The sequence below is a fragment of the Streptomyces sp. NPDC048172 genome, from assembly GCF_043202595.1.
Lineage (GTDB): Bacteria > Actinomycetota > Actinomycetes > Streptomycetales > Streptomycetaceae > Streptomyces.
This window is the reverse complement of the sequence record NZ_JBIDAT010000017.1, coordinates 1-56,359: the sequence shown is the minus strand read 5'-3', so window position 1 is coordinate 56,359 and position 56,359 is coordinate 1. Positions and strand designations below refer to the sequence as shown.

Annotated in this window: 49 protein-coding genes, 1 tRNA gene and 1 pseudogene (1 of these 51 cut by a window edge); 21 read left to right on the top strand and 30 right to left on the bottom strand. The window is 72.2% G+C overall.

The features are described 5' to 3' along the window. From ACGF3A_RS42730 to ACGF3A_RS42680, 11 genes and pseudogenes are all read right to left on the bottom strand, one after another. On the bottom strand, window positions 1-909 hold the 5' portion of the coding sequence (locus tag ACGF3A_RS42730; protein WP_393736675.1) for an exopolyphosphatase. It extends 69 nt beyond the left edge of the window; the window shows 909 of its 978 coding nt (coding positions 1-909); its start codon is at window positions 907-909; its stop codon lies beyond the left edge, outside the window. Between the two features lie 2 nt (window positions 910-911). Continuing rightward, window positions 912-1,445, bottom strand: a complete 534-nt coding sequence (locus ACGF3A_RS42725; RefSeq protein WP_393736535.1) for a DUF501 domain-containing protein — start codon at window positions 1,443-1,445, stop codon at window positions 912-914. A gap of 23 nt (window positions 1,446-1,468) precedes the next feature. Then, window positions 1,469-1,945 carry a septum formation initiator family protein gene (locus tag ACGF3A_RS42720; protein WP_393736532.1) on the bottom strand — a complete coding sequence of 159 codons (477 nt, stop codon included), beginning with the start codon at window positions 1,943-1,945 and terminating at the stop codon, window positions 1,469-1,471. 132 nt (window positions 1,946-2,077) lie between these two features. Further along, complete coding sequence (gene eno / locus ACGF3A_RS42715; protein WP_393736530.1) at window positions 2,078-3,358, bottom strand: phosphopyruvate hydratase; 1,281 nt, start codon at window positions 3,356-3,358, stop codon at window positions 2,078-2,080. Window positions 3,359-3,536: 178 nt separating this feature from the next. Beyond that, a pseudogene (locus ACGF3A_RS42710) lies at window positions 3,537-3,893 on the bottom strand (transglycosylase family protein); the annotation flags it as partial. A 290-nt stretch (window positions 3,894-4,183) separates the two neighbouring features. Continuing rightward, window positions 4,184-5,281 carry a transglycosylase family protein gene (locus ACGF3A_RS42705; protein WP_393736528.1) on the bottom strand — a complete coding sequence of 366 codons (1,098 nt, stop codon included), beginning with the start codon at window positions 5,279-5,281 and terminating at the stop codon, window positions 4,184-4,186. 114 nt (window positions 5,282-5,395) lie between these two features. Next, window positions 5,396-6,643, bottom strand: a complete 1,248-nt coding sequence (locus tag ACGF3A_RS42700) for a cytochrome P450 (RefSeq protein WP_393736526.1) — start codon at window positions 6,641-6,643, stop codon at window positions 5,396-5,398. 9 nt (window positions 6,644-6,652) lie between these two features. After that, the gene (locus ACGF3A_RS42695; RefSeq protein ID WP_393736524.1) at window positions 6,653-7,309 is read right to left on the bottom strand and encodes a lysoplasmalogenase family protein; all 657 of its coding nucleotides are present in this window, start codon (window positions 7,307-7,309) and stop codon (window positions 6,653-6,655) included. 455 nt (window positions 7,310-7,764) lie between these two features. Next, window positions 7,765-8,760 carry a nucleoside triphosphate pyrophosphohydrolase gene (locus ACGF3A_RS42690; RefSeq protein WP_393736672.1) on the bottom strand — a complete coding sequence of 332 codons (996 nt, stop codon included), beginning with the start codon at window positions 8,758-8,760 and terminating at the stop codon, window positions 7,765-7,767. A 52-nt stretch (window positions 8,761-8,812) separates the two neighbouring features. Then, entirely contained in the window at window positions 8,813-9,478 is a 666-nt protein-coding gene (locus tag ACGF3A_RS42685; RefSeq protein ID WP_393736522.1) for a SurA N-terminal domain-containing protein, read from the bottom strand. A gap of 140 nt (window positions 9,479-9,618) precedes the next feature. Beyond that, the gene (locus tag ACGF3A_RS42680; RefSeq protein WP_393736670.1) at window positions 9,619-10,407 is read right to left on the bottom strand and encodes an HNH endonuclease family protein; all 789 of its coding nucleotides are present in this window, start codon (window positions 10,405-10,407) and stop codon (window positions 9,619-9,621) included. Window positions 10,408-10,618: 211 nt separating this feature from the next. Here ACGF3A_RS42680 and ACGF3A_RS42675 point away from each other — a divergent pair, with 211 nt between their 5' ends. Genes ACGF3A_RS42675 through ACGF3A_RS42665 form a run of 3 tightly spaced genes read left to right on the top strand, consistent with a single transcriptional unit; the run spans window position 10,619 to window position 12,883 of the window. Next, complete coding sequence (locus ACGF3A_RS42675) at window positions 10,619-11,722, top strand: acyltransferase family protein (protein WP_393736520.1); 1,104 nt, start codon at window positions 10,619-10,621, stop codon at window positions 11,720-11,722. Window positions 11,723-11,757: 35 nt separating this feature from the next. Then, window positions 11,758-12,519: an SDR family NAD(P)-dependent oxidoreductase gene (locus ACGF3A_RS42670; protein ID WP_393736518.1), complete on the top strand. Its 762-nt coding sequence runs from the start codon at window positions 11,758-11,760 to the stop codon at window positions 12,517-12,519. A gap of 10 nt (window positions 12,520-12,529) precedes the next feature. Further along, entirely contained in the window at window positions 12,530-12,883 is a 354-nt protein-coding gene (locus ACGF3A_RS42665; RefSeq protein WP_393736515.1) for a MerR family transcriptional regulator, read from the top strand. 449 nt (window positions 12,884-13,332) lie between these two features. On the opposite strand, the gene ACGF3A_RS42660 is transcribed toward ACGF3A_RS42665, so the two are convergent. The 4 genes from ACGF3A_RS42660 to mfd all read right to left on the bottom strand — a co-directional run bounded on the left by ACGF3A_RS42660 (window position 13,333) and on the right by mfd (window position 19,220). After that, entirely contained in the window at window positions 13,333-14,526 is a 1,194-nt protein-coding gene (locus ACGF3A_RS42660) for an RNA polymerase sigma factor (RefSeq protein ID WP_393736668.1), read from the bottom strand. Further along, a complete protein-coding gene (locus ACGF3A_RS42655) occupies window positions 14,523-14,888 on the bottom strand; it encodes a YciI family protein (protein WP_393736513.1) in 366 nt (121 codons plus the stop codon). Before ACGF3A_RS42655 ends, ACGF3A_RS42660 begins: the two co-directional genes overlap by 4 nt. Window positions 14,889-14,973: 85 nt before the next feature. Then, complete coding sequence (locus ACGF3A_RS42650; protein WP_393736511.1) at window positions 14,974-15,519, bottom strand: Uma2 family endonuclease; 546 nt, start codon at window positions 15,517-15,519, stop codon at window positions 14,974-14,976. Between the two features lie 131 nt (window positions 15,520-15,650). Beyond that, window positions 15,651-19,220, bottom strand: a complete 3,570-nt coding sequence (gene mfd / locus ACGF3A_RS42645; RefSeq protein WP_393736509.1) for a transcription-repair coupling factor — start codon at window positions 19,218-19,220, stop codon at window positions 15,651-15,653. 624 nt (window positions 19,221-19,844) lie between these two features. On the opposite strand from mfd, the gene ACGF3A_RS42640 reads away from it, so the two are divergent. Next, window positions 19,845-20,417 carry a hypothetical protein gene (locus ACGF3A_RS42640; RefSeq protein WP_393736507.1) on the top strand — a complete coding sequence of 191 codons (573 nt, stop codon included), beginning with the start codon at window positions 19,845-19,847 and terminating at the stop codon, window positions 20,415-20,417. A 72-nt stretch (window positions 20,418-20,489) separates the two neighbouring features. Here ACGF3A_RS42640 and ACGF3A_RS42635 read toward each other — a convergent pair whose 3' ends face one another. Together ACGF3A_RS42635 and ACGF3A_RS42630 are read right to left on the bottom strand one after the other, a co-directional pair. Further along, window positions 20,490-23,066: an ABC transporter permease gene (locus ACGF3A_RS42635; protein ID WP_393736505.1), complete on the bottom strand. Its 2,577-nt coding sequence runs from the start codon at window positions 23,064-23,066 to the stop codon at window positions 20,490-20,492. Further along, window positions 23,063-23,851, bottom strand: a complete 789-nt coding sequence (locus tag ACGF3A_RS42630; RefSeq protein ID WP_393736503.1) for an ABC transporter ATP-binding protein — start codon at window positions 23,849-23,851, stop codon at window positions 23,063-23,065. The genes ACGF3A_RS42635 and ACGF3A_RS42630 overlap by 4 nt, the downstream gene beginning before the upstream one ends. A 333-nt stretch (window positions 23,852-24,184) precedes the next feature. On the opposite strand from ACGF3A_RS42630, the gene ACGF3A_RS42625 reads away from it, so the two are divergent. Both ACGF3A_RS42625 and ACGF3A_RS42620 read left to right on the top strand, forming a co-directional pair. After that, the gene (locus tag ACGF3A_RS42625) at window positions 24,185-25,258 is read left to right on the top strand and encodes an LCP family protein (protein WP_393736501.1); all 1,074 of its coding nucleotides are present in this window, start codon (window positions 24,185-24,187) and stop codon (window positions 25,256-25,258) included. Between the two features lie 93 nt (window positions 25,259-25,351). After that, window positions 25,352-26,263 carry a cellulose-binding protein gene (locus tag ACGF3A_RS42620; protein ID WP_393736499.1) on the top strand — a complete coding sequence of 304 codons (912 nt, stop codon included), beginning with the start codon at window positions 25,352-25,354 and terminating at the stop codon, window positions 26,261-26,263. Between the two features lie 11 nt (window positions 26,264-26,274). On the opposite strand, the gene ACGF3A_RS42615 is transcribed toward ACGF3A_RS42620, so the two are convergent. From ACGF3A_RS42615 to ACGF3A_RS42595, 5 genes are all read right to left on the bottom strand, one after another. Beyond that, complete coding sequence (locus ACGF3A_RS42615; RefSeq protein WP_393736497.1) at window positions 26,275-27,336, bottom strand: P1 family peptidase; 1,062 nt, start codon at window positions 27,334-27,336, stop codon at window positions 26,275-26,277. A 20-nt stretch (window positions 27,337-27,356) separates the two neighbouring features. Next, the gene (locus ACGF3A_RS42610) at window positions 27,357-28,832 is read right to left on the bottom strand and encodes an MFS transporter (RefSeq protein ID WP_393736495.1); all 1,476 of its coding nucleotides are present in this window, start codon (window positions 28,830-28,832) and stop codon (window positions 27,357-27,359) included. A gap of 21 nt (window positions 28,833-28,853) precedes the next feature. Next, window positions 28,854-31,508 carry an SUKH-4 family immunity protein gene (locus ACGF3A_RS42605; protein WP_393736493.1) on the bottom strand — a complete coding sequence of 885 codons (2,655 nt, stop codon included), beginning with the start codon at window positions 31,506-31,508 and terminating at the stop codon, window positions 28,854-28,856. Window positions 31,509-31,515: 7 nt separating this feature from the next. Continuing rightward, window positions 31,516-32,499 (bottom strand): SMI1/KNR4 family protein, encoded by a 984-nt coding sequence (locus tag ACGF3A_RS42600; RefSeq protein ID WP_393736491.1) that lies wholly within the window; start codon window positions 32,497-32,499, stop codon window positions 31,516-31,518. Between the two features lie 220 nt (window positions 32,500-32,719). After that, window positions 32,720-33,484, bottom strand: coding sequence for a hypothetical protein (locus ACGF3A_RS42595; protein ID WP_393736489.1), 765 nt, complete (start codon window positions 33,482-33,484; stop codon window positions 32,720-32,722). 233 nt (window positions 33,485-33,717) lie between these two features. Here ACGF3A_RS42595 and ACGF3A_RS42590 point away from each other — a divergent pair, with 233 nt between their 5' ends. Continuing rightward, the gene (locus tag ACGF3A_RS42590; protein ID WP_393736486.1) at window positions 33,718-34,302 is read left to right on the top strand and encodes a YwqJ-related putative deaminase; all 585 of its coding nucleotides are present in this window, start codon (window positions 33,718-33,720) and stop codon (window positions 34,300-34,302) included. Further along, a complete protein-coding gene (locus tag ACGF3A_RS42585) occupies window positions 34,299-34,850 on the top strand; it encodes an SUKH-3 domain-containing protein (protein ID WP_393736484.1) in 552 nt (183 codons plus the stop codon). Before ACGF3A_RS42590 ends, ACGF3A_RS42585 begins: the two co-directional genes overlap by 4 nt. Here the strand turns inward: ACGF3A_RS42585 and ACGF3A_RS42580 are convergent. Beyond that, a complete protein-coding gene (locus ACGF3A_RS42580) occupies window positions 34,828-36,258 on the bottom strand; it encodes a sensor histidine kinase (protein ID WP_393736482.1) in 1,431 nt (476 codons plus the stop codon). The two genes, ACGF3A_RS42585 and ACGF3A_RS42580, sit on opposite strands and share 23 nt — an antisense overlap. Window positions 36,259-36,434: 176 nt before the next feature. Here ACGF3A_RS42580 and ACGF3A_RS42575 point away from each other — a divergent pair, with 176 nt between their 5' ends. From ACGF3A_RS42575 to pth, 6 genes are all read left to right on the top strand, one after another. Beyond that, complete coding sequence (locus ACGF3A_RS42575) at window positions 36,435-37,286, top strand: hypothetical protein (RefSeq protein WP_393736479.1); 852 nt, start codon at window positions 36,435-36,437, stop codon at window positions 37,284-37,286. A gap of 12 nt (window positions 37,287-37,298) precedes the next feature. Further along, window positions 37,299-37,370 (top strand) — tRNA-Gln (locus ACGF3A_RS42570). A gap of 104 nt (window positions 37,371-37,474) precedes the next feature. Then, the gene (glmU, locus tag ACGF3A_RS42565; protein WP_393736477.1) at window positions 37,475-38,941 is read left to right on the top strand and encodes a bifunctional UDP-N-acetylglucosamine diphosphorylase/glucosamine-1-phosphate N-acetyltransferase GlmU; all 1,467 of its coding nucleotides are present in this window, start codon (window positions 37,475-37,477) and stop codon (window positions 38,939-38,941) included. Between the two features lie 148 nt (window positions 38,942-39,089). Continuing rightward, entirely contained in the window at window positions 39,090-40,067 is a 978-nt protein-coding gene (locus ACGF3A_RS42560) for a ribose-phosphate diphosphokinase (RefSeq protein ID WP_393736475.1), read from the top strand. Window positions 40,068-40,299: 232 nt separating this feature from the next. After that, window positions 40,300-40,899, top strand: coding sequence for a 50S ribosomal protein L25/general stress protein Ctc (locus tag ACGF3A_RS42555; RefSeq protein WP_393736473.1), 600 nt, complete (start codon window positions 40,300-40,302; stop codon window positions 40,897-40,899). Window positions 40,900-40,999: 100 nt separating this feature from the next. Further along, complete coding sequence (pth, locus tag ACGF3A_RS42550) at window positions 41,000-41,593, top strand: aminoacyl-tRNA hydrolase (RefSeq protein ID WP_393736471.1); 594 nt, start codon at window positions 41,000-41,002, stop codon at window positions 41,591-41,593. An 86-nt stretch (window positions 41,594-41,679) separates the two neighbouring features. Here pth and ACGF3A_RS42545 read toward each other — a convergent pair whose 3' ends face one another. Further along, the gene (locus ACGF3A_RS42545) at window positions 41,680-42,204 is read right to left on the bottom strand and encodes a hypothetical protein (protein WP_393736469.1); all 525 of its coding nucleotides are present in this window, start codon (window positions 42,202-42,204) and stop codon (window positions 41,680-41,682) included. Between the two features lie 311 nt (window positions 42,205-42,515). Further along, a complete protein-coding gene (locus ACGF3A_RS42540) occupies window positions 42,516-43,163 on the bottom strand; it encodes a hypothetical protein (protein ID WP_393736467.1) in 648 nt (215 codons plus the stop codon). 452 nt (window positions 43,164-43,615) lie between these two features. On the opposite strand from ACGF3A_RS42540, the gene ACGF3A_RS42535 reads away from it, so the two are divergent. After that, on the top strand, window positions 43,616-44,125 hold the full coding sequence (locus ACGF3A_RS42535) for a hypothetical protein (RefSeq protein WP_393736465.1): 510 nt from the start codon (window positions 43,616-43,618) through the stop codon (window positions 44,123-44,125). Window positions 44,126-44,184: 59 nt separating this feature from the next. Here the strand turns inward: ACGF3A_RS42535 and ppc are convergent, their stop codons facing one another. Continuing rightward, the gene (gene ppc / locus ACGF3A_RS42530; protein WP_393736463.1) at window positions 44,185-46,941 is read right to left on the bottom strand and encodes a phosphoenolpyruvate carboxylase; all 2,757 of its coding nucleotides are present in this window, start codon (window positions 46,939-46,941) and stop codon (window positions 44,185-44,187) included. 255 nt (window positions 46,942-47,196) lie between these two features. On the opposite strand from ppc, the gene ACGF3A_RS42525 reads away from it, so the two are divergent. The 3 genes from ACGF3A_RS42525 to ACGF3A_RS42515 all read left to right on the top strand — a co-directional run bounded on the left by ACGF3A_RS42525 (window position 47,197) and on the right by ACGF3A_RS42515 (window position 49,849). Continuing rightward, complete coding sequence (locus ACGF3A_RS42525; RefSeq protein ID WP_393736461.1) at window positions 47,197-48,258, top strand: acyl-CoA desaturase; 1,062 nt, start codon at window positions 47,197-47,199, stop codon at window positions 48,256-48,258. Window positions 48,259-48,266: 8 nt separating this feature from the next. Beyond that, on the top strand, window positions 48,267-48,944 hold the full coding sequence (locus tag ACGF3A_RS42520; RefSeq protein WP_393736459.1) for a TetR family transcriptional regulator: 678 nt from the start codon (window positions 48,267-48,269) through the stop codon (window positions 48,942-48,944). A 260-nt stretch (window positions 48,945-49,204) separates the two neighbouring features. After that, entirely contained in the window at window positions 49,205-49,849 is a 645-nt protein-coding gene (locus ACGF3A_RS42515; protein ID WP_393736457.1) for a hypothetical protein, read from the top strand. Between the two features lie 34 nt (window positions 49,850-49,883). Here ACGF3A_RS42515 and ACGF3A_RS42510 read toward each other — a convergent pair whose 3' ends face one another. Continuing rightward, window positions 49,884-51,197: a PQQ-binding-like beta-propeller repeat protein gene (locus ACGF3A_RS42510; protein WP_393736455.1), complete on the bottom strand. Its 1,314-nt coding sequence runs from the start codon at window positions 51,195-51,197 to the stop codon at window positions 49,884-49,886. 142 nt (window positions 51,198-51,339) lie between these two features. Between ACGF3A_RS42510 and ACGF3A_RS42505 the strand changes: the two genes are divergently transcribed. Both ACGF3A_RS42505 and ACGF3A_RS42500 read left to right on the top strand, forming a co-directional pair. Continuing rightward, window positions 51,340-52,236: a diiron oxygenase gene (locus tag ACGF3A_RS42505; protein ID WP_393736453.1), complete on the top strand. Its 897-nt coding sequence runs from the start codon at window positions 51,340-51,342 to the stop codon at window positions 52,234-52,236. A gap of 11 nt (window positions 52,237-52,247) precedes the next feature. Further along, window positions 52,248-53,915: an FAD-dependent oxidoreductase gene (locus ACGF3A_RS42500; protein WP_393736451.1), complete on the top strand. Its 1,668-nt coding sequence runs from the start codon at window positions 52,248-52,250 to the stop codon at window positions 53,913-53,915. Here the strand turns inward: ACGF3A_RS42500 and ACGF3A_RS42495 are convergent. Genes ACGF3A_RS42495 through ACGF3A_RS42485 form a run of 3 tightly spaced genes read right to left on the bottom strand, consistent with a single transcriptional unit; the run spans window position 53,898 to window position 55,681 of the window. Further along, window positions 53,898-54,434, bottom strand: coding sequence for a DinB family protein (locus tag ACGF3A_RS42495; protein ID WP_393736449.1), 537 nt, complete (start codon window positions 54,432-54,434; stop codon window positions 53,898-53,900). The genes ACGF3A_RS42500 and ACGF3A_RS42495 overlap by 18 nt on opposite strands. 39 nt (window positions 54,435-54,473) lie before the next feature. Beyond that, complete coding sequence (locus ACGF3A_RS42490) at window positions 54,474-54,857, bottom strand: VOC family protein (protein ID WP_393736447.1); 384 nt, start codon at window positions 54,855-54,857, stop codon at window positions 54,474-54,476. Beyond that, a complete protein-coding gene (locus ACGF3A_RS42485) occupies window positions 54,854-55,681 on the bottom strand; it encodes a trans-aconitate 2-methyltransferase (protein WP_393736445.1) in 828 nt (275 codons plus the stop codon). The genes ACGF3A_RS42490 and ACGF3A_RS42485 overlap by 4 nt, the downstream gene beginning before the upstream one ends. Before the next feature lie 73 nt (window positions 55,682-55,754). On the opposite strand from ACGF3A_RS42485, the gene ACGF3A_RS42480 reads away from it, so the two are divergent. Continuing rightward, window positions 55,755-56,252, top strand: coding sequence for a MarR family winged helix-turn-helix transcriptional regulator (locus ACGF3A_RS42480; RefSeq protein ID WP_393736443.1), 498 nt, complete (start codon window positions 55,755-55,757; stop codon window positions 56,250-56,252). The last annotated feature ends 107 nt before the right edge of the window (window positions 56,253-56,359 follow it).

Sequence of the window (56,359 nt, the reverse complement as noted above, 5' to 3'; positions counted from 1 at the left end):
TTCGCTGACCACGAGCTCTTCCGTACCCGTGCGCTCCATGATGGTCAGGAGGACCAGGGCGCCCGCGTTGATGACGTCGACGCGGCCCGGGTGCATGGCCGGGAGGGCGGCTCGTTCGTCGTGGGTGGCGGCCAGGAGGCGGGTCGCCTGGGTGCGGGTCTCTTCGCGGGTGAGGCGGGCGTGGTGGATGCGCGACGGGTCGTAGGTGTCCAGGTCCAGGGCGAGGGCGGCCAGGGTCGTGACCGTGCCCGCTAGGCCTACCAGGGTGTGGGCGGAGCGTACGGGGACCGTCTTCTCGGCCTCGGCCAGCGCCGACTCGACGTCCGCGCGGATCGCGGCGATCTGGTCCGGGGAGGGGGTCTCGGTGATCGTGCCGTCGGGACGCGTGAGGTGGCGTTCCGTGAGGCGGACGCAGCCTACGTCCACGCTGCGTGCGGCCTCCACCTCGCCGTCGCCGACGACGAACTCGGTGGAGCCGCCGCCGATGTCCACCACGAGGTAGGGGGCGGGGTGCGTGGCACGGTCCAGTTCGCGGGTGGCGCCCGTGTAGGAGAACTCGGCCTCCTGGTCGCCGGTGATGACCTCCGGCTCGACGCCGAGGATGTCCACGACGCCGCGTACGAACTCTTCGCGGTTCTCCGCGTCCCGGGAGGCCGATGTCGCTACGAAGCGGAGGCGGTCGGGGGCGACTCCGAACTCCGCCAGCACCGAGGCGTACGTGCGGCATGCCGCGAACGTACGTTCAAGGGCCTCCGGCGCCAGCCGTCCCGTACGGTCCACGCCCTGGCCCAGGCGGACGATCTCCATCCTCCGGTCCAGGTCGTGGAGTTCGCCCGTGTCCGGGTCGAGGTCCGCCACCAGGAGGCGGATGGAGTTGGTGCCGCAGTCGATCGCGGCCACCCTCGTCATGCTCATGGAGTCACCTCCGGCGCCGGTACGTCCACGCACGGGCCCTTCTTCCACCACTCCGGGAGCATCGCGAGCGCCTCGTCGCCGAGCGGGTTCACGCCGGGGCCCGCGACCAGGGAGTGGGCCACGAGCACGTGCAGGCACTTCACGCGGTCCGGCATGCCGCCCGCGCTGGGGAAGCCGGTCAGCTCCTCGATGGCGTCGCGCCGCGCGAGGTAGTCCTCGTGCGCGGCGCGGTACGCGTCGGCCAGCTCCGCGTCCTCCGCCAGGCGGGCCGTCATCTCCTTCATCACGCCGTTCGCCTCCAGCGTGCCGATGGCGGAGGCGGCGCGGGGGCACGTCAGGTAGTACGTGGTGGGGAACGGCGTGCCGTCCTCCAGGCGGGGCGCCGTCTCGACGACGTCCGGCAGCCCGCAGGGGCAGCGGTGCGCGATGGCGCGCAGCCCGCGCGGCGGGCGGCCGAGCTGCTCCTTGAAGGCCGCGATGTCCGCGTCCGTCGGCGTCGTCGGCTCGGTCTGAGGGGGTGGGGTGTCCATGCGTTCTTTCATGAAGGGTGGCGTCAGTGGGCGCTCGCCTGGTCGGCGGTGTCCACGCCGTCCCAGAGGTTCTCGTACCAGGCCCGGTCGGCCGGGCGGCGGTCGACGGGGCGGTGCGGGTCGGCGGTGCCGTCCCGCATGATGAAGCCGGTCTCTCCCGGCCGTACGAAGTGCAGGTGTTCGCGCGCCTGCTGCTCCACGTACGCCGGGTCCTGCCAGCGGGCGCGCAGCTCGCGCAGCTCGTGGACCTGCTCGCGGGCGCGGTCGGCCTGACGGCGCTGGTCGGCGATGTCCGAGCGCTGCGAGACGTACTGCCGCGTGGGGTACGCGAGCGCGACGACGAGGGAGCAGAGAACGAGCGCGAGCAGGGCGGCCCTGCCGGTGAGCCGGCCCTTGCGCGGGGCTCTGACGCGTTTGCTCTGCGCCCGGTAGACGCGCTCGGCGGCGCCTGCTCCCAGCGCGCGCAGCCGCGTGGCCGTCGAGAAGCGGTCCCGTGCCAATGTTCTTCCTCCGCAGAGGGGCGATGGGTGCGTGGGATGCGTGGTGCGTGATGCGTGGGTCCGGCAGGGGGGAGGGGGAGAGGGGGGCCGTGCCCTCGTGGCGGCGGCCCTCCTCTCCCCGTCAGCGCGTGGTCACCGCTTGTAGCGGGGGAACGCGGACCGGCCCGCGTAGACCGCCGCGTCGTCGAGGATCTCCTCGATGCGCAGCAGCTGGTTGTACTTCGCGACGCGCTCCGAGCGCGCGGGGGCGCCGGACTTGATCTGGCCGCAGTTCACGGCGACGGCGAGGTCGGCGATGGTGACGTCCTCGGTCTCGCCGGAGCGGTGCGACATCATGCACTTGAAGCCGTTGCGCTGCGCCAGCTCGACCGCGTCGAGGGTCTCGGTCAGCGAACCGATCTGGTTGACCTTGACGAGCAGCGCGTTGGCCGCGCCCTCCTCGATGCCGCGGGCGAGGCGCTCGGGGTTGGTGACGAAGAGGTCGTCGCCGACGATCTGGACCTTGTCGCCGAGCTTCTCGGTGAGCACGGTCCAGCCCGCCCAGTCGTCCTCGAACAGCGGGTCCTCGATGGAGACCAGCGGGTAGTCCGCGACGAGCTGCTCGTAGTACTCGGTCATCTCGGCGGCGGAGCGCTTCTGGCCCTCGAACGCGTACGTCCCCTCCTCGTAGAACTCCGAGGCGGCGACGTCCAGGGCGAGGGCGATGTCCTGACCGGCGGTGTAACCGGCCTTCTGGATGGCCTCGATGATCAGGTCGAGGGCCTCACGGTTGGAGCCCAGGTTCGGGGCGAAGCCGCCCTCGTCGCCGAGGCCCGTGGCCAGGCCGCGCTCCTTGAGGACGCCCTTGAGCGCGTGGTAGACCTCCGCGCCCCAGCGCACGGCCTCCGAGAAGGACTCGGCGCCGATCGGGGCGATCATGAACTCCTGGATGTCCACGTTCGAGTCGGCGTGCGAGCCGCCGTTCAGGATGTTCATCATCGGCACCGGGAGCTGGTGCGCGTTCGGGCCGCCGAGGTAGCGGAAGAGGGGCAGGTCGGACGCCTCGGAGGCCGCGTGCGCGACGGCGAGCGAGACGCCGAGGATGGCGTTGGCGCCGAGCGAGGACTTGTCCGCGGTGGCGTCCAGGTCGAACATCGCCTGGTCGATCAGGCGCTGCTCGGTGGCGTCGTAGCCCACCAGCTCCGGACCGATCTGCTCGATGACGGCGAGGACGGCCTTCTCGACGCCCTTGCCGCCGTACCGGGCGGTGTCGCCGTCGCGGAGTTCAAGGGCCTCGAAAGCGCCGGTCGAGGCGCCGGACGGCACGGCAGCACGGCCCGTGCTGCCGTCGTCGAGGCCGACCTCGACCTCGACCGTGGGGTTGCCTCGCGAGTCGAGGATCTCGCGGGCTACGACGACGTCGATGGACGGCACGAGGATCTCCTTCGTATGTGTCTGGCTTTCTCGGACCCGAGCCTAACCGCCGGACAGAGCCGACACCCTCTTCCACCCCTCGCAAACGAAAGGGTGCCCCTTCTCCGCTCGGGAGAAGGGGCACCCTCTGTGTCAGTGCCACCGGCGCGCGGCCGTCAGGCGTAAGCCGTCAGGCTCAGGCGCAGGCCCAGGCGCTCATGCCCTGGATCGAGGCCAGGTTCTCGGCGACGTTGATCTGCTCGGCCTTGGTCGCGAGGTCCGCGCGCGGCGCGAACTTCGTGCCACCGGCCGCCGCCCAGCTGGACTGCGAGAACTGCAGGCCGCCGTAGTAGCCGTTGCCGGTGTTGGTGGACCAGTTGCCGCCCGACTCGCACTGCGCGATGGACTCCCACTTGGCGGAGCCGCCGGACTGTGCCGGGCTGGCCGCCTGCGCGCTGCCCGCCGCCATGAGCGGCGCGGCCACGGCGATGGCCGCGGCACCGGTGAGGGTCGCGATGCGGGTGGTGGTCTTGCGGGTGGTGAGCTGGCGAAGCATGGATCTTCTTTCTTACGGGGACGTGGCAGGTACCCGCTTCAATCAGCGAGTGGTCACGACCGTAAGAGCATCGCCGCAAAACGCTCAAGGGACGGAATACCGTCCCCAAAATGGACATCTTGACAGCTTCAGGGCGCCGACATCGCTGGTCATGGCGCCGCATACGGACAGGCCGAAAGTCCTTTCAGGGGGTGGGCCGGATGAGGCATGTCACAGCCACACCCCCCTGAACAGGGCTTTTTCGTGCCCCAGGTCACAGATCATCGGGCCCGACAGGCATCGGCGCGGGCTCAGTAGCTGAGCCGCTGGCCCGGGAGGATCAGGTCCGGGTCGTCGCCCACGACCTCGCGGTTGCGCTCGTACAGCTCGCTCCAGCCCCCGCGAATGTCCTGGTCAGCGGCGATCTGGGAGAGCGAGTCGCCGGTCTGGACGCGGTGCTTGCCGCCGCCGTGCCGGGGGCCGTCGCCGCGCGAGGGGTGCTCGTCCGGCTCGCCCCGGTGCTTGCCGGTGCCCTCGCCCTGGCCCTGGCCCTCCCCGTCGCCCTTGCCGTCGCCCTTGCCCGGCTCGGAGGGGTCGGAGGGGTACGAGGAGTCCGGCGGGGTCGTCGGGGTGCCGGAGGGGTCCTCGGACGGGCTGTCGGAGGGGTCGTCGGAGGGTGAGTCCGAGTGCTCGTCGGACGGGCTGCCCGAAGGCGTGTCCGAGGGGCTGTCCGACGGTGAATCCGACGGCGAGTCCGAGGGGCTGTCGGACGGCGAGTCAGAAGGCTCGTCCGACGGGCTGTCCGAAGGCGTGTCGGACGGGCTGTCCGAGGGAGTGTCGGACGGCGAGTCAGAGGGGCCCTCGGAAGGTCCCTCGGAAGGGCCCTCGGAGGGGCCGGAGTCCGTCGGGTCGGAGGGGCTCGGGGCCGGTTCGTCGCCCAGGTCGCCGCCGCCCGGCGCCGGGTAGCCGCCCGGGTCGCTGCCGCTGGGGTCCCCGGGGTCCGTGCCCGGGTCGACCTCGGGCGGCTGCGAACCGCCGTCGCCCAGGCCCGCGATGTCCGCGCACTGCGGGAACGCCTCGGGGCCCTTGGCCGAGAGGATCTTCTCGCCGACGGATATCTGCTGGCTGCGGCTGGCGAGGTCGGGGCGCTCCGCGTACGACGTACCGCCGTACTGCTCCCACATCTCCATCGTCAGCTGGAGCCCGCCGTAGTACCCGTTGTCCTCGTTCGCGCTCCAGAGGCCGCCGCTCTCGCACTCGGCGACCCTGTCCCAGGTCGAGGCGTCGGCGGCGTGCGCGCCGGTGGCGCCCAGCAGCGGAATGGCGATGCCCGCGCCCGTCACCCCGGCGGCGACGAAGAGTGCGGGGGCCTGGCGGGGGCGGCGGTGCCGACCGTTCCCGGAGCGCATGGTGGACCTCTCGTAGGGACAGTTCACTTGACGCCGGGAAGGTAGCGGCGAACAGGGGTGCGTCACAAGCCAGTGTCGCGAATATCACGTACTGGTCACGCGGGTGATTTCCCGTCACTCCCGTACCGGCGCGAACTCCACGGGCAGGGTGCGCAGTCCGCGCATGATGAGCCCGCCGCGCCAGCGCAGCTCCTCCGGGTCGGCGGCCAGCCGCAGATCCGGCAGGCGGCGTAGCAGGGTCGCCAGCGCCGTCTGCCCCTCCAACCGGGCGAGCGGGGCGCCGAGGCAGTAGTGGATGCCGTGCCCGTAGCCCAGGTGCTGGTTGTCGCGGCGGGTGAGGTCCAGCCTGTCCGGATCCGCGAACTTCGCCGGGTCGCGGTCGGCCGCCGCGAGGACGACCAGCACCGGGTCCCCGGCCGCTATCGGCTGCCCGCCGATCGTCAGCGGCTCGGTCGCGAACCGCCAGGTCGCGAGCTCGACCGGGCCGTCGTAGCGCAGCAGTTCCTCTACGGCGGCGGCCAGCAGCCGCTCGTCGCCCGCCGCCACCGCGTCCTGCAGCAGGTGCCGCTGTTCGGGGTGGCGCAGCAGCGCGTACGTGCCGTTGCCGATGAGGTTGACGGTCGTCTCGAAGCCCGCGAAGAGGAGGATGAACGCCATCGCGGCGGCCTCGTCCTCGGTGAGGTGCTCGCCGTGGTCGGAGGCGCGGATGAGCCCCGAGATCAGGTCGTCCCCCGGGTCGGCCCGCTTACGGTGGATCAGCTCGGCGAGATAGCCGCGCATCTTCTTCACCGCGCGCCCGACGCCGCCCCTCGGCGAGCCGGGCTGATGGATCATCATGCCCGCCCAGGAGCGGAAGTCGTCCTGGTCCTCGGCCGGGACGCCGAGGAGGTCGCAGATCGCGTAGATCGGCAGCGGGAACGCGTACTCGTGGATGAGGTCGGCCTCCCCGCGCCCCGCGAAGGAGTCGATCAGCGCGTCCGACAGCTCCTGGACGCGCGGCGCGAACGCGGCCACGCGGCGCGGCGTGAACGCCTTCGAGACCAGCCGCCGCAGCCGGGTGTGGTCGGGCGGGTCGATGTTGAGCAGGTGCGTCATCAGGTTCGCGCTGCGCTCGCCCGGAATGCCGACCTTGCCCTTGCCGTGCGAGCCGCGCTCGCTGTGGTGGTGCGGGCTCTTGCTGAGCCGCGCGTCCGCGAGGGCCTCGCGCGCGTCCGCGTACCGCGTCACGAGCCACGCCTCGACACCGCTGGGCAGCTCGGTACGCCGTACGGGCGCGTGCTCCCGCAGCCAGGCGTACGCGGGGTACGGGTCGGAGGCGAAGCTCCAGTCGAAGAGCGGCGGCGGGGTGTTCTCGTCGTGCACCCTCCGACGTTACGCGGGCGCCGTGTGCTCCAGCCAACCGGCCGCGATCAGGTACTGGCCCGCGAGATAGCCCGCCATGATCAGCACCTCGTGCGAGGTCTTGGACGGCAGCTCGTGGCCCGCCGCCTGGAGCCCGATCAGCAGATCCGAGACGAGGAACGCGGCGGCCCCCGCCCCGACCTTCCCGCCGACGCCGAACGCGGCGGCGCCCATCGCCGTCAGCGCGAGGCTGTACCCGGCCACGGGCAGCCGCATCCGGCGGTCGAGGGTGGGCGCGAGCGCGGCGTTCGCGACGGCCCAGGCCGCCAGGCAGGCCGCTGCGCGGCGCGGGCGGCGGCGGATCCCGCGCACGGCGCCGAGGCGGGCCGTCATGCCCGCCGTGTAACTGACCTGGGTGCCGAGGAAGGCGGCCATGCCCGTGAGGAAGGCGGTCTCGCGGTCGTCGAAGAGCAGCGCGGTGTCTCCGACGGTGGCGCAGCCGAGTCCCGCGAGCAGCGGTATGTTCTTGCCGCCGCCCCTTTTTGCCGCGTACGCCCCCAGTGCGGGCATCAGCAACGGCTTCGCGGCGCGGGCGAGGCCGCGTGGGCGCTTGGCGGTCGCGAACAAGTCCACGGCCGCGAGCGCCCCGTATGCGGCGAGGGCGCCGCGCCCCTTCGTATTAGCCATCCGCGCAGTCTCCGCGCGCCCTTTCCCCCAGGTCAATCCCCCGCCCCCAACAAACTACCGCCGAGTACGAGATCGCCCCCCCCGGGGCCAAGGCAACAGGGCTTGCCCCTTTGCCCTCAGGGGCGCGGGGCTGTGTTCGTTTAGCGGCTCCGCCGCGGGGGCGCGACGGTTCAAGACTTCGGGGCTTGCCCCTGTTCCCTCAGGGGCGCGGGGAACTGCGCGACAAGCCACGACGCACTCGCAGCCCGCGAAGCACAGCCCGGGGCACCCCGAACCCGGCCCCGTTGCGCGGGGCACCCGGCATGGGGGGCTGCGCTTGCCAACCCTGCGCCTTGCGCAGACTTCCCAAGCACAGCGGAGGGAGAAGCGCAGACTTCCCAAGCTTCGCAGGGGCGGAGGGAGAAGCGCAGACCTGCCAAGCACAGCAGGGCGGAGGGCGAGCCAGGGGTGCGGGGTCAGCTGGGGGTCTCTGCTGTGCGGATCGTGTCTCGGTAGGTGCGGGCCGCGGCGCGGAGGGCCGACTCCGGGTCGACACCGTCGCGGACCGCCCGCACGGCCAGAGCGAGGAGCTCGTAGCCGACACCCTCGCCCGGAGGGAGCGGAACGTCCAAGCCCGCGCCCCTGGCGCGGGCGTCAAGCTTGGCGGCGAGCGCGAGCGCGGGCTGGCCGAGAGGCACACCCTCCGTCGCCGAGGTGCGCTCGTGCTTCTCCACGGCCTTGCGGTTGCTCCAGTGGGCCTTGACGTCCTCCGCCGTCTCCGCCGTCTCGTCGCCGAAGACGTGCGGGTGCCGGTGGATCAGCTTGGTCACCAGGCCGCCCGCGACGTCGTCGATGGCGAACGGCGACTCCGGGTCGTCCTGCGCGATACGGGCGTGGAAGACGACCTGGAGCAGCACGTCGCCCAGTTCCTCGCACAGCGCCTCCGGGTCGCCCTCCTCGATGGCCTCGACCATCTCGAAGGTCTCCTCGACGCCGTACTTCAGCAGGTCCTCGTGGGTGCGCACAGCGGCCCACGGGCACTCGGCCCGGATCCGGTCCATGACCTGGACGACGTCGAGCAGCCGCGCGCCCGGCAGGTCGTACGAGCCGGGCAGCAGCTCCAGGTCGGGCATCGCGGGCTCGCGGCCCGAGCCCGCGAGACGGGCGAGGCCGTCGGTGAGCGCGGGCTCGCCCTCCGCGGTGGCGAGGACCACGACCGTACGCCCGCCGCCCCGGCACAGGTCCACCAGCTTGCGCGCGTCCGGCGCCGTGCCCGTCTCGACCTCGACGCCCGCCTCCCGCACGTACGGGAGCTGGGGGTGCGCGGGGTCGGCGCACAGCACGCGGTCGGCGTCGCGCAGCGCCTGCCAGGCGGGCCAGGACAGCAGGCCGGGGGCGACGCGGTGGGTGGTCGTGAGCAGGACGATACGGCCGGGCGCGGGGGAGTCAGTCACCCCTCGAACGTAACCCAGGGTGCCGGAATCCCCCTCGCGCTTTTTGCGGGGCCCAGGGCCCCGGACCGGGTCACATGCGCTGCTGCTGGCGGTCCTTCGCGTCGCCGGAGAGGTCCCGGAGCCAGGGGGTCTTCGCGGTGCCGAGCGCGGACTTGCCCGCGTTCCACTTCCCGTAGCGCGGGTTCACGTCGATCTTCATGGCCTTGGAGACCTGGGTGAGCTTCGCGTTGAGCCGGGTGTTGCCCTGCGGGGAGCGCGGGTCGATGCCCTCGGCCTTGGCGATCTTCTCGAAGCGGACCTGCATCCGGATCCGGCCGTCGACCTCGTCGGGCGCGACGGCCTGCTGCTGGAGCAGCGCCTTCTCCAGCGCCTTGCGGCCGCCCGCCTGCTTCTCGATCTGGGCCCGGGCCTGCTGGATCTCGCGGCGCGAGACCTTCACCCCGGCGTCGTCGGCGGCGCGCGCGACGATCTTCTCGCGGATCATGCCGTCCAGCGTCGCGCGCGTGAGCTGGCCGCTCTGCTTGATCATCTGCGCGCCCTGCGGCGCGGACCGCTGCGCGTCCCGGACCGCGCCGACCTTGGACTGGAGCTGAGCCATGCTGATCCGGTCACCCTCGACCACGGCCGCCGCGCCCGGGTGCGCGTCCTTCCCGCACCCGGTCAGCAACGGCGCCGCGACCACGAGCGCGGCGACGGCGGAGAGGGTGAGCACGGACCTACGGCGATGGCTTTCCATGGGGCCTCCTGGGCGGCAACGCATGCACGACCTAGCGATGATCGATGGTATGGAGTCGCGGGCGGCCTTGACCACCGCTTCGACGCCAAATCGACCAACGATTCGGGAGCAGTTGAGTGCCGCTCCCACTCACCGGCCCCTCAGCCGCACTGCGCGAGCATCGTCTTCTTGTCCGGCGCCGTCACCGGAAGGCCGTACTTCTTCGCGACCTGCGCGAAGCGGACCACGTACGCGCAGCGGATCCTCTTGTTCGGCGGCAGCCAGGAGGCGGGGCCCGAGTCGCCCTTGGAGGCGTTGGCGGGGCCGTCGGACGGGAGCAGGTTCAGCGGGTCGTTCGCTATCTGCTTGCGCTTCTCCTCGGGCCAGCGGGCCGCGCCCATCTGCCAGTTGTACGAGAGCGGCACGACGTGGTCGATCTGTACGGCGATGGCGCGCCGCTTCGTCCAGGAGATGCGCTTGCCGGTGTACGGGTCGTCGAGGGTCATCGACTCCACGACGCAGTCCGAGCCGGAGCGGTGGCGCAGCTTCTCGCCGTCGCGGGCCAGCAGGTCGTTGCGGGTGTCGCAGCCGTTACGGGCCAACGGCACGCCGTCGGCCGTGTCCATCCACGCGTAGCCGAACTTGTTCCGCTCGTACCCCGTCCTCGGCCCGCGGCCCTTGGTGGGCAGCTTGCCGATGAGGGTGCGCGCCTCGGCCCGGTCGCCGTCCGAAGTGAGCGCCGCGAGGCCCGGCTTGGTGCCGTCCGGGTTGTCGAGCGGACTGACGGCCCGTCCGGAGCCGGACCCGGATCCGGACCCGGACCCAGACTCGGACCCGGATCCCTGCGACGGCTTCGCCTCGCCGTCCGTGCCGCCCGTCAGTCCCTCGCAGCCGCTCAGGGCGAACGTCACGACGGAGACGGCGGTGAGTGCGGCAGCGCGTGTACGTATGTGCGACAAGTGAGGATCCGTTCCGGCTCGTTCGAGGTGTACCGGAAAAGGATCTCATCGGCCCGGGAGCACCGAGTGTTCACTCCCGACTCATCCCCTGTGTACCGGTGGGCGGTAGTCGTCTCGTTGGGCGAAACGGGGACGACGGAGAACCACGGAGAAAGGGGGCGCCTTGGCGCCGGGGAGCGTACGCGAACCACGCTGGGACAATGTGCGGTTCTTCTCCGGAACCCTCGTGGTCATCGGCCACACCATCGAACCGCTGGGCCACATCGACGGGCTGCGCTGGCTCTATCTGACGAGCTGGGCGCTGCGCGTACCCGTGTTCGTGCTGCTCGCCGGGTACTTCAGCAGCGCGGGCCCGCTCACCGCGCGGGAGCTGCGCAGACTCAGCGAGTCGGTGCTGCTCCCCTACTTCGCGATCGGCCTGCTGCACACCGCGCAGCTGCGGCTGATGTACGAGAAGTGGTCGATCTTCGTCACCGAACCGGCCTGGGGCCTGTGGTTCCTCTTCGCGCTCTTCGTCTGGCGCATGCTGCTGCCGTACGTGGTGGTGCTCCGCTTCCCGCTGCTGACCGCGGGGCTGGCGGCGGTGGCCGTGGGCATGATGAGCAGCTTCGGCAACGCGTACTCGGCCTCCCGCATCGTCTGCTTCCTCCCCTTCTTCCTGCTGGGCTGGAAGCTGCGGAACGGCCTGGAGGAACCGCTGCTGGAGGCCCGCTGGAGCCGGTACGCGGCGCTCGGCGTACTGGCCGCGACCGCCGTGGCCGCCTGGGTGTTCCGGCACGACGTCAACCTCTCCTGGCTCGCGATGCGCACCCCGTACGCGGAGATGGACACCCCGGGACCGCCCTGGGCGCCCCTCGTGGTGCGCGCGGTGGTGCTGGCGGGCGGCGGCGTCGTCGCGCTGGCCTTCGTCCGCCTCATGCCCCGCCGCCGGATCCCCGTCATCAGCTACCTGGGCGCGGGCGGCCTGTACATCTACCTGCTGCACCCGCTGATGCTGCGCCCGCTCACCGCGTACGGCGACTTCCTCGGCAAGGTCGGCCCCTGGCACGAGCAGCTCGCCCTGCTCGCCGTCGTCACGGTCCTGTCGGCGGCGCTCGCCTCGCCGCCCGTACGGAAGGTGGCCTGGCCCCTCGTACAGCCCCGGCTGCCGTGGCTGTACGCGGACGCGCGCCGGCACGGACGGCACGGCGCGCCCCCGCCGGGGCTGCCCCGGGTCCCCGCGCCCACGCCGTCGGTACCCGCCCCTCCGAACGAGGAGACGCTGGAGCTGGCGCTGATCTCCCCCGGCCCGCCCAAGGACACTTGACCTTGACGCTGGCGGCAGGGTCCGAGGGTGGGGCCATGAACACCGCACAGCACACCCAGGGTCCCGTCGTCCTCGTCACCGGTGCCGGGAGCGGCATCGGCAGGGCCACCGCACGGGCGTTCGCCGCCGACGGGGCGCGCGTCCTCGCCGTCGGACGCCGCGAGGGGCCGCTCGCCGAGACCGCCGAGGGCCTCCCCGGCATCCGCCCGTACGCCGCCGACATCACCGCGGACGGCGCGCCCGAGCGGATCGTCGGCGCCGTGCTCGACACGTACGGACGGCTCGACGTGCTCGTCAACAACGCCGGGATCGTCGGCGGCCAGACCCTCGGCGCGCTCGCCCCGGACGGCATCCGCCCGCAGTTCGACACCAACCTCTTCGCGCCCGCGCTGCTCACCCAGGCCGCGCTGCCCGCGCTGGAGGCGGACGGAGGGGGCGCCGTCGTCAACGTCAGCACCTCCGTCGGCCAGCGCGCCTGGCCCGGCAACTCGCTCTACGCGGCCACCAAGACCGCCCTCGAACTCCTCACCCGGAGCTGGGCGGTGGAGCTGGCGCCGCGCGGGATACGGGTCAACGCCGTCGCGCCCGGCGCCATCGGGACCGCGATCGGCGAGAACCGGGGGCTGAGCGAGGAGGAGATCGAGGAGATCCGCGCCTGGCAGATCGCGCACACCCCCATGGGCCGGCGCGGCACCCCGGAGGAGGTCGCCTGGGCGATCCGGCAGCTCGCCGCGCCGGAGGCGTCGTTCGTCACGGGCGCCGTGCTGCCCGTGGACGGCGGTGCCGTGGTCGGGTGACGATGGGCCGGTGAAGATCGGCGAACTCGCGGCAGCCACCGGCACGACGCCGCGCGCTCTGCGGCACTACGAGCGCGAGGGCCTGATCGTCTCGTCCCGCGCCGCGAACGGCTACCGCGAGTACGGCGAGGCGGCCGTCACCCGCGTGCGCAACATCCGCCACCTCCTGGACGCCGGGCTCACCCTGGAGGACGCGCGCGCCTTCGACGGCTGCCTCGACGGCGACATGTCCACGGCGCCGCCGTCGCCGGAGGGCCTGCGGATCGCTCGCGAGCGGCTCGCCGTGATCGACGCGCGCATCGCCGCGCAGTGCGCGGCACGTGACCGTCTGGCCAGTGCCCTCGCGGCGTCTTCTCCCCCGTAACGCCTCACGTTCCCCACCCGGCATCGGGGCTGCACCTGGGCTGCCCCTGCCCGTGCGTCGCAGCCTGCGGGTGCGTCGTGGCCGGTCGCGCAGTTCCCCGCGCCCCTGAAGCAGCCCCTTCGGGGCGCTTCACGGGGCGCTTCGGGATGCGCCCCGAAGGGGCGCGGGGAACTGCGCGGCCCGCCACAGCGGCGCGGCAGACTGCCACGCACAGGCGGGGCAGCCCCGCCAGGGGCGCGGGGAACTGCGCGACAAGCCACGACGCACCTGCAGACTGCGACGGGCAACAGGGGCACCCCGGATGCAGAAGCCCGGCAGACAGTCAGAGGGCGTCGGGGAGCGCCCCCTCAGGGGCGCGGGGAACTGCGCGCTCGGGCACGACGCACCCGCGGGCTGCGATGCGCAGGCAGGGGCACCCCGGGTGCAGCCCGACAAGGCCCGGCGGAGAGTCAGAGGGTGGCTCTGGAGCGGCGTAGGGCCGCGCGTTCGGCGGGGGAGTCCGTGCGGGCGAGGGCCGCCTCATAGGCGGCACGGGACTCCTCCGTACGGCCCAGACGCCGCAGCAGCTCCGCGCGAGCGGCATGCAGGACGTGGTAGCCGTCGAGATCGGCGGCGAGGGCCTCGACCAGGGGGAGGGCCGCCGCCGGACCGTCCCGCTCGGCGACGGCCACCGCGCGGTGCAGGGCGACGACGGGGCCCGGGTCATGGACGGCGAGCTGGTCGTAGAGCGCGACGATCTGGCCCCAGTCCGTCACGGCGGCGCTCGGCGCATCGCTGTGGACGGCGTTGATCGCGGCCTGGATCTGGTACGGCCCGGGCCGGTCGCGGCGCAGGCAGCGGCGGACCAGTTCCTGCCCCTCTCCGACCAGCGCCCGGTCCCAGCGGGAACGGTCCTGGTCGGCCAGCAGGATCAGCTCGCCGTCCGCGTCCGTACGGGCCGCGCGGCGGGACTCCGTGAGCAGCATCAGCGCGAGCAGCCCCGTCGCCTCGGGCTCGTCCGGCATCAGCGCGACGAGCAGCCGGGCGAGCCGGATCGCCTCGGCGGCGAGGTCGGGGCGTTCCAGATGGCCCTGGTTGAAGATCAGGTAGAGCACCGCGAGGACACCGCGCAGCCGTTCCGGCAGGTCCGCCTCGTACGGCACCCGGTACGGGATCCCCGCGTCCCGGATCTTCCGCTTGGCCCGCACCAGGCGCTGCGCCATCGTCGCCTCGGGCACGAGGAACGCGCGGGCGATCTCGGCGGTGCTCAGCCCGCCGAGCAGCTTCAGCGTGAGCGCGACCCGCGCGGGCACGGCCAGGGCGGGGTGGCAGCAGGTGAAGATCAGCCGGAGCCGGTCGTCGCGCACGGCGCCCTCCTCGCGGGGCTCGTCGGCGGCGTGGAGCAGGGCCGCCTGCGCGTGCTTGTCCTCCCGCTTGGCCTCGCGGCGCAGCCGGTCCAGCGCCGCGTTGCGCGCGGTGGTGAGGATCCACCCCGCGGGGCTCGGCGGCGGCCCGCCCTCCGGCCAGCGGCGCAGCGCCTCCGCGAAGGCGTCCTGCACGGCCTCCTCGGCGACGTCGAGGTCGCCGAAGCGGCGGGCCAGGACGGCGACCGCGCGCCCGTGCTCCTCGCGGAAGACTCCGGCGATCTCCTCGTGGGAGGTCAGCAGCTCTCCCCGTCCTCCATGGGCCGCACCTCGACGGGCAGCGTCGTCGCCCGCGCGAGCTTGCGGCCCCACTCCAGCGCGGCGTCCAGATCCGGCGCCCGTACGACCGTGAACCCGCCCAGGTGCTCCTTGCCCTCGACGTACGGCCCGTCGGTGACGAGCGCCTCGTCGTCCCTGTACCGCACCACCGTGGCCGTCGCCGTCGGGTGCAGCCCCGCGGCGAAGACCCAGGCCCCGGCCTCCCGCATCTCCTTGTTCAGCGCGTCCAGGTTCGCCACGATCGGCGCGAGGAACTCCTCCGACGGGAGCTCGGCCTCGGTGGCCGTGACGGGCTGGTAGATGCTGAGCAGATACTGCTTCATGGCGTGCTCCCTGTGCGTACGGGTGTCTTCTCACCCTCTACACGAACAGGACCCCGCCTTTTCGACACGCTGACGGGTCCGGACCTCAGGCGTACCGCGGAAATTTCTCCGTGCGGATCGTGGCCGTGAGGAGCGTCAGGTCCAACGGCACCTCATCGCCGTACTCACCCTCCAGCCGTCCCCGGTACTCCCCGTCCTTGGGGAGGGTGTGCAGCGCCCAGGTGCCCTTGCGGGGGTCGATCATCAGGTAGGCGGGGACGTCGGCCTCGGCGTACCAGCCGACCATTTCCCGGGTGTCCTTGGTGACGCTCCCCCTGGAGACCACTTCCACGACGAGGACGACGCTGCCGGGTTCGGTGAGCCAGTCGTCCGAGTCGCCGAAGGAGGCGTCGCAGACGAGCAGGTCGGGGATGGCGTAGTCGTCCGGGTCGTTCGGCAGGCCGACGGAGGCCATCTGAAAGGCATCCAGCTCGGCGGGCAGCTGCGGCAAGAGCTGACGCTCCACATCGCTGACCACCCGCGCGTGCTTACCCATGGGACTCGGCGACATCATAAGGACCCCTCGAATGATCTCGGCGTGGAAGCCCGTGGCCTCCTCCGCCGCCTCGGCGGACTTCCGCAGCGGGGTCATGCCTCGTTCTGTCGTGTCTCGTTCCGGAGCCGCCATCGTCATGAGGTCCTCCCTACCGCTCGGTGCCGCCACCGTAGGAACGGCGACACGGAGTCGGTGCCGGTAACCGCGTTCTTCACACTAGCCAGTGACTACGCCCCCGGCACCGTCGTCAGGAACTCGCCCACCCAGGCCAGCAGCTCCCGGCCCACCAGGGGCTTGCCGCCGATGCCGTTCGGCTTGGGGCGGGGGACGAGGACCTGGTGGGTGGCCGCCTTGATGAGGGCGCCGGGGTAGAGGCGCTTCAGCCTGAGCTCCTGGGACTCGCGCAGCTCGACCGGGGAGAAGCGGATGTTGTTGCCCTGGAGGGTGATGTCCGTGACCCCGGCCGCGCGGGCGAGCATCCGCAGCGCCGCCACCAGCAGCAGGTTCTCCACCGGCTCGGGCAGCGGGCCGTAGCGGTCGGTCAGCTCCTCGCGGACGGCGGCGATGTCCTCCTCGGAGTTCGCCGAGGCGATCGAGCGGTACGCCTGGAGGCGGAGGCGCTCCCCCGGCGCGTAGTCGTGCGGGACGTGCGCGTCGACCGGGAGCTCGATCTTGACCTCCAGCGGGGCCTCCTCGACCGCCTCGCCGGATTCGAGGGCCGCGCGGTAGTCGGCCACGGCCTCGCCGACCATGCGGACGTACAGGTCGAAGCCGACGCCCGCGATGTGCCCGGACTGCTCGCCGCCGAGGAGATTGCCCGCGCCGCGGATCTCCAGGTCCTTCATCGCGACGTACATGCCCGCGCCCATCTCGGTGTGCTGGGCGATGGTGGCGAGGCGCTCGTGGGCGGTCTCCGTCAGGGGCTTCTCCGGGGGGTAGAGGAAGTACGCGTAGCCGCGCTCCCTCCCTCGTCCGACCCGGCCGCGGAGCTGGTGGAGCTGGCTGAGGCCGAAGTTGTCGCCGCGCTCGACGATCAGCGTGTTCGCGTTGGAGATGTCGATGCCGGACTCGACGATCGTCGTGGAGACCAGCACGTCCGACTTCTTCTCCCAGAAGTCGACCACGACCTGTTCGAGCGCCTGCTCGGACATCTGGCCGTGCGCCGTGGAGATACGGGCCTCCGGCACGATCTGCCGCAGCCGCGCCGCCGCCCGGTCGATGGACTCGACCCGGTTGTGGATGTAGAAGACCTGGCCCTCGCGGAGCAGCTCGCGGCGGATCGCGGCGCCGATCTGCTTCTCCTCGTACGGCCCGACGAACGTCAGCACCGGGTGCCGCTCCTCCGGCGGCGTGGTGATCGTCGACATCTCGCGGATGCCGGTGACCGCCATCTCCAGGGTGCGCGGGATCGGCGTCGCGGACATCGTGAGCACGTCCACATTGGCGCGCAGCTTCTTCAGCTGCTCCTTGTGCTCGACGCCGAAGCGCTGCTCCTCGTCGACGATGACCAGGCCCAGCTCCTTGAACTTGGTCTCGGAGGAGAAGAGCCGGTGCGTGCCGATCACGATGTCGACGGTGCCGTCGCGCAGCCCGTCGAGGGTCGCGCGCGACTCGGTGTCGGACTGGAAGCGGGAGAGCGCGCGGACGTTCACCGGGAACTGGCCGTACCGCTCCGTGAACGTGCCGAAGTGCTGCTGGACCAGGAGCGTGGTGGGGACGAGGACGGCGACCTGCTTGCCGTCCTGCACGGCCTTGAAGGCGGCGCGCACCGCGATCTCCGTCTTCCCGTAACCGACGTCGCCGCAGATCAGCCGGTCCATCGGGACCGACTTCTCCATGTCCTCCTTGACCTCGCCGATGGTGGTGAGCTGGTCCGGCGTCTCCACGTACGGGAACGCGTCCTCCAGCTCGCGCTGCCAGGGGGTGTCCGCGCCGAAGGCGTGGCCCGGGGCCGCCATCCGGGCGCTGTAGAGCTTGATCAGGTCGGCGGCGATCTCCTTGACGGCCTTCTTCGCGCGCGCCTTCGTCTTCGTCCAGTCGGCGCCGCCGAGGCGGTGCAGGGTGGGCTGCTCGCCGCCCACGTACTTGGTGATCTGCTCCAGCTGGTCGGTCGGCACGAAGAGCCGGTCGCCGGGCTGGCCGCGCTTGGCCGGGGCGTACTCCACGAGCAGGTACTCGCGGGTGGCGCCCTGCACCGTGCGCTGCACCATCTCGATGTAACGGCCGACACCGTGCTGCTCGTGGACGATGTAGTCGCCGGGCTCCAGCGTCAGCGGGTCGATCGTCTTGCGCCGCCGCGCGGGCATCCGCGCCGCGTCCTTGCCCGCCGCCTTCTGCCCGGACAGGTCGGTCTCGGTCAGCACGGCGATCTTCAGCTCGGGCGCCAGGAAGCCGTTGTCGAGCGAGCCGCACGCCACGTTCACCAGGCCCGTGGCGATCGGGCCCTCCAGCGCGCCCTGCTCCGCGAGCCGCGCCGCGACGCCCTCGCCGCCGAGCACCTCGACCGTACGGGCCGCGGGGCCGTGGCCCTCCGTGACGTACACGCAGCGCCAGCCCTCGGAGAGCCAGCCCTTGGTGTCGGCGAGCGCGCGCGCCGTGTCCCCGCGGTACGTCTCGGGGGCGTGCAGGCCGAGCTGCAGCGTGTCGTCACCGTCGTCGCCCTCGCCGTCGCCGCTGTTCAGCTCCGCGTCCGCGGCGAACTGGCTGACGGACCACCACATCATCCCGAGCTCGGCCGCGTGCTCCCGTACGTCCGCGATGCCGCGCAGCGAGGCCGCGCCCACGTCGATCGGGGCCGCGCCGCCGCCCGCCGTGGCCGCCCAGGACGCCTGGAGGAACTCCTGACTCGTCGCCACCAGGTCGGCGGCGCGCGTCCGCACCCGCTCCGGGTCGCAGACCACGGCCATGCTGCCCTTCGGCAGCACGTCGATCAGCAGCTCCATCTCGTCCACGAGCACCGGGGCCAGGGACTCCATGCCCTCGACCGCGATGCCCTCCGCGATCTTGTCGAGCATCTCGGCCAGCTCCGGGTGCTCCCGCGCGAGGGCCGCGGCCCGCTCCCGTACGTCCTCGGTCAGCAGCAGCTCGCGGCACGGCGGCGCCCACAGCCCGTGCTCGGCGACCTCCAGGGAACGCTGGTCGGCGACCTTGAAGTACCGGATCTCCTCGATGTCGTCGCCCCAGAACTCCACCCGAAGGGGGTGCTCCTCGGTCGGCGGGAAGACATCGAGGATGCCGCCGCGCACGGCGAAGTCGCCCCGGTTCTCCACGAGCTCCACGCGCTGGTACGCGGCTGCCGCCAGCGCGTCCACGACCTCGTCGAGATCGGCGCTCCCGCCCTGCCTGAGCGAGACCGGCTTCAGGTCCCCCAGCCCTTGCACCTGCGGCTGCAGCACGGAGCGGATCGGCGCGACGACGACCTGGACGGGCCCGGTCGCCGGGTCGCCCGGATCCGGGTGCGCCAGCCTGCGCAGCACGGCCAGCCGCCTGCCGACGGTGTCGCTGCGCGGGCTCAGCCGCTCGTGCGGCAGCGTCTCCCACGAGGGGAACTCCGCGATCCCCTCGCCGGGCAGCAGCGAGCGCAGGGCCGCCGCCAGATCCTCGGCCTCGCGGCCCGTCGCGGTCACGGCCAGCACGGGCCGCCCCGCCTCGCGCGCGAGCGCCGCCACGGCGAAGGGCCGCGCGGCGGGAGGTCCGACCAGGTCGACATGGTGCCGGTTCCCGTCGGCCGCCGCCTTGACGGCTTCGCCGAGCGCGGGGTCCTTGACGACGGCATCGAGCAGACCGTGCAGGCTCATGGGCTCCTGGGCTTCCATCTGAGGGCAACGCGAAGGGCCCGGCACGCGTGGCGGACCGGGGGTACCCAGACAGAGTACGACGGCCCACCGACACCCGCTCTTCTCCGCCTGCACCCGGCATCCGGGCTGCGCCCGGGGTGCCCCCGCCTGTGCCTGGCAGTCCACCGCGCCACTGTGGCGGGCCGCGCAGTTCCCCGCGCCCCTGAGGCCACTCCTGGCCTCCCCCGGCATTCCGGGCTGCGCCCGGGGTGCCCCTGACCGGACGTCGCAGGCTGCGGGTGCACGGTGGCCGCTCGCGCAGTTCCCCGCGCCCCTGACGGGGCGCACCCTCGCGCGCTGGAGCGCCCCGGAGGGGCTGCTTCAGGGGCGCGGGGAACTGCGCGCCGAGCCACGACGCACGCGCGGGCTGCGACGCGACAGCGAGGGGCAGCCCGGATGCAGAAGCCCTGGCCAAGGGGGGTGGCCTGGAGTGCAGCGGAACTTATCCGCGTACCAGCGCTGAACACCTGTCCCCCCGCCAGGGCCCGGTGGCAGACTCCCTCGCTCCGGAGGGGGCGCCGGGCGTACGGGAATCACTCAATCAAGGCAAAACGGGGACACAGACCATTGCGCACCACGACCTCCATGACCGCCGCGTCCCTCGCCGTCCTGGCACTCGCACTGAGCGGCTGCTCCAGCGACAGCGGTGACGGCGACGGCGGCGACAGCGAGCAGGCGCGGCCCAAGAGCAAGAAGACGGCCCAGAAGCAGACCCCGTCGCCGAAGGCGAGTCCGAGTTCGAGTCCGACGAGCGCCTCGCCGTCCGCGTCCGCGAGCCCCAGCCGCACCGTCTCCCCCAGTCCGAGCCGGACCACGCCGAGCCGCAAGGCCACCCCCAGCCGCACCGCCGCCCCTGCGCCGAGCAGGCCCGCGTCCGGCACGGGGTCCGTCCAGGGCACCTGGTACTACACGGTCCGGGACGCGAAGGGCAGGCCCATCACGGTCACGGTCCGCGGCACGTCCTGGACCGCCGCCGTGACGAACGGCGACTCCTGCTCGGGCACCATCAGCAGCGGCATGGCGGTGACCTCGGGGAGCTGCGACGAGTCGTCGAAGCCCGGGAAGGCCGTGCTCAGCGAGGGCGGCCGGAAGCTCACGTTCGACTGGGGCGGCGGGAAGACCGACCGGATGCAGCGCACCCCGCCTCCCCCGTCCTGACCACGGGAGAAACGGGAGGTGCGGGGCATGGAGCCCCCCGCGCTCCACGCCCCGCACCCGTCGGTTCGACCGCTACTCCGTGGCGATCGCGTTCAGTACGTTCATCCGGCCCGCCCGGAACGCGGGGATCAGGGCCGCGATCAGGCCGACGACCGCCGAGCCCGCGAAGACCGCGAGGATCGTGGACCACGGGATGGCCAGGACGCCCAGGCCCTCCAGGGCGAGGAGCTGCTGGGCCGTGGCGCCCCAGCTCATGCCCAGGCCGAGGCCAAGGAGAGCGCCGAAGAGGGCTATGACGACCGACTCCAGGCGGATCATGCGCCGCATCTGGCGGCGGGAGAGGCCGATCGCGCGCATCATGCCGATCTCGCGGGTCCGTTCGACGACGGAGAGGGCGAGGGTGTTCACGACGCCGAGGACGGCGACGACGATGGCGAGGGCCAGCAGCCCGTAGACCATGTTGAGCAGCTGCCCGACCTGGTCCTTGAGGGTCTGCTTGAAGTCGGCCTGGTCGCGCACCTTGAACTGGGGGTACGGCTTGAGGTCGGCCTTCAGGGCTTCGTACGCGGCATCCGCCTGCCCCTCCTTCGCGGTGCCGAACATGATCGAGTTGAGCGGCATCCGGTCGGCCGGGACGTGGGCCTTGACGGTCGTGATGTTCACGTACATCGCGCCCTGGTCGACCGCCGTGTCGTCCTTCGTGATCGCGCCGACCCGCAGCTTCGCGGTCCGGCCGTGCTCGAAGGCGACGGTCATCCGGTCGCCGACCTTGATCTTGTGGTCCTTGGCGAACTCCGTGCCGACCGACATGGAGTCCTTGGCATAGGCGTCGGCCAGGTCGCCGGCGGAGGTCTCGCGCCGCAGGTCCTTCATGTACGAGGGCTGCGTCGCGGACAGCTCGGTGTCGGTCTTCTTGCCGTCGGGGGCCGTGATGTCGGCCTTGACGTTCTTGTAGGCGGTGACCGACTCCAGGTCGTTCGAGGCGCGGACCTTCTTCTCGACGGCCGGGGTGATCGGCTGGCCCATGTCGGACTGGATGATGAAGTCGGCGCCGACGGACTTGTCCAGCTCGTCCGTGGCCGAGGCGACCATCGAGGAGCCGACGACCGAGAGCGAGGCGACCAGCGCGAGGCCGACCATGAGGGCGGCGCCCGTGGCGCCCGTACGGCGCGGGTTGCGCAGCGCGTTGCGCTCGGAGAGGCGGCCGACGCGGCCGAAGGGGCGGGCCACCACCAGGGAGAGGGCGCGGACGAAGAAGCCCGCGATCACCGGGCCGATGACGACGAAGCCCACGAGGGTCAGCAGCACGCCGCCGCCCAGCAGCAGCGAGCCGTCGCCCGCCTTGTCGGCCTGCGCGGCGCCGAAGAGGGCCGCGGCGCCGCCGCCCGTGAGCAGCACGCCGAGCACGGCCCGCACCAGGCCCGTACGGCCGTCGGCCGGGGTGCCCGCGTCGCGCAGCGCGGCCATCGGCGAGACCTTGCCCGCGCGGCGGGCCGGGAGCCAGGCGGCGAGGACGGTGACGACGATGCCGAGGACGAGGCCGATGACCGGGGTGGTCCAGGCGACGGTCAGCTCGGAGGTGTCGAGCTCGATGCCCATGCCGCCCATGAGCTTCATCAGGCCGACGGCCAGTCCGACGCCCGCGCCGACGCCGAGGACCGAGCCGAGGACGCCCAGCATCAGGGCCTCGACCAGCACGGACCTGTTGACCTGCTTGCGGCTGGAGCCGATGGCCCGCATCAGGCCGATCTCGCGGGTGCGCTGGGCGACCAGCATCGAGAAGGTGTTGACGATGAGGAAGACGCCGACGAGGAGCGCGATCCCGGCGAAGCCGAGCATGGCGTACTTCATGACGTCCAGGAAGCCGCCCATGTCCGCGCGGCTGGCGTCGGCGGCCTCCTTCTGGGTCTGGTACTTGAAGGCGCCCGCGCCCAGCTCGGAGGCGACGTTCTTCTTCAGCAGCTCGTGCGTGACGTTGGTGTCGGCGGAGACGGCGATCTGGGTGAAGCGGTCCTTGGCGCCGAGCAGCTTGCTCTGCGCGGTCGGGGTGTCGAAGTAGACGACGGCCGCGCCGGGGTTGGTGACGCGGAAGGTGGCGATGCCGGTGATCTTCGCCTTGATGTCGCCGGTGACGGCGATGGTGCGCAGCTCGTCACCGATCTTGAGGCCGTGCTTGTCGGCGGTGTCGGCGTCGACCATCATCTCGGTCGGCCCGCGCGGGGAGTGGCCCGAGGTGATGTCCATCGACTTGCGGTCGTTGGAGGTCCAGTTGCCCGCGATGGTGGGGGCTCCGGTGGTGGAGCCCATGTTCTCGTTGTCCTTGTCGACGACGGTGACGCTGGTGCTGACGACGCCGCCCTCGGCGCTCTTGACGCCCTCGGCCTTGGCGACGCGCGCCACGGCGGAGGCGGGCAGCGACTCGGGCTTGCCGGTCTCGGGCGTCTCGTCCGAGCCCTTGGAGTTCTTCGGGGAGACGGTGACGTCGGCGGACGTCGCGGCGAACAGCTTGTCGAAGGTGGAGCTCATGGTGTCCGTGAAGACGAGCGTCCCGCAGACGAACGCCACGGAAAGCAGGACGGCGACGGCGCTGAGCGCCATGCGTCCCTTGTGCGCGAAGAAGCTGCGCATCGAGGTCTTGAGGACGGTCACGACACCCTCCCGAAGGTGTCGAAGTGCTTCATCCGGTCCAGGACGGCCTCGGCGGTCGGGCGGTGCATCTCGTCGACGAGACGGCCGTCCGCGAGGTAGAGCACGCGGTCCGCGTACGAGGCGGCGACCGGGTCGTGCGTGACCATCACGATCGTCTGGCCCAGGTCGTCCACGGAGCGCCGCAGGAAGCCGAGGACCTCGGAGCCCGCGCGGGAGTCGAGATTGCCCGTCGGCTCGTCGCCGAAGATGATCTCGGGCCGGGCGGCAAGGGCGCGGGCGACGGCGACGCGCTGCTGCTGGCCGCCGGAGAGCTGGTTGGGCCGGTGCTTGAGCCGGTCGGCGAGGCCGACGGTCTGGATGACGCGGTCGGTCCACTCGCGGTCCGGCTTACGGCCCGCTATGTCCATCGGCAGGGTGATGTTCTCGATCGCGTTGAGCGTCGGGAGCAGGTTGAACGCCTGGAAGATGAAGCCGATCCGGTCCCGGCGCAGCTTCGTCAGCTTCTTGTCCTTGAGGCCGGTGATCTCCTGGTCGCCGACCCAGATCTGCCCCTCGCTCACCGTGTCGAGCCCGGCGAGGCAGTGCATCAGGGTCGACTTGCCGGACCCGGACGGGCCCATGATCGCGGTGAACGCGCCCCGGGCGATGTCCACGTCGACGCGGTCCAGCGCCACGACGCGGGTCTCGCCGGAGCCGTACGCCTTGACGACCTGACGTGCGGCGGCGGCAACGGCCGTGACTGCCCCATTGCCCCTGGTCCTTGGGTTCGCTACAGCCGTTGACATGGCCTGACTCCTCGTCAGTGTGGTGATCCTGCGGTGGAAGGTCGCGTGCTGGAAGGCTTCGCGTACTTGAGCTTCCTGGAGTCGGGGGCCGCCCACGATGGTGCACGTCAGTGTCTTCGCGGTGGTGTTAACCCCACCGTCCCGCTGCGGGAACCCGTATCCGTCCAGGTAGCAGCACGCTACGGAGCGCGAGCACGGGCGGCGTCGTACGCCGGAAGGAAGCCGGGCCCGGTGTTTGTCGGGGCCTACCCGTAGGGGTGGCGGGGGCCGCCGGGCCCGCCGTATGGGGGATCCGGACGAGCGGAGAGCGCCGCCCCGGGTCACCTTCGGGTCATGGGTGAGCCTGTGCCGAACGCGCCGTACGGCCAGTCCAGCAGCACGCTCTACCGCGCCCGGGGCCGTCCGCGCCGCCCGCGGCGGAACCGGCGGAACGGGCGGCGGGGCAGGTGGAGCTGGCCGCGCCGTCTCGGGGTCGCGGCCCTGGTCCTGGCGCTCGTCCTCGTGGTCACGGCCGTCGCCACGTACTTCTGGGCGTCCTCCCGCCTGAAGGAGACCGACGCGCTCGCCGACTACCCCGGCCGCCCCGGCGACTCCCAGGGCGTCAACTGGCTGATCGTCGGCTCCGACACCCGCGCCGACCTCACCCGCGAGGAGCGCCGCGAGCTGCACGTGGGCGGCGGCGGGGAGCGCAACACCGACACCGTGATGGTGCTGCACCACGGCGACGCGGGCCCGTACCTGGTGAGCATCCCCCGGGACAGCTACGTCTCGATCCCCGGGCACGGCCGCGGGAAGATCAACTCGGCGTACGCCCGCGGCGGCCCCGAGCTGCTCAGCCGCACCGTCGAGCAGTCCACCGGGCTGCGCCTGCACCACTACGCGGAGGTCGACTTCCTCGGCTTCACCCGCATCGTGGACGCCCTCGACGGCGTACGCCTGTGCCTGAAGGCCCCGCTGCGCGACGAGAAGGCGGGCGCCGACCTCGACGCCGGGTGCCAGACCCTGGACGGCAAGCAGGCCCTCGCCTACGTACGCGCCCGCTACAGCGACCCCGAGGGCGACCTCGGCCGGGTGAAACGGCAGCGCGCTCTGCTGAGCGCGCTCGTCCAGGAGGGCACGGGCGCCTCCGTCCTCCTCAACCCCTTCCGGCTCTACCCGTTCCTCGGCGCGTCCCTCGACGCCGTCACCGTCGACAAGGGGACCGGCGTGCTGTCACTCGCACGGATGGCCTGGAACGTCAGAGGGCTGACGGGCGGCGACGGCGGTACGACAACCGTTCCGGTGACGAATGCGGGGCTCAGCGTGCCGGGGGCCGGAGACGTCGTCCTGTGGGAGCCGAACGGGTCACGTGAGCTTTTTGATCAGTTGCGCCGGGATGTGCCGATTACAGCTACGAAGGTGAAGTAGCGCATCCTGGGGGACGAGGTCGGGCGGAGTGTGGCGGTATGGCCCCTTCGCTCGAATGTGTCGCTGAGGTGTGTCACTGAGATTGGGGCTCATATGAGTGCGTCGTCGCCGCACGGCTTTGTCGTCGTCCGGGGCCGGGGCTACCGGCCCGAGCAGGTCGACGGCCGTGTGACGGACCTGAACGAGGAGCGGGACGCGGGCTGGGAGCGGGTCGCGAAGCTCACCGTGCTCAGCAGGGAGATGACGGAGGAGGCCGAGCGCCTCCAGGCCCTCGCGGCCTCGCTCCCCCCGCAGACCTACGAGACGCTCGGCGAGCGCGCCCAGTCGCTGCTCGCCACGGCGGAGGCGGAGGCCGCGGACGTACGGGCCGCGGCCGAGGCCGAGGCGCAGGAGCTGACCGAGCGCGCCGACGCCGAGGCCCGCGCCCTCAAGGACGCGGCCCGCGACGAGTCGACGCGGGTACGGGCCACCGCCGAGGCCACCGCCGTGCACGCCGTCGACACGGCCCAGGAGCAGGCCGACGAGCTGCGCACCGAGGCCCGCGTGCAGGCCGAGCAGATCAGCCGCGAGGCCGCCGAGGCCCTCAAGGAGATGTCGCGCCGCTGCGCGGCGCTCCTGGCCGAGCAGGAGAAGGAGCAGGCCGCCGAGTCCGACGCCGCCGACCGCGAGCTGGCCGAGCACGAGGCCGCGACGGACAGCCGCATCTCCGGCATGGAGGACCGCGGCGAACGCTCCCTCGCCGACGCGAAGCGCGAACACGCGCAGGCCGAGGAGGCCGCCCGGCACCGCAAGGAGGACGCCGAGGCCCAGGCCGAGGAGCTGCTCTCGCAGGCGCGCGTCCGCGAGGAGGGCATCCAGCGCGAGACGGAACGCGTGCTGCGCGAGCACGAGGAGCGCCGCGAGGAGCTCCGCCAGCACATGGCCCACGTCCGCTCGTCCCTCGCCGCCCTCACCGGCCGCACCCCCGAGGAGGACCAGGCCCTCCAGACCCACCAGACGGGCTGACCTCCCGGGCCCTAGGACCCGAGCCGGGCCAGGAGTGGACCGGCTGGGAGGGCGTGGAGGGTGCGGCCGTGGACGCCGGTGGTGGTGGTCGCGGCCAGGAGGGAGTTGAGGACCGCTTCCTCCGTGCTGTCGAGGACGGCCTCGAAGAGCGGGTCGAGGGAGGAGTCGGCGGCGGGGCTCCCGGTCGCCCTCCGGGTGGCGAGGGCCAGGCCGTAGTCGCCGCTGCCGTGGCCGTACCCGGCGCCCGTACGGGCCAGGGCGAAGACGGCGCGGCGGGCGACGCGGCCCAGCTGGCGGGCGTCCAGCGGCGCGTCGGTGGCGATCACGACGACGCAGGACCCGATCTCGGCGTCCCCGGAGCCGTCCCCGGAGCCGTCGCCGTCGCGTACCCCGACGTCCGCCGGGGTGACCGGCGTGCCCCGCACCCGCAGCACGCCGCCGAAGTTGGCCTGGACGAGCGCGCCCACCGTCACCGTCCGGCCCTCCAGGGCGAACCGGCGTGAGGCCGTCCCCATCCCGGCCTTGAAGCCGAGGGCGCCCAGTCCCGTACCGCCGCCGACGCAGCCCTCCGCCACCGGGCCGCCACGGGCCCCGTCCAGCGCGGCCCGTACCTCGGCCTCGCCGACCGGGCGGGAGCGGATGTCCGACAGGCGGCCGTCGTTGCACTCCCCCACCACGGGGTTGAGGCTCAGCGTCCGGCGGCACTCCGGCCGCTCCAGCATCCAGCCGACCAGCGCGTCCGCCGCGCGGAACGCGGACAGCGTCGACGTCAGCAGCACGGGCGTCTCGATCTGCCCCAGCTCCTCGATCTGCGTGGAGCCGATCAGCTTCCCGTAGCCGTTGCCACGGAAGACCCCGGCGGGCAGCGGCGCGTACGGCGACACCTCGCCGGGCACCACGGCGGTGACCCCGCTGTGCACGTCCGGGGGCCGCCGGACGGTGGTGTGGCCGACCCGTACGCCCGGTACGTCGGTGACCGCGTTGAGCGGACCCGGGGGCAGCGTGCCGACGGCGAGGCCGAGTTCCCGGGCGCGCGGGTTCGTCTGGTCCTGGTGAGGCGTGGGGGACGTCATGGGAGAGGGAGCCCTTCTGGTCAGTCGGCCGAGGTGTCCACGGGGAAGCGCCGGGGCGCCGCGCAGAGCGCGAGCAGCGCGAGGCCCGCCGCGAGGGCCGCCGCCAGATAGACATGGCCCACGGCGGACCGCACCACGGCCCCGGAGACGGCGGACGCCTCCCGCCCGGCGAACGTCGCGTTCGCGATGGCGCCCAGCAGCGAGGCGCCCACGCTCTGCCCCAGCTGCCGGTTGAAGAGCACCGAGGCCGTCGCCGTCCCCCGCTCCCGCCACGGCACGGACGACTGCACGCCGACGATCAGCGGAAGCTGGAAGAGACCGAGCGCCCCGCCCAGCGCGAACGAGAGCGCGCCCGCGTGCCACGGCGAGGACGGCGGCCACAACGGGAACGCCAGCAGCACCAGCCCCGCCAGCCCCATCCCCAGCAGCGCCGACTGCCGGAAGCCCACCCGCCGGTACACGTGCTGGCTCAGCGCCGCCGACACCGGCCAGCTCAGCGTCATCACCGACAGCACGAACCCCGCCGCGAGCGGGCTCAGGCCCAGCGCGTACTGCGCGTACGTCGGCAGGAACACGGTCGGCGCGACCATCAGCAGGCCCAGCGCCGCCATCGCGACGTTGACCGGCGCGATCGTACGGCGGCGCCACACCCAGCCCGGGATGACCGGGTCCGCCGCCCGCCGCTCCAGCCCGAACGTCACCCCGGCGGCCACCGCCGCGCCCGCGAACAGCGCCAGCGACGGGACCGACAGCCACGCCCACGCGACCCCGCCCTGCACCAGCCCCGTCAGCAGCAGCCCGCACGCCGTGAAGACGCCCAGCGCCCCGGGCCAGTCCACCCGCACCCGGCCCCCGCGCGCTCTCCCCGGCTCACGGAAGCGGCGGGCCAGCAGCCACACGCACACCGCGCCCACCGGCAGATTGATGAGGAAGATCCACCGCCAGTCCGCGTACGCGGCGAGCACGCCGCCCACCGCCGGGCCCGCCACGGCCGACGCCGCCCACACCGTGGAGAGCGCGGCCTGGATCCTCGGACGCTCCTTCAGCGGATACAGATCACCGGCGACCGTCTGCACCGTGCCCTGTATCGCACCGCCGCCCAGCCCCTGCACGATGCGGAACGCGATCAGGCTCGCCATGTCCCACGCGCCCGCGCACAGCGCCGAGCCCAGCAGGAAGAGCGCGATCCCCGTCAGCAGCACCGGCTTGCGGCCGAAGGTGTCCGACAGCTTCCCGTAGACGGGGATGGTCACCGTCAGCGCCAGGAAATAGCCGGAGAAGAGCCACGAGAAGTACGAGAAGCCGCCGAGGTCACCGACGATCTGCGGCACCACCGTCGAGACGATCGTGCCGTCCAGCGCCGCGAGCGCCATCGCGAGCATCAGCGCCGCGACGACCGGCCTGCGGCTCGGGGCCGGGGCCCCCGGAGGGGAGGGTGGAGCGGCGGACGGAGGCGCCGGGTCGTCCTTGCCCGTACGTTCGCGGCCGCCGCTCAATCAGACCCCCTGGCTCCTAGCTCAGAACAACCCGTCCCACATCTGCTCCAGCAGCACGGCCCACCAGTTCTCCGGCGACGACAGCGCCGCCGGGTCCAGCGCCGCGAGCTGCATCTGGAAGTCGACGGTCCAGCGGCCCGCCTGCTCCTGCGTCAGCCCGTACCGCAGCCGCCACATGCGGCCCAGCATCGCCATGCAGCGCGTGAACTCCGGCAGCCCGGTGTTCACGAACTGCGGCTGCGCCGGGGGTGCCCCCGGCGCGGGCCCCTCCAGCGGCACGGCCACGATGTGCGCCGTCCCGTACTGGACACAGAGCTGCTTGCCGAAGTCCGTACCCATCACGAGGTACGAACCCGCGTCGGCGGCGGGCTGCACACCCCGCTCCTGCGCCATCTCCGCCAGCGTCGGCACCGGCCGGCCCGGCTGGGCCTGGCCCCAGAAGAACGGGCCCATGTCGATCGGCACGCCCGCCCACACCAGCGTCTGCGCCACGATGTCCGGCACCCCGGCCCGCGAGACGGCCCGCTGGTCGAAGCGGAACACGCCCTGCGGCCCGAACGCCTGCATCAGCTCCTGCCCGATCACGTCCGGCGTCACCGGCGGCGCGGGCTGGATCTGCTGCGGCGGCGGCAGCGGCATCCGGTTCGGCGCGGGCCGCGCCGGACCGTCGGCGACCTGGTGCAGCTCGCCCTGGTGCTCGACCAGATGACGCATGCCCTGCTGCCGCGAGGCGTGGTCCGAGCCGTACGCCGCGGTGTGGCTGATCCGCACCTGCGGCCAGGTCTCGCGGATCATGCGCGCGCAGTAACCGCCCGGCAGGTCGCAGGACTCCAGCTCGGTGTGGAGCTCCACCACCTGCTGCGGCGGGATGTTCATCCCCCGCAGCTCGTGCAGGAGCTGCCACTCGGGATGCGGCGTGCCCGGCGCCGAACGGCGGATGAGCTGCTGCTCGGAGCCGTCGGGAGCGCGGTAACGCAGCACCGCCATGTAGCCGGGGCCGACGGTCGGCTGACCGGTGGGCTGCTGCGGATAGCCGTACGCGGGCGGGGGCGGCGTCCCCTGCATACCGGGGCTGCCGGGCCCCGGGCCGCCGATCGGTCCCGGCGGGGCCGGGGGCGGCGGCGCGGAGGGCCCGCCCAGCGAGGGCCCGCCGCCCTGCGAGGGGTCGGCCAGCATCGTCGCGGCCTGGTGCACGTCCCCGCCGGGGCCGCCGGGGCCACCGGGGCCCTTGTCGCCGGGGGACGAGGGCTTGTCCAGGGCGGGCTGCTGCCCGCTCTCCTCGATCTGCTGCGCGAGGTCGTCGGCCGACACCATCTGCGTCGGCACATAACCGCCGCCGGGAGCGCCGGGAGCCCCCGGTGCGCCGGGGGCGGAGGGCGGCGGCGGAGTACCGGGCCCGCTCTGGCCGCCCGGACCGCCCTGGCCGCCCTGGTTCGGGCGCGCGCCGGGGGCGCCGGGCGCTCCCGGGGGCGGCGGAACGGACGGGCCGCTGCCGCGCGAGGAGCGCGAAGGACGCGAGGGGACCGAGCCGCGCGGCGCACGGCTGGTCGCCGCGTCCGCGATGTCACCGGCGCCCTGGCCCGGCGGGGCGGGCGGCGGCGGAACGTTCTGGCCGCGGCCGTCGGAGGGGTCGGCCAGCATCGTCGCGGCATGGTGCACACCGCCGCCCGGGCCACCGCCGTCCGACGGCGGATTCGGCCCGCCCTGCGGCGGCTGCGGCGGCTGAGGGGCCTGGGGTGCCTGCGGCGGCTGGGGTGCCTGCGGGGCGTTCTGGCCGCGGCCGTCTGAGGGGTCGGCCAGCATCGTCGCGGCGTGATGCACACCGCCGCCCGGGCCACCGCCGTCCGACGGCGGATTCGGCCCGCCCTGCGGCGGCTGCGGAGCCTGAGGGGCCTGGGGCTGCTGGGGCTGCGGCGGCCCCGCCTGACCGGGCTGGCCCGGCGCGCCCTGCGGTCCCGGGTCCGGGAGCTGCGGCGCGACCGCCGTCCTGGGGAGGGCGCTGCCCTCCGGCATCAGCGCGGTCGCCGCCTCCGAACGCACGCTCGGCGGCGGGGGCGGGGTGTCGTCCTCGTCGCTGCCCGCGAGGGGCGGCGCGAAGACCGTGGCGGGCATCCCCTGCTCCTCGCCTCCGCCGACGCCCGAGGTGTCGGCGGCGTCCCACGGGTTCGCCCCCGCGGGCGCGCCGGACGGGGCGGGCGCGGCGGGCGTCGCCGGAGCGGACGGCACCGAGGGGGCCGAGGGGGCCGACGGAGCGGACGGCGCCGGTGCCGCGGGCGGGGCGTCCTGCCTGCGGTCCGGGATGCCCATCTGGTCCGCCGCCTGCTGCAGCCAGTCCGGCGGCGACAGCAGGAACGACGTCGCCTCCAGATCCACCCGCTGCTGCGACGCCGGGGCCGCGTCCGCGGGGGGCGCGGCAGCAGAGCCGTACTCCTCCTCGTAACGCCGGATGACCTCGCCCACCGGGAGGGCTGGCCAGAGCGTCGTCTCGCCGCTGTCGCGGGCGATCACCAGGCGCGTGTTCCCCCCGTCGGGGACCGGCACGCCCTCCCTGCTCTCGGCCCAGGCCACGAAGCCCAGATCGAACTCCCGCACCCGCACCTCGCGGTGCTGATGCGCGGGCACATCGCCGTTGACCCAGCGCTCGGCGCGCTCCTGGGCCTGCGCGAAGGTCACCATCGCGCCCTCACCTCTCCACAGGGACGGCGCGCGCGAAGCCGCCGTCCACCATCAGGTTCGCCACCGTGTCCAGCTCCGGCGGGCTTCCGGCAAGACGCAGCAGGAACTCGTCGAAGTCCGCGCCGCACGGGCGCAGCAGCCGCTCCACGCGCTCCTGGACGGCCAGCCCGTCGGCGTCCCGCGCGTCGTCGTACGCGCAGAACCACACCGAACCGGCCGACTCGCCCCTGACCTTCACCGCGACCAGACCGCCCTGGACGAAGGTGACGCCCAGGAAGTCCTTGGTGAGGTGGTCGCGCAGGCACTTGTTGATGTAGACGAGATCGTTGACCGCCGCCTCGTCGCGCACCGTGAAGAACGGCTGGTCGACCAGGAGCCCCAGCTCCGCGTCGAGCGCGACACCGCGCGGCGCGCAGCCGCCCGCCGCCTTCAGGAACGCCCGGTAGGCGCCCGGCAGCCGGTAACCCAGCCGCTCCTCGATGTCCAGGACCTGCCGCTCGCCGACGGCGGGCTCGCCGCCCTTGGGCACCTTGAAGTGCACGGGCCGGGTCTCCTGGAGCGGGCGCGTGCCCGTCTTCGCGTGGTCCACGGCCGCCGTCGCCAGCCCGCCGTGGTGCCTCAGCAGCGCCTTCACCTCGACCGGCACCAGCTCCATGCGGCGGCCGCCCGCCACGTGGTGCCACGTCCAGCCGTGCGGCGTCGCCACGGCGGGCAGGTCACGCCACAGCTCGTGGCCGGAGGCGTGCAGCGCCGCGTTCGCCGAGACGTAGTCCGTCAGCCGCAGCTCGTCGCCACCGAAGCCCTCCGGGGGCTCGGCGATCTCCGCGGCGGCACGCGCGTACGGCGAGAAGTCCGGGTAGCCGTCCTGGCCGACCCGCACCCCCTGGGGATGGCGGGCGGCCCGGACGGGGTCCGGGAAGTTCACGACCTGCCCGGCGTATCCCCCGTTCGGTGGGGCGGCGTGCTGCTGCCCGAGCCGACCTGTCGTCATGGCGGTAGCCCCCTGCTGGCATCTGGCTGGTACGCAACAGCCTATGCGGTACGAGGAGAGCCGGTCACTGCCCCTGGTGACCAGGGAAGATCACGAAGATCCGGAGGATCCCGGAAAGCCCCGGTCACGGCGATGACCACGGCCCCGCCCACAGCTCCGGTCACGGCCACGGCCACGGCTATGGCCCCGCTCACAGCTCCGGTCGCGCGGCGGGCGGCCGTCAGCCCTTCGCCGCCGACTCCAGCTTCTCCAGTTGCCGGTCCACCACCGGCTTCGCGACCGGCACGGCCTTCCCCGACAGGGACACCGACATGAACGTCGCCGTGTTCGCCCCGGAACGCACCACCGTGAACACCGTGGGCGCGTCCTTCTCCTTCGCGTCCTTCATGGTGAACTGCACCGAATCGTCCCCCGCTTCCGCACTCCCGCCCGGCTCGACCCGCACCCGCGCCTGCTCCCCCGTACCGCTCTTACCGGTGAACTCGCGGCACTTGCCCAGCGCCCCCTTCAGGTCCCCGAGCCACTTCTCCGCGTCCCCCAGCGCGTACGCCGCCAGCAGCACCTGCTGCACCGACTGGCCCGTGCTGAAGTCCCCCTTCATCACCGTCCCGCTCGTGTACGCCGTCCGCTCCTGCTCCGGCTTCGAGTCCACGGCGTCGCTGACCGGCGCGCACTCGCGCTTGTCCGCCTCCAGCGTGTTCCGCGGCGGCAGCGCGTCCTTCTTGCTGGGCTGCACCCGGTAACCCTTCACCTCGCCGGTACGCAACAGCGCCGCGCGCAACGCCTTCTTGTCCAGCGCCCGCGCCGACTCCGACTCCCCGCCACCACCGTCGCCACCGTCGCCGCCCCCGGAGCCCTGCTGCTCGCCCCCCTTGTCTTTCTCTTCACCGTTCCCACCGTCCCCGCTGCACGCCGCCGACGACAGCGCCAGGACAGGGACCGCCACAACCGCCGCGACCGTACGGCGAAGGGTCGTACCGCGCATCACAAACTCCCGCCCCGGGAAGGCCCGTTCACTTCGATGTGGCGCCGACGCGGCGTCGGCGCAGCCCGATGCTGGCCGCCACCACCGGAAGTCACCACCCCTGTTTCACGTCACCCCGGAAACCGTCACAAGGCCATGACATGACCGTCGGAATGATCGACTCATGGAGCACACTGCATACTTGGCGCTGATCCCCGGCACAGAGGGGGACGCACGGGGAGGAAGCTCCAAACATGCACACCGCACAACAAGCCCATACGCCACAAACGCACGGGCACCACGACCCGCGCATCGGCTGGACCACGGCCGACGACGCCGCGGCCTCGGCCGCACCCGCCCTCCGGCAGCGCCGCGACAGCATCCTCCCCGCCGTCGCCGCCGCCCTCTCCATCCGCGGCGAGACCCTCACCTGCACCGGCAGCAGAGGCGACCGGCCCCCGGCGCTCCACCCCCTCGTGCAGGACTTCCTCGACACCCTCACCACCGACCGCCGCGTACGCCAGACCGGCCGCTGCCCCGAAGCCGTGCTCCTCTCCCGCTACCTCACCGCCACCGAGACCGCCCGCTCCTCCAAGCGCACCGTCCGCAAGCCCGCCAGGTCCGGCACCAAGACCGGCAAGAGCGCCAAGCCCCCCAAGCCGCTCACCCTCAGCGAGGCCAAGCGCGCCCTCAAGCACGCCAAGCTCACAGCCCGCCGCATCCGCGAGGACGGCGACCCCCTCCACGGCAGCTACGCCCCGCCGTGCCGCTCCTGCGCCGAGATGCTCGCCCACTTCGGTGTCCGTGCCGTCGATCCGGCCGAGGAGCACGCCAAGTGACGACCCGCTTCCCCGTCGCCGTCGACGACCCCTTGCGCACCGCCGGCTGGCAGCCAGGACGCTGGGACATCCGGCAGGCCGAACTGTGGGCCGACACCCTGCGCGGCCACACCTCCCCCAGCGGCCACCGGCACGCGGTCTTCCCCGCCGCCGTCGAGGTCTGGGCCGAGTTCGGCGGCCTCCACATCGCCCCCTCGGGCCCCGGCCGCCACATCGCGCCCACGTCCGTCCACGTCGACCCGCTGCGCGGACTCCACGCAGCGCGCACGCTCTCCGCGTTCGGCCGCGCCCTGGAGACGGAGGTCTGCCCCCTCGGCGCCGAGGGCGACGGCGAGTCCCTCCTGGTCGTCGACGCCGCAGGACGCGTCTACAGCCTCGACCCCAGCGGCGACTGGTACCTCGGACCCGACTTCGACACGGCCCTCTCGGCCCTGCTCATGGGCATCACCCCGAGCCGCCTCGTGGCCCCGGCCACCGACCCGACGGCCACGTCCGCGGCGGCTCCGGCCCCGGCCCCGGCTCCGGCTACCGGCGTACGTACGGAATGACCGCCGACACCCGGAACCCCCCGGCGTCCGTCGGCCCCGACACGAAGCCCCCGCCCAGCGCGGTCACCCGCTCCCGCATGCCCACCAAGCCGTTGCCCCCGCTCGGCAGGCCCGCGTCGGCCACGCCGTCCACCGGCGCCGCCTCGTTCTCCACCTGGAGCGCGACCTCCGCCTCACGGTGCGCCACCCGTACCCGCGTACGGGCACCCGCCGCGTGCTTGTGCACGTTCGTCAGCGCCTCCTGGACCACCCGGTAGGCCGTCTGCTCCACCGGCGGCGGGCACTCCTCCCCCGGCTCCCCCTCGACGTTCAGCTCCACCGCCATGCCCGCGGCCCGCGACTGCCCGACCAGCGCGTCCAGCTCCGCGAGCGTCGGCGCCGACTCGTCCCGCACCCGGCGCACCAGCGAGACCCGCCCGCCGCCCGTGGACGCCCCGGCCGCTTCGGACGCGGGGCCCGTCTCCGGGACCGGCACCGTGGACGCCGAGGCCGCGGCGGCCGCCGCGAACTCCGCCAGCCGCGACGGGACCTCCTCCGTCTCCGCCGCCACCTGCTTGCTCTTGCCCTTGCTCTTCTTCTCCGGCTCGCCGCCCTCGCCCGCGCGCAGCACGCCGAGCATCGTCCGCAGCTCGTTCAGGGCCTGCCGCCCCATGTCCCCCACGAGCGCCGCGTTCCGCGACGCCTTCTCCGGGTCCTTCAGCGCCACGGCCTGGAGCGCAGCCGCGTGCACCACCATCAGGCTCACCCGGTGCGCGACCACGTCGTGCATCTCGCGCGCGATCCGCGTGCGCTCCTCGTTCCGCGCCCACTCCGCGCGCTCCTCCGCCCGGTCGGCGAGCAGCGACAGCTCACGCTCCAGCCCGTCGGCCCGCTCCGTCAACGACTCCACGAGCCGCCGCCGCGCCCCTATATAGAGGCCCAGCAGCACGGGCGGCGCCGTCATCCCCAGCGACATCAGGAACGCGACGAGCGGCACGAACCATGACGACGGGTTGAAGTCAGGATCCTGCCCGATGTCGGCTTCCAGCCGGATCGTGGTGATCACCATCATGCCCATGGCCGACATCCCGGCCAGCAGCGCGGTGATCCGCCGCGGCACCTCGGTCGCGGCGAGCGTGTAGAGGCCGACGACACCGAGCGTGACCCCCATCTCGGCGGGCGACACGGCCACCGAGACCAGCACCACGGCTATCGGCCAGCGCCGCCGCAGCACCAGGGTGGACCCCGCCACGATGCCGAGCACGATCGCGAACACCGAGGGGATCCCCGCCTGATGCGCGAAGCCCATCCCTTGCAGGGCGCACTCCGCCGCGGATATCGCCGCGAGGACGACATCCAGCACCGCGCTCCTCGGCCGCGACCACCACCACGGCCCTCCCCCGGCACGGTTTTCCCCCGTCTCGGTCATACCGCCCAGCGTACGACCGCCCGCCACCCCTTTTCCGTCCGAGCCCCGGAATGCCCGATTCCGGGGGTCTGTCACGGACAGTGAGTTTTCGCAGGGGAACGGACGCTCTCCACTCGAACGGTTGACGGGAACTCGTTTTCCCAGCGCACGGCGCCGAAGTGACCGAGGGTGACGCCATGAACTCGTACGAAAATCTGCGGGCGCAAGCGGTCGCCCTCCGCCGCGAGGGCCTCAGCCGCCGCCAGATCCGCGACCGCCTGAAGGTCTCCAACAACGACCTCCTCAACCGCCTCGTCGCGGGCGAACCGGCCCCGGAGTGGACGCGTCGCCCCAACGCGAAGGATGGCCTGCGGGAGCGGGCCCGCGAGCTGCGGAGGGAGGGGAAGACGTACGACCAGATCGAGCTGGAGCTGGGGGTGTCGCGAAGCTCGGTGTCGCTATGGGTGCGGGACCTCCCGAGACCGCCCCGGCGTACGCGGGAGGAGGCCTCCGCCATCGCCCGGCGCGGCTGGGAACGCACGCTCGCGCTCCGCGAGGAGGAGCGGCAACGGACGAAGGCGGCGGCGAAGGCGGAGATCGGCGCGCTCTCGGACCGGGAGCTGTTTCTGATCGGGGTGGGGCTGTACTGGGCGGAGGGGGCGAAGAGCAAGCCGTACGAGCGCAGAGAAGCCGTCATCTTCGTCAACAGCGACCCGGACATGATCAGGATCTATCTGGCCTGGCTCGACCTGCTCGGCGTGGAGCGGGAGCGGCTGCGCTTCTGCGTGATGATCCACGAGTCCGCCGATGTCACGGAAGCCGAGCAGTACTGGGCCGACCTCGTGGGCGCGAGCCCGGGCGCCTTCACCAAGACGACGTTGAAGAAACACAACCCCAAGACGGTCCGCAAGAACGTCGGCGCCGACTATCGAGGCTGCTTGGTCGTACGCGTACGACAGGGAGCGGACCTGTACCGTCGCATCGAAGGCTGGTGGTACGGCATAGTGTTGGAGGCCGGTTCGGAGACCCGGGAGGAGTGTCCGAATTAGCCCCCTTTGCTATCCCCCATGGTGTAATCGGCAACACACTCCGCTTTGGACGGAATATTGCAGGTTCGAGTCCTGCTGGGGGAGCTCAAGCCGGAGAGGCGGGTCCGGGACCCGCCCTCCCAACCGGACATAAACCCACCGGTATCCTGCGGAGTGTTCCCCGCCCCCCGAAGCCGAAGGGCACACCCGTGAGCGCCAATCGCCCGGCAGCCGTCGTCGTTCTCGCAGCGGGTGAGGGCACCCGCATGAAGTCGGCGACCCCCAAGGTCCTGCACGAGATCTGCGGCCGTTCCCTCGTAGGACACGTCGTGAGTGCCGCGCGTGTCCTCGACCCCGAGCATCTCGTCGTGATCGTCGGGCACGGGCGCGAGAAGGTGACCGCGCATCTCGCGGAGACCGACGCCGACGCGCGTACCGCCGTGCAGCACGAGCAGAACGGGACGGGGCACGCCGTCCGTATCGGCCTGGAGGAGCTGACGCAGAGCGGCGTCGCGCTCGACGGGACCGTGATCGTGACGTGCGGTGACACCCCGCTGCTGACCGGCGCCACCCTCCAGAAGCTCTCCGACGCGCACGCGCAGGACGGCAACGCCGTGACCGTGCTGAGCGCCGAGGTCCCGGACTCGACCGGTTACGGCCGTATCGTGCGGGACCCCGCCGACGGCACGGTCACCGCGATCGTCGAGCACAAGGACGCGACCGAGGCGCAGCGGGCGGTCCGGGAGATCAACTCGGGGGTGTTCGCGTTCGACGGGCGGCTCCTGGTCGAGGCGCTGGGGAAGGTCCGTACGGACAACAGCCAGGGCGAGGAGTATCTGACCGACGTGCTCGGGATCCTGCGCGAGGCGGGGCACCGGGTGGGCGCGGCGGTGGCGGGTGACCACCGGGAGATCGTGGGGATCAACAACCGTGTGCAGCTCGCGGAGGCCCGGCGGATGCTGAACCAGCGGGTGCTGGAGGACGCGATGCTGGCGGGTGTGACGGTCGTGGATCCGTCGTCGACGTGGATGGACGTGTCGGTGACGTACGAGCCGGACGCGATGGTGCACCCGAACTCGCAGCTGCTGGGCGCGACGCATCTGGGCGCGTACAGCGAGGTGGGTCCGGGGACGCGGCTGACGGACACGAGTGTCGGTGAGGGCGCCGCCGTGAACAACACGGTCGCGGTGGGCGCGGAGATCGGCCCGCGGGCGAGCGTCGGCCCGTACACCTATCTGCGGCCGGGGACGCGGCTGGGCGAGAAGGTGAAGGCGGGCAGCTTCGTCGAGATGAAGAACTCGGAGATCGGTGAGGGCACGAAGGTGCCGCACCTGTCGTACGTGGGGGACGCGGAGATCGGTGAGCACAGCAACATCGGTGCCGCGAGTGTGTTCGTCAACTACGACGGCATGAACAAGCACCGCACGACCGTGGGGTCTCACTGCCGTACGGGGGCGGACAACATGTTTGTGGCTCCTGTCACCGTCGGGGACGGTGCCTACACCGCCGCGGGGTCCGTGATCACGAAGGACGTGCCCCCGGGTTCGCTGGCGGTGGCGCGTGGCCAGCAGCGGAACATCGCAGGCTGGGTGGCCAGGAAGCGTCCGGGGAGCCGTGCCGCGCAGGCCGCCGAGGCGGCGGGGACGCAGGGCGACAAGACGGACGAGAGCGCCTGACCGGGTACACGTCCGTATGAGGCGGGGCGTACGGTTGAGGTGACCGGACCGGCCATACGGCCGAAACCCGATGTTCATCACCAGTCCCCTCTCCCCTCCACACCCCCCTATGCCGCGCGGCGGCGCAGCGAAACAAGGAGACACTGAAGTGACCGGGATCAAGACGACCGGCGAGAAGAAACTGATGCTCTTCTCCGGCCGCGCACACCCCGAGCTCGCGGAGGAGGTCGCGAAGCAGCTCGGTATCGGCGTGGTCCCGACCAAGGCCTTCGACTTCGCGAACGGCGAGATCTATGTCCGCTTCCAGGAGTCCGCGCGTGGCGCGGACTGCTTCTTGATGCAGAGCCACACGGCTCCCATCAACAAGTGGGTCATGGAGCAGCTCATCATGATCGACGCCCTGAAGCGGGCGTCGGCACGGAGCATCACCGTCATCGTCCCCTTCTACGGATACGCGCGGCAGGACAAGAAGCACCGGGGCCGTGAGCCGATCTCGGCGCGGCTGATGGCCGACCTCTTCAAGACGGCGGGTGCGGACCGGATCCTCACGGTGGATCTGCACACGGACCAGATCCAGGGTTTCTTCGACGGTCCGGTGGACCACCTCTTCGCGCTGCCGCTGCTGGCGGACTACGTGGGCGCGAAGGTGGACCGGGAGAAGCTGACGATCGTCTCGCCGGACGCGGGCCGGGTGCGGGTCGCGGACCGCTGGGCGGACCGGCTGGGTGCCCCGCTGGCGATCGTGCACAAGCGGCGCGACCCGGACGTGGCGAACCAGGTGACGGTGCACGAGGTCGTCGGTCACGTCGAGGGCCGGGTGTGTGTGCTGGTCGACGACATGATCGACACGGGTGGCACGATCGTGGCCGCGGCGGACGCGCTCTTCGCGAACGGCGCGGAGGACGTGATCGTGACGGCGACGCACGGTGTCCTGTCGGGCCCGGCGGCGGACCGGCTGAAGAATTCGAAGGTGAGCGAGTTCGTGTTCACGAACACGCTGCCGACGCCGGGTGAGCTGGAGCTGGACAAGATCACGGTGCTGTCGATGGCGCCGACGATCGCGCGGGCCGTGCGCGAGGTCTTCGAGGACGGCTCGGTGACGAGCCTCTTCGACGAGCAGGCGTAAGCGCTCCGGAGCGCTCCGGGGCGCTCCGGCAGCTTGATCGATTTCTGAGGGGCCTCCCTCGCCGCGTAGACTCATGGAGTCGCTCGGCGAGGGAGGCCCCTCACGTCTGTGGACGTGTGGTTCTCCGTTATCGACGCGCGCTCTCCGTAGCAGGTCCGTCGGGACCGAGTGGCACCGCAGTCTTCCGTACGTCTCCGCGTGCGGATCCACTTCGTCTACGAGGAGCGCAGTCATGGCTGAAGTCAATGTTGCCGCCACCGTCCGCACCGAGTTCGGCAAGGGCGCCTCGCGCCGCCTGCGCCAGGTCGAGAAGGTCCCGGCCGTCATCTACGGCCACGGTGCCGAGCCGGTCCACGTCGTGCTGCCGAGCTACGACATGATGATGGCGCTCAAGAACTCGAACGTCCTGATCAACCTGGACATCGAGGGCAAGAAGGAACTGGTCATCCCCAAGGCCGTCCAGCGTGAGGCCATCCGCGGCTTCCTGGTCCACATCGACCTGCTCACCGTGAAGAAGGGCGAGAAGGTCAACGTCGAGGTTCCGCTGCACACCGAGGGCGACCTGGGCCCGGGCCAGAACCTGGTCGAGCACGTCTACAACGCGCTGCCGGTCGAGGCCGAGGCCACGCACATCCCGGAGTCGGTCACCGTCTCGATCGAGGGCCTGGTCGCGGGCGACCAGATCCTGGCCAAGGACATCCCGCTGCCGAAGGGCACCTCGCTGGCCATCGAGGGCGAAGAGACCGTCATCCAGGTCCTCGCGGCCCAGGCCGAGGAGCCGGCCGCCGAGGGCGAGGGCGCCGAGGGCGAGGGTGAGGCGGCCGCGGAGTAGTTCGTTCCGCGACGCGTCATCTGGGGACGCCGGACGGGCCGCGCGAGCGCCCCGTCCGGCGTCGCACCCGCACACCTCTCTCATCCCCCATGGAGTCTGCATGTCGGCGGAGAACGCGCCATGGCTGATCGCCGGACTGGGCAACCCCGGGCCTGGCTATGCCGGAAACCGGCACAACGTCGGCTTCATGGTCGCCGACCTGCTCGCCTCCCGGATGGGCGGCGGCTTCAAGTCGCACAAGGCGGGCCGCGCGATGGTGCTGGAGGGGCGCCTCGGCACGCCGGGGGTCTCCTCGCGCCGGGTGATCCTCGCGAAGCCGCTGTCGTACATGAACCTGTCCGGCGGCCCGGTGAAGGCCCTGCTGGACTTCTACGACATCCCCCTGGACCGGCTGATCGCCGTCCATGACGAACTGGACATCGACTACGGTGCGCTCCGCCTGAAGCTCGGCGGCGGCGACAACGGCCACAACGGCCTCAAGTCGATCACCAAGACCCTGGGCCCCGACTACCACCGCGTCCGCTTCGGCGTCGGCCGCCCCCCGGGCCGTATGCCGGTCGCCGACTTCGTCCTGAAGGACTTCTCGACGACGGAGCGCAAGGAGCTGGACTACTTCGTGGACCGCGCGACGGACGCGACAGAAGCCCTGATCGCGGACGGCCTGGAACGGGCGCAGAGCGCGTACAACTCCTGACCCGTACCGGTACCGGTACCGGTACCCGTCTCGGCAAGGAGCGCGCGTCGGCATTGGCGCTCCTCCGCTTCATGTTCTCCCCCTGGTCAGTCGCGGTTGATGGCCTGAATTTCCTTGACGGTGACGGGGAGTTCCGTGACCGATTCGCCGTCCGGCATGGGGTGTTGGGGTGCGCCGTCGGGGTTGTGGCCCTCGTTCCAGTGGACGTTCCAGGTGAGGTACGCCTTGAGGGTGCGGGGTTCGCCCTTGGGGGTGGCGCGGCGGTAGGTGAGGTTGCAGTCGGCCTTCTCGGTGTCGACGGCGTAGCTGCCGCCCGCCTTCTTGAGGTCGTACGTGCAGGTGGCGGGCTTGGCGTCGGCGGTCCCGGCCTCCAGGCGCAGGGCCGCGGGCTCGGCGACGGTGGTCGCGGCGAGGTCGAGTCCGGCCGCGTCGATGCCGGCGGTGACCCAGACCCGGTCGAGGTCCTTGCTGAACCGGGCGTGCGTGGGCAGGTTGACGACCTGGTGGCCGGGGCGCTCCTCGGGGACGTCGGCGTCGGCATCGTCGTCGTACCGCATCTGGTACCAGTTGCCCTTGCCGCCCTGGTGCCGGTCGTCGTACTTCCCGCCCATGTCTTCTCCGTGGCGCCCCTGCACCTTGGAGAGGTACGCCGAGAACTCGACGGGCGTGAACCGGGGTTCGTACCAGCAGGTGGGAGGGTCCCAGTTCGCGGCGGGCGCGGGGGCCGTGGGGGCACCGCCGGCGGGGACGTTGTGGGACGTGAAGCTGACCCGGGATCGGATTTCATCGGGGCTGCCCGAGCCGGTGTCGTCCTGGGCCCCAGCCCCGGCTTTTCCGTTCGGGCCCGCAGCGAGTGCGGATGTGGGGCCGACGAGAAGGGTGCCGAGCACGACTCCTGCGATGCAGAGCCGTTGCCCCTTGCCTAACGGGCGCATTTCGGGTCACTCCCCTTGACCGCGGTCGATACGACTCGCCATCCGTCTCCCCGCTTCTGCAGGATGTCCCTGACGCTGGTGAAATCACGCATCGACGGCTTGGTCCGCAGCACCTTTCCCGTCTTGATGACCTTGCCGAACGCCTTGCGCTGGCTCTCGCAGAACCGGATCACTGCCCCCTGGGAACCCTTCAGCTCGACCTTCCGGTCGTAATACGCGTACGTACCGGTCGAGACCTGCCCCTTCTTCTTGGTCTGCCTGAGGTTCGCGCGGAGCATTTCGCCTGCCGAGTCCTGCACGTATGTGTATGCGAGGGCGTGGTCGGGGTCCCCCTCGGCCGCGGCGAGAATGCCCGCCTTCAGCGAGTACCCATGATCCCGCAGCACTTCGTCCTTCTTCTCGTCCCCCGTCGCCTCATCGGCGATGACGGCCCTGGTCCCCTTCGGGAAGTCGAAATCCGGTGCGTCCGGGTCCTTCGTCGCGCCCGGGCTCGCCTCCGCACCGGCGGAAGGTGAGCCGGACCTACCGGCCTTCTTCGCTCCCTGGATGTCGTCGCTCTTCTCGGAACCGCCGTCGCTGCCGCCGCAGGCGGACAGCAGGAGCAGGCCGGAGGCCGCAGTCACCGCCGCGGTCACACGTAAGGATCCCGGTGCCATGTCCTCCCCTTCATCGATGGTGTTCTGCGGGGTGGTCCGTGGTGGGATGCCGCGTCGCGGCGTACGCGATCCCCCGCGCTGCGGGGCCGCGTCAGGTTCGTCTTGAGGCTGGGGACGGACGCACAGTGCGCGTCGTCGAGGGCGCTCCAGAGGCGCCGCGCCTTGTGCCGTGCCCAGTCGTGCTCGAACGACATACGGTCTTCCGCCCCGTTGGCGCCTCGCTCAGCGGCGCGCGGACGGTCCGCGCACGCGCGTACCCATGGGCGCGCTCCCCCGCGCGCCTCACGTCCGGACAGACCGCCAAGAGTGTAGTGGACCTGTCATTCCTGGGTGGAGGAAATGGGGAACCCAGGGTGATCGTGGAGGACTCGCGGTAAGGAAGAGGTCCCGCGAGTTGACGCTGCGGCGTCCCTTCACCAAGGATCACGGCCATGTCCACTGACAACCCGGTCAAGCGCAGCCGTACTCGACGGATGGGCGAGAGCGCGTACGGAATGCTGCTGCTCGCGAGGACCGGTCTGATGGGTCTGATCGCGCTGCTGCTGGTGCTGACCGGGGTGTGGACGTCGTGGGGGACGGCGAAGCCCGCGATGACGGGGAAGGAGACCGGCACCGTCACCGTGCGGACGTGCGGGGACGACGAGTGCACCGGGGTGTTCACCCGGAAGGGGGCGCCCGGCAAGCCGGAGAAGGTGACCGTGGCGCGTTCGGTGTCCGGGGAGACGGGCGAGTCGCTGGACGTCGCCGTGAAGCCGGGCACGGACCACGTCGTACGGACGGGGCCCGCGGGGATCCTCTACGCGTGGGTGCCGCTGGGCGGCGCGCTGCTGCTGGCCTCGCTCGTGGTCGCGGGCGGGCTGCGGCTCAAGAAGACGGCGCTGGGAATGGGGCTGTTCGGGGCCCTGGTGATGGGCGGGGCCTGGGCCCTGCTCAATTTCTGAGCGACTCGTTTTCCGAGCGGCTCAGTTCGTGAGCAGGGCCCCTGAACCCGCGGCAGGCGTCAGCCCGTGTTGCGGAGGCCCGCCGCCACGCCGTTGACCGTGAGGAGCAGCGCGCGGCCCAGGGTCTCGTCCGGGTCCTCGCCCGCCTCGGCGGCCCGGCGCTGGCGGTCCAGCAGGGAGACCTGGAGGTAGGAGATCGGGTCGAGGTAGGCGTCGCGGATCTTCAGCGTCTGCTTCAGGACCGGGTTGGCCTCCAGGAGTTCGCTCTCGCCGGTGACGCGGAGGACCTCACGGATCGTCAGTTCGTGCTCGGCCTTGATGACGTCGAAGACGTGCTTGAGCTCGTCGGGCACGAGCGTGTCGACGTAGTGCTGGGCGATGCGCAGGTCGGTCTTGGCGAGCGTCATCTCCACGTTGGAGAGGAAGTTCTGGAAGAAGTGCCAGTGCTCGTAGGCCTCTCCCAGGACGCTGTCCAGGCCCGCCTCGCGGGCCGCCTTCAGGCCCGTACCGACGCCGAACCAGCCGGGGACGATCTGCCGGGACTGGGTCCAGCCGAACACCCACGGGATGGCGCGGAGTCCGTCGAGCCCGGCGCCGGTGTCGGGGCGGCGGGAGGGGCGGGAGCCCAGGTGCAGTTCGGCGAGCTGGTCGACGGGGGTCGAGGCGAAGAAGTACGCGGGCAGGTCCGGGTCGGCGACCAGCTGGCGGTAGGCCTCGTGCGCCGCGTCCGAGACCGTGTCCATCGCCGCGTCCCAGCGGGCGAGGGCCTCGTCGGACTGGCGGGGCGCGGTGTGCAGGGCCGACGCCTGGAGGGTCGCCGCCACCGTCAGTTCGAGGTTCTCCCTCGCCAGGGACGGGACGAGGTACTTGTCGGAGATGACCTCGCCCTGCTCCGTCACCTTGATCTCGCCCTCCAGGGTGCCCCAGGGCTGGGCGAGGATCGCGTCGTGGGTGGGGCCGCCGCCGCGGCCGACCGTACCGCCGCGGCCGTGGAACAGCCTCAGCCTGACGCCGTGCCGGTGGGCGACGTCGCGCAGGCGGCGCTGGGCGCGGTGGATCTCCCACTGGCTGGTGGTGATGCCGCCGAACTTGGAGGAGTCGGAGTATCCGAGCATGACCTCCTGGAGGTCGCCGCGGAGCGAGACGAGGCGGCGGTAGGAGGGGTCGGAGAGCATCGCGTCGAGCAGCTCGTCCGCGATCTTCAGCTCGTCCGTGGTCTCCAGCAGCGGCACGATGCCGATCTTGGCCCAGCCGCCGTGCAGGTCGATGAGCCCGGCCTCGCGGGCGAGGACGGCGGCGGCGAAGACGTCGTCGGCGCCCTGGCACATGGAGATGATGTACGACTCGATGACCTCGGGCCCGAAGGTCGCCAGGGCCGTGCGGACCGTCTCGAAGACGCCGAGGGTCTTGGCCCCGGCGGCGTCGAGCGGCGCGGGCGCCGGGGAGAGCGGGCGGCGGGAGCGCAGCTCCTTGGCGAGCAGCCGCTGCCGGTACTCGCGGGGCATGTCCGCGTACCGCCAGGACTCCTCGCCGAGGCGGTCGAAGAGCTGGCCGAGGGCGTGGTGATGGGCCTCGGCGTGCTCCCGTACGTCCATCGTGGCGAGCTGGAGGCCGAAGGCGGCCATGGTGCGCAGGGCGCGCTCCAGCCGTCCGTCGGCGACGAGGCCGCCGCGGTGCTCGCGCAGGGAGTGCTGGATGAGGGCGAGGTCGGCCAGCAGCTCGCCGGTGCCCAGGTAGTCCCAGCCCTCGGCGTGCGGGAGGCCCTCGGCGAGGCGGGTGCGGGTGTTGAGGAGCTTCTGCCGGACGCAGGTGGCCTTGAGGCGGTACGGCTCCTCGGCGTTCAGCCGCTTGTAGCGGGGGCTGATCTCGGGGAGCCGGGCGAGGTCCCGTTCGAGGGAGTCCAGCAGGTCCTGGGTGGCGCCGCAGTTGCGGATCGAGTTGGAGAGGGCGCCGCGCAGCTCGTCGACGTGGCTGAGCGCGTCGGTGATGCCGTGCTCGTGCTGGAGGATCAGCACGTCCCAGGTGACCTGCGGGGTGACGTTCGGGTTCCCGTCGCGGTCGCCGCCGATCCAGGTGCCGAAGGTGAGGGGGCGGGTGCCCTCGGGCAGGGGAGCGCCGGCGCGCTCCAGCTCGGCGGCGAGGTCCTCCAGGACGTCGCCGACGGCGCCGCGGTGCAGCTCGTCGAGGTAATAGATCGCGTTACGGGCCTCGTCGGCGGGCTCGGGGCGGGCGACGCGCAGCTCGTCGGTCTGCCAGATCAGGTCGACGTTCTCGGCCAGGCGCAGGTCGGTGCGGCGGCGCTCGCTGGGGTCGGTCTCCTCCAGCAGCTCCGCGATGCGGCGCAGCTTGGTGAGGACGGAGCGCCGCGCGGCCTCGGTCGGGTGCGCGGTGAAGACGGGGCGCACGGAGAGGTTGCGCGTGGTCTCGCTCACATGGGCCGGGTCGGCGTCCTTGAGCATGTCGGCGGTGCGCGCGAGGTTGCTGCCCTCGGCCGCGCGGCGGGCGCGCAGCTCGCGGCCGCGGTGCACCTGCTCGGTGACGTTCGCGAGGTGGAAGTAGGTGGAGAAGGCCCGTACGAGCTTGGTGGCCGTCTCCAGGTCGGTCTTGCCGAGCAGGGCCGCCGCCGCCTCGCCGTCGCTGCGGGTCAGCGCGCGGACGCGCTCCACGAGGTCGAGGAGCTCGGCGCCCTCCTGACGGACGAGGGCCTCGCCGAGGAGGTCTCCGAGGCGGCGGATGTCGGCGCGGAGCGCCGAGGGCGCGGAGGACGGTGCGTCGGGGGCCTCGGGCTGGCGCGTGGTGCTGTCGGCACTGCTCACAGGTGCGGCTCCTTGCGGCTTCGCTTCGTGCGGCTTCGCTTCTGGCGGGTGGCGGACCGCGCTGTCCGACGGAATCAAGGATAGGTCGCGTCCCGCGTCGCGCCTGAACCCTGTCCGACAGGTGGGCGGACGCCTGGTGCGCGAGTGCACCCCCGGGGGATGTACCCCTCTTGTCCCGTGACAAAGGGCTGCCATACTTACGTTGCCGTAGGTTACGGAACCGTAGCCAAGCCCCCGGTCCGATGAGGGACATCTATGACGACTAGCCCCGACGTGCTCGACAGTTCGCCGCAGGCTGCCCAGTCTCCAAGCACCGACCCAGCCGCCACAGCCGACACAGCCACCTCCGGCGCCGACGCCTCCGCGTCGCGGGACGCGACCGGGGGGCCCCTGCCCTCCGCGACGCTCGGGGGTGAGCAGCGCCGCTCCGTGGAGCAGATCTCGCTGCTGCTGTTCATCACCGTTCCGTTCGTGGCGCTGGTCGCGGCCGTGCCGCTGGCGTGGGGCTGGGGCGTGAGCTGGCTCGACCTGGGCCTGCTGGTCGCGATGTACTACATCGGCTGCCATGGCATCACGATCGGTTTCCACCGCTTCTTCACGCACGGCTCCTTCAAGGCGAAGAGGCCGCTGAAGATCGTGCTGGCGATCATGGGTTCGATGGCCGTCGAGGGCCCGCTGGTGCGCTGGGTGGCGGACCACCGCAAGCACCACAAGTTCTCCGACGCCGAGGGCGACCCGCACTCCCCGTGGCGGTACGGCGAGACGGTTCCGGCCCTGATGAAGGGCCTGTGGTGGGCGCACATGGGCTGGATGTTCAACGAGGAGCAGACGCCGCAGCACAAGTACGCGCCGGACCTGGTCAAGGACCCGGACCTGCGCCGCGTCTCGCGTCAGTTCGTGATGTGGACGATCGTCTCGCTGCTGCTCCCGCCGCTGATCGGCGGCCTGGCGACCTGGTCGTGGCAGGGCGCGCTGACCGCGTTCTTCTGGGGCTCCCTGGTCCGCGTGGCGCTGCTGCACCACGTCACCTGGTCGATCAACTCGATCTGCCACGCGGTGGGCAAGCGCCCCTTCAAGTCCCGCGACCGTTCCGGGAACGTCTGGTGGCTCGCGGTCCTCTCCTGCGGCGAGTCGTGGCACAACCTGCACCACGCCGACCCGACCTGCGCCCGGCACGGCGTGGAGCGCGGCCAGATCGACTCCAGCGCCCGGCTGATCCGCTGGTTCGAGAAGGCGGGCTGGGCGTACGACGTGCGCTGGCCGAAGCAGTCGCGTTTGGACTCCCGCCGCAAGGAGCGCACCGCCGACGCGGCATGATGACACCCGTGCCGACCGACGAGAGTACGTCCGGACATTCCGGACAGACGACCAGCAGCCCGAAGAGGCGTGCCCGCCGCCGGATGACCGGCAAGGAGCGCCGCGAGCAGCTCCTCGACATCGGGCGCACCCTCTTCGCCGAGCGCGGCTTCGAGGGCACCTCGGTGGAGGAGATCGCGCACAAGGCGGGCGTCTCCAAGCCGGTCGTCTACGAGCACTTCGGCGGCAAGGAAGGGCTCTACGCGGTGGTGGTCGACCGTGAGATGCGGCGCCTCCTCGACATGGTCACCGGCGCCCTCACGGGCGGCCACCCCCGCGAGCTGCTGGAACAGGCGGCGTTCGCCCTGCTCGACTACATCGAGCAGTACACGGACGGCTTCCGCATCCTGGTCCGCGACTCCCCCGTCGCCCAGTCGACGGGTACGTTCGCCTCGCTGATCTCCGACATCGCGACGCAGGTCGAGGACATCCTCGGCCGCGAGTTCAAGTCCCGGGGCTTCGACCCCAAGCTCTCCCCTCTCTACGCCCAGGCCCTGGTCGGCATGGTCGCGCTCACCGGCCAGTGGTGGCTGAACGCGCGCAAGCCGAAGAAGGCCGAGGTCGCCGCCCACCTGGTCAATCTGGCCTGGCACGGCCTCGACGGCCTGGAGGCCAAGCCCCGTCTGATAGGCCACCGGCGCTCCTGAGACGGTGTGGGCGCCCTGTGCGCCCTGTGCACCACCGGTGAAGATCTAGGCGCGTAGTCTTTCCCAACTCTCCCTGAAGTCACGCGAATTCATGCCAGCGTGGTTCCGGCGCATTAAACTCACCGCTGACTGTCCGCAGTCCGTCCGTTCCTCTCCGGAGCGGGTCGGGGTGGAGCGGCGGCCATGCGCACCACCGCACGAGCGAGGCGCGGGCCGTCCGCGCGTCGCGACCGAGGGCGAGGACAGGAGAGAGAACACGTATGCGCATCAAGGCTTGCTTACCCGGCCTCGCCCTCGCGTTGTCCCTCACGCTGACCGGCTGCGGGATCATCGACGGGGACGAGGACGGCGGAGACGGGACGCAGAAGACGTCGAGCAGCTCGTCACCCTCCGAGAGCACGGTGCCGGCCCCGCCGGGCGCGGCGAAGGCCCCGGGGTTCGACTTCCCCCGCGGCGTGCACGTGGTCATCGCCAACGAGATGACCGGCAACAAGGAGAAGGACGGGGTGCTGCGCGACCACAGCCTCGCGACCATGGCCATGGTCCTGGCCTACGCGAAGGCCAACGCGAAGCTCCCCCAGGCCACCAGGTACCGCCAGGACGACGCCGCGGAGACCCTGCGAAAGCGGGTGCGGACGTACCAGCGCGAGGTGCTGGTCGCCAGGGGCATCTACCGCTACTACAAGCGCGAACTCACCATGAACAGCCCGCAGGACGCCACCATCCGCTTCTGCGAGAGCCGCAGGGAAGCGTTCGACCGCAGCCTCTCCACGGGCAAGTCGCTCCGCACCCGGCCGAGCGTGAAGGACTTCACCCGCGTCGAGGACGACCTCCAAAAGCGCGACGGCACCTGGCGCGTGACCTCCACCCGCACGGAGGAGGGCGTCAAGGACTGCCGGAGATGACCGGCCGCCGGGACCGCCGGGACCGCCGGGACGGTCAGGGCCGTTCCTGTTCCCTCACCCTGTGGACGGCGATACGCCCTGTGCCGTCCCGCCCCTCCGCGAGCACCACCGCGTAGCCCCCCGCCACGTCGAGCACGCGTCCGGGCAGCCGGTCGCGGAGCGTGCCGCCCAGGCGGTCGACGGCGGCCCGCCGCGGGAACGTGGCGTCGGAGCTGACGTACACCCGGCCGTCCCGTACGGCGCCCACGGTGCGGACGTCGTACGACTCGCCCCCTTCCAGCGCCCCGCTCCTCGCGCGGACGGGGGTGTCGTGGCGGCCCGCGCGTACCGACACCAGGCGGGCCCCGTCGCTCCCGAGGCAGGCGAGGAGCGGGGCACGGGCGTCGGCGGCGCAGGACAGGGAGTCGCGCCCCAGGTCGTCGGTCTTGCGCCCCGTCGCGGTGTCGAGGACGAGGCTGCCGGGGTGCTCGGGATCGCCGAACTCCCGCGCGCCCAGCGTGTTGACCACCGCGCGCCCGGGGACGGCGGCCTGGAGCCGTGACTCGTGGTAGCTGCCCGCCAGGTCCCACAGCCTCTTCCCCGTACGGGCGTCGCGCGCGAGGACCGCGGCGCGCTTGGTCAGCGAGAAGGCCCAGCGGCGCTCGCCGAGCACCACGTCCCCCGCGAGGCCGAGCATGACGTCGTGGCTCTTGCGCCTCCACAGCGTGCGGCCCTCGCGGTCCGCGTCGAGGAGGTACGAGGTCACCTCGTCCACGAGGTCCTCCCCCTCGGCGACGACGAGGATCCGGCCGTCCCGCGCGTCCATCAGGTGCACGTCGTGCGCGCCGGGCAGCGCCCGCTTCCACAGCAGCCGTCCGTCCTTCCCGGAGAGCGCGGCGACACCGTGCTCCGGGTACGTCTTCCTGCTCCGCACCGCGTACTCGACGAGCACGCCCCAGCCGTCACCGTCGCCGTCGTCGTCCACGAGGAGGGGCCTGTCGCCGCTCCCCGCGCCGGGCCCCTCCGCGGGGACGCTCATCAGCCGTGCGCCGTCCTCGTCGAGCCGGGCCTCGTCGCGCCGGGTCCAGCGCTCCTCGCCGGTCTCCGTGTCGCGGACGGCGACGCGCATGCTCCCGGCCTCGCTCCGGTCGCCGAGGACGACGACGGACCGTCCGCGCAGCACGGCGCCCTCCGCCTGCTTCCCGCTCCACAGCGCCTCGCGCCCCAACGACACGGGCTTCGCGGGCCGTTCGCCGCCGCCGAGCGACGGGCCTCGCGCGTTGTCGACCAGTGCGAGCGTGACGGCGGCGACGGCGAGCACGCCCGCCACCGCCGCACCGGCCCGCTGTCTCCCCCGTAAGACATCCATGCCCTCCAGCATGCCGGGACGGTGCCGGAACCTCAGTTCTTACTCGGGGGTAGGCCCGCCCCAGGTCCTTGTTATACATTCCGTCTAATAAGAGGGTGAGCCCCACCGGAGCCCCACCGGAGCCCAACCGAGGAGCCGCACCATGGGAAGCAGCATCCAGGAGCAGCCCGGCGACGACGTCGCGCAGCGGCTGCTGGACTCGGCAGCCACGCTGGCGTACGACCCGGCCACCGAGGTGGACTGGGAGACGCCGCTCGACAAGGACTTCCACGGCGCGAGCCCGGAGTGGAGCACCCTCTACGGCACCGCGTACTGGCGGGAGATGAGCGAGGAGCAGCGCCGCGAGCTGACGCGGCAGGAGGCCGCCTCGGTGGCCAGCACGGGCATCTGGTTCGAGATGATCCTGCAGCAGATGGTCCTGCGGGACATCTACGCGAAGGACCCGACCGGCGCGGAGTTCCAGTGGGCGCTCACGGAGGTCGCGGAGGAGTGCCGCCACTCGATCATGTTCGCGCGCGGCGCCAAGAAGCTGGGCGCCCCCGCGTACCGGCCGCACCGGGTCGCGGTGGAGCTGGGCCGCGCCTTCAAGACGGTCGCCTTCGGCGAGGCCGCGTACGCCGCGATCCTGGTCGCCGAGGAGGTCCTCGACGTCATGCAGCGGGACTGGATGCGGGACGAGCGCGTCGTGCCGTTCGTCCGGACGATCAACAACATCCATGTCGTCGAGGAGTCCCGGCACATGAAGTTCGCCCGGGACCAGACGCGCAAGCGCCTCGCGGGCGCGGGCGAGGCCCGCCGCCAGATCAACGCGCTGGTGATCGCCATCGCCTCGTACGTGATCGTCACCAGCATGGTGAACAAGAAGGTCTACGCGCAGGCCGGGCTCGACGTGGACCGCGCCGTCGCCGAGGCGAAGGCCAACGAGCACCACAAGTCGATGATGCGGTCGAGCTGTGCGGGCCTGATGGAGTTCCTGGCCTCGGCCCGGCTCCTCACGAAGCCCGCGCTGACGTTCTACAAGCGCGCGAACCTGATCTGAGCGAGCACACCGTGACCTACGCCATCACCCAGACCTGCTGCAGCGACGCGACGTGCGTCGCCGTCTGCCCGGTCAACTGCATCCATCCGACGCCGGAGGAACGGGCGTTCGGCAGCACGGAGATGCTGCACATCGACCCGAAGACCTGCATCGACTGCGGCGCCTGCGCCGACGCCTGCCCGGTCGACGCGATCTTCCCGGTGGACTCCCTCACCGGCCCGCAGCGCGAGTACGCGGCCGTCAACGCGGCGTACTACGACGAGACGGACGAAGGCGGACCGGCGGAGAACGGCCCCAACTTCCACGCCTGGGGCGAGCCCTCGTTCCCGCGCTCCCTCCCGTCCGACTTCCCGGCGCTGCGGGTCGCGGTCGTCGGCACCGGGCCCGCCGGGATGTACGCGGCGCAGGACTTGCTCCTGCACACCGGCGCCGAGGTCACGCTCCTCGACCGGCTGCCGGTCGCGGGCGGCCTGATCCGGTACGGCGTGGCGCCGGACCACCCCTCCACCAAGAAGGCGGGCGAGACCTTCGCCCGCTTCTACGACCACCCGCGCGTACGGCTGCGGCTGGGCGTCGAGATAGGCGAGAACGGGATCACCGCCCGGGAACTGACCGCGCACCACGACGCGGTGATCTACGCCGTCGGGGCCTCCAGCGGGCGTCGCCTGGACATCCCGGGCGAGGACCTGGCGGGCAGCGTCTCCGCGACGACGTTCGTCGCCTGGTACAACGCGCACCCCGACGTCGCGCCCGACGCGGTCGATCTCTCGGCGGAGCGCGTCGTCGTCGTGGGCAACGGCAACGTCGCCGTCGACGCCGCCCGCATCCTCCTCGCCGACCCCGAGGAGCTGGCCCGTACCGACATCGCGGACCACGCGCTGCGGGCGCTGCGGGGCGGGAACGTGCGCGAGGTCGTGCTCGTCGCCCGGCGCGGCCCCGAGGACGCCGCGTACACGGCCTCGGAGCTGCGGGCGCTGCGGCACCTGCCCGGCGTCGAACTCCTCGTCGACGACCACGATCCCCGTACCGGCGAGGCGATCGACGCGGCGGGCCCGAAGGAGAAGGCGGCGCTGCTGCGGGGCGTCGCCCGCGCCGCCGTGGACTGGGACCGCCCGCCGGAGCCTGGGCGGCGGCGCCTCGTCCTCCGCTTCCACAGCGCGCCGCTGGAGGCGACGGCCGGGACGGACGGGGCCGCCGTGGACGCGGTACGCGTCACGGACGCGGCGGGCGAACGGACGCTGCGCGCGGGCATGCTCCTGCGCGCCGTCGGCTACCGGGGCGTCCCGGTCGACGGACTGCCCTTCGACGAGACGACGGGCACGGTGCCGCACGAGGGCGGCCGGGTGACGGGACTCCCCGGCACGTACGTCGTCGGCTGGATCAAGCGCGGCCCCTCCGGCGGCATCGGCGCCAACCGCACCTGCGCCGCCGAAACGGTGGGCACGCTGCTGGCCGACGCGGTCGCGGGCGAACTCCCCACCCCTTCCGGGAGCCCGAAGGACTTCGCGAGACTGCTCCGGCGCCGGACCCGCCAGGTCATCGACGCGAAGGGCCTCGCCGCGATAGAGCGCGCCGAACTCGCCCGCGGCCACCGGGAGGACCGCCCCCGCACCAAACTCGCCACCGTCCAGGAACTGACGGCGGCGGCGAGCCCGGGTCTCCTACGCAGGGTCCGCTGACGCGGCGCGGAGCATGCGGAGGTGGCCCAGCTCGGCGGCGTTCTTCATGAGTTCGGCGTTGGCCCAGGCCAGCGTGTGGGCGAGGGTGTGGGCGGGGTCGTTCTGCCAGGGGAAGGGGGCCGGGGCTTCGAGGGCGGACTCGTCGAGGGTTTCGAGGGCCGCGAGCCACTCCTCGCGCAGGCCGCGGAGCCAGGCGAGGGCCGTCGCGCCGTCGCCGGGCCAGGTCACCTCGGTGCGCTCCGGCGGCGTACGCCCTCGCAGGTGGGCGAGGGCCGTGCTCCACCACCAGCCCATGTGCCAGGTCACCCAGGCGATGGTGGGGACCGGGACGGGCTCGGGCTCGACCTCGGCGAAGTCGGGGTGCCACCGCCCGTCGGCCCCTTGCCGCACGGTCCAGCAGAGTTCGGCGGGCTCCCAGAGGTGGTCGCCCTCCTCCAGCCGTTCCGCGTGGTACTCGAAGAGCGACCAGGTCATGTCGAACTGCCAGCGGAGCAGGGCCACTCGGGATGCGTCGTTCATCGGGCGACCCTCGCAGAGCGGTGCCGGGGACGACAGCGATTATCCGGCGTCCGGCAGGGGCTCCAGGAACTCCAGCCTGTTGCCCGCCGGGTCCTGCGCGTAGAAGCGGCGGTGGGACGGGAGGTTCTCGTCCCATACGGGGCGGACTCCGGCCGCCTCCAGCCGTACGGCCAGGGCGTCCAGGTCCGTGACGAGAAGACCCGGGTGGGCCTTGCGGGGCGGGGTGTGGGGGTCCTCGATGCCGAGGTGGAGGACAGCGGTGCCGGAGGCGAACCAGCAGCCGCCGCGCGCGGCCAGCGCCTCCGGCTTGGGGAGCTCGGTCATGCCCAGGACGTCGGCGTAGAAGGCGCGGAGCGCGGGTTCGCTGCCCGGCGGGGCGGCCAGGAGGACGTGGTCGACGGAGGTGATCAGGCCCTCGCTCATCGCTTCACCGCCACCACGAAGACCCGGCGGAACGGGAACGGCGTCCGGCCGTCGGGACCCGGCGGGTACGCCTCGCGGAGTGCGGCGGCGTAGTCGGCGGTGAAGGCGTCGCGGGCCTCGGGGTCGTCGGCGAGGAGGGTGAGGACGGGGCGCAGGGCCGTGCCCTTGGTCCAGTCGAGGACGGGGTCCTCGCCGGTGAGCAGGTGGAGGTAGGTGGTCTCCCAGGCGTCCACCTCGCAGCCGAGGGCGAGGAGGCGTTCCGCGTATCCGGCGGGGCTCAGGACCGCGTCCGTACGGGCCGGGGCGCCCAGGCGGGCGCGCCAGCGCGGAGAGTCGCGGAGCTCGGCGAGGAGCGTGTGGCTGGGCGAGGTGAAGTTGCCGGGGACCTGGAAGGCGAGGACGCCGCCGGGCGGGAGGGCCTCGGTCCAGGCGGGGAACGAGGACACGTGGTCCGGCACCCACTGGAACGCGGCGTTGGAGAAGAGCAGGCCGAAGCGGTCGCCGGGGGCCGGGCGCCAGGTCGCGAGGTCGGCCTCGGCGAAGTCGAGCCGCCCCTCGCGCGCGTGGGCGCGGGCCTCGGCGAGCATCGCGGGCGAGTTGTCGTACCCGGTGATGTGCGCGGACGGGTAGCGCTCGGCGAGGACCGTGCTGGGCCCGCCGGGGCCGCAGCCGAGGTCGGCGATCCGGGGCTGCCCGGGGTCGCCCGGCAGCTCGGCGGGGACGCGGGCGAGCAGGTCGAGCAGGGGCCGCAGCCGGTGGTCGGCGTGGCGCAGATACTGCTCCGGGTCCCATTCAGGGGCCGTGGCGTGTGGTGTCGTCGGCATGCCCGCAGGGTGCACCGCCGGTTCTCTTGACGTCAAGAGACTTCACATCGACACAACTACTACACTGATCCTCATGGAGGACGAGGTCGACCGATTGGTGACAGCATGGCGCCGCGAGCGCCCTGACCTCGACGTGGAACCACTTGAGGTTCTGAGCCGGGTCAGCAGGCTCGCCCGCCACCTCGACCGCGCCCGGCGGATCGCCTTCTCCGAGCACGGCCTGGAGCCCTGGGAGTTCGACGTCCTGACGGCGCTGCGGCGAGCGGGCACGCCGTACCAGCTCTCTCCCGGCCAGCTTCTCACCCAGACCCTCGTGACGTCCGGGACGATGACGAACCGCATCGACCGGCTCGCCAAGAAGGGCCTCGTGGAGCGGCTGCCGGACCCCAGCGACCGGCGCGGGGTGCTGGTGCGGCTGACGGACGAGGGGCGCGACCGGGGCGACAGCGCCCTCGCGGGACTGCTGGAGCAGGAGCGGGCGATCCTCGTCGAGCTCTCTCCGCTTCAGCGCGGCGAATTGGCGGGCCTCCTGAGACAGTTGACCGCCCCCTTCGACAACATCCCCACGTAGTCCCCTACGGGGCTGGGCAGGGGCTGCCCCGCCTGCTGTGTCGCAGACCGCGGGTTGTGGGTGGTTGCTCGCGCAGTTCCCCGCGCCCCTGAGGCCTCAGGGGCGCG

Coding starts and splice junctions, on each gene's coding strand:
- ACGF3A_RS42725 (WP_393736535.1), bottom strand. CDS start 1,445: ATGGACACCCCACCCCCTCAGACCGAGCCGACGACGCCGACGGACGCG.
- ACGF3A_RS42705 (WP_393736528.1), bottom strand. CDS start 5,281: ATGCGCTCCGGGAACGGTCGGCACCGCCGCCCCCGCCAGGCCCCCGCA.
- ACGF3A_RS42695 (WP_393736524.1), bottom strand. CDS start 7,309: ATGGCTAATACGAAGGGGCGCGGCGCCCTCGCCGCATACGGGGCGCTC.
- ACGF3A_RS42685 (WP_393736522.1), bottom strand. CDS start 9,478: ATGGAAAGCCATCGCCGTAGGTCCGTGCTCACCCTCTCCGCCGTCGCC.
- ACGF3A_RS42670 (WP_393736518.1), top strand. CDS start 11,758: ATGAACACCGCACAGCACACCCAGGGTCCCGTCGTCCTCGTCACCGGT.
- ACGF3A_RS42655 (WP_393736513.1), bottom strand. CDS start 14,888: ATGAAGCAGTATCTGCTCAGCATCTACCAGCCCGTCACGGCCACCGAG.
- ACGF3A_RS42650 (WP_393736511.1), bottom strand. CDS start 15,519: ATGACCCCGCTGCGGAAGTCCGCCGAGGCGGCGGAGGAGGCCACGGGC.
- mfd (WP_393736509.1), bottom strand. CDS start 19,220: ATGAGCCTGCACGGTCTGCTCGATGCCGTCGTCAAGGACCCCGCGCTC.
- ACGF3A_RS42640 (WP_393736507.1), top strand. CDS start 19,845: ATGACCGCCGCGTCCCTCGCCGTCCTGGCACTCGCACTGAGCGGCTGC.
- ACGF3A_RS42630 (WP_393736503.1), bottom strand. CDS start 23,851: ATGTCAACGGCTGTAGCGAACCCAAGGACCAGGGGCAATGGGGCAGTC.
- ACGF3A_RS42625 (WP_393736501.1), top strand. CDS start 24,185: ATGGGTGAGCCTGTGCCGAACGCGCCGTACGGCCAGTCCAGCAGCACG.
- ACGF3A_RS42620 (WP_393736499.1), top strand. CDS start 25,352: ATGAGTGCGTCGTCGCCGCACGGCTTTGTCGTCGTCCGGGGCCGGGGC.
- ACGF3A_RS42615 (WP_393736497.1), bottom strand. CDS start 27,336: ATGACGTCCCCCACGCCTCACCAGGACCAGACGAACCCGCGCGCCCGG.
- ACGF3A_RS42605 (WP_393736493.1), bottom strand. CDS start 31,508: ATGGTGACCTTCGCGCAGGCCCAGGAGCGCGCCGAGCGCTGGGTCAAC.
- ACGF3A_RS42600 (WP_393736491.1), bottom strand. CDS start 32,499: ATGACGACAGGTCGGCTCGGGCAGCAGCACGCCGCCCCACCGAACGGG.
- ACGF3A_RS42595 (WP_393736489.1), bottom strand. CDS start 33,484: ATGCGCGGTACGACCCTTCGCCGTACGGTCGCGGCGGTTGTGGCGGTC.
- ACGF3A_RS42590 (WP_393736486.1), top strand. CDS start 33,718: ATGCACACCGCACAACAAGCCCATACGCCACAAACGCACGGGCACCAC.
- ACGF3A_RS42580 (WP_393736482.1), bottom strand. CDS start 36,258: ATGACCGAGACGGGGGAAAACCGTGCCGGGGGAGGGCCGTGGTGGTGG.
- ACGF3A_RS42575 (WP_393736479.1), top strand. CDS start 36,435: ATGAACTCGTACGAAAATCTGCGGGCGCAAGCGGTCGCCCTCCGCCGC.
- ACGF3A_RS42555 (WP_393736473.1), top strand. CDS start 40,300: ATGGCTGAAGTCAATGTTGCCGCCACCGTCCGCACCGAGTTCGGCAAG.
- pth (WP_393736471.1), top strand. CDS start 41,000: ATGTCGGCGGAGAACGCGCCATGGCTGATCGCCGGACTGGGCAACCCC.
- ACGF3A_RS42545 (WP_393736469.1), bottom strand. CDS start 42,204: ATGGGCGGGAAGTACGACGACCGGCACCAGGGCGGCAAGGGCAACTGG.
- ACGF3A_RS42535 (WP_393736465.1), top strand. CDS start 43,616: ATGTCCACTGACAACCCGGTCAAGCGCAGCCGTACTCGACGGATGGGC.
- ACGF3A_RS42525 (WP_393736461.1), top strand. CDS start 47,197: ATGACGACTAGCCCCGACGTGCTCGACAGTTCGCCGCAGGCTGCCCAG.
- ACGF3A_RS42515 (WP_393736457.1), top strand. CDS start 49,205: ATGCGCATCAAGGCTTGCTTACCCGGCCTCGCCCTCGCGTTGTCCCTC.
- ACGF3A_RS42510 (WP_393736455.1), bottom strand. CDS start 51,197: ATGGATGTCTTACGGGGGAGACAGCGGGCCGGTGCGGCGGTGGCGGGC.
- ACGF3A_RS42505 (WP_393736453.1), top strand. CDS start 51,340: ATGGGAAGCAGCATCCAGGAGCAGCCCGGCGACGACGTCGCGCAGCGG.
- ACGF3A_RS42495 (WP_393736449.1), bottom strand. CDS start 54,434: ATGAACGACGCATCCCGAGTGGCCCTGCTCCGCTGGCAGTTCGACATG.
- ACGF3A_RS42490 (WP_393736447.1), bottom strand. CDS start 54,857: ATGAGCGAGGGCCTGATCACCTCCGTCGACCACGTCCTCCTGGCCGCC.
- ACGF3A_RS42485 (WP_393736445.1), bottom strand. CDS start 55,681: ATGCCGACGACACCACACGCCACGGCCCCTGAATGGGACCCGGAGCAG.
- ACGF3A_RS42480 (WP_393736443.1), top strand. CDS start 55,755: ATGGAGGACGAGGTCGACCGATTGGTGACAGCATGGCGCCGCGAGCGC.